Annotated in this window: 49 protein-coding genes and 2 pseudogenes (1 of these 51 running past the window's edge); 23 read left to right on the top strand and 28 right to left on the bottom strand. The window is 62.3% G+C overall.

The features are described from left to right. From CF70_RS10495 to CF70_RS10470, 7 genes and pseudogenes are all read left to right on the top strand, one after another. Positions 1-178 carry the final stretch of a TetR/AcrR family transcriptional regulator gene (locus CF70_RS10495; RefSeq protein ID WP_035864088.1) on the top strand. It extends 617 nt beyond the left edge of the window, so the window shows 178 of its 795 coding nt (coding positions 618-795); its start codon lies beyond the left edge, outside the window; it ends in the stop codon at positions 176-178. Continuing rightward, a pseudogene (locus CF70_RS10490) lies at positions 175-1,101 on the top strand (efflux RND transporter periplasmic adaptor subunit); the annotation flags it as partial. The gene CF70_RS10495 and the pseudogene CF70_RS10490, both read left to right, overlap by 4 nt. 1 nt (position 1,102) lies before the next feature. Next, positions 1,103-1,349, top strand: a pseudogene (locus CF70_RS37640) (efflux RND transporter periplasmic adaptor subunit); the annotation flags it as partial. Between the two features lie 12 nt (positions 1,350-1,361). Further along, positions 1,362-4,568: an efflux RND transporter permease subunit gene (locus CF70_RS10485; protein ID WP_035863870.1), complete on the top strand. Its 3,207-nt coding sequence runs from the start codon at positions 1,362-1,364 to the stop codon at positions 4,566-4,568. 197 nt (positions 4,569-4,765) lie between these two features. Beyond that, positions 4,766-5,419 carry a protein-L-isoaspartate O-methyltransferase family protein gene (locus CF70_RS10480; protein ID WP_035863868.1) on the top strand — a complete coding sequence of 218 codons (654 nt, stop codon included), beginning with the start codon at positions 4,766-4,768 and terminating at the stop codon, positions 5,417-5,419. Positions 5,420-5,433: 14 nt separating this feature from the next. Continuing rightward, the gene (locus CF70_RS10475; RefSeq protein WP_035863867.1) at positions 5,434-5,757 is read left to right on the top strand and encodes a rhodanese-like domain-containing protein; all 324 of its coding nucleotides are present in this window, start codon (positions 5,434-5,436) and stop codon (positions 5,755-5,757) included. A gap of 157 nt (positions 5,758-5,914) precedes the next feature. Beyond that, a complete protein-coding gene (locus tag CF70_RS10470) occupies positions 5,915-7,405 on the top strand; it encodes a TolC family outer membrane protein (RefSeq protein WP_035863865.1) in 1,491 nt (496 codons plus the stop codon). Between the two features lie 105 nt (positions 7,406-7,510). On the opposite strand, the gene CF70_RS10465 is transcribed toward CF70_RS10470, so the two are convergent. From CF70_RS10465 to CF70_RS10450, 4 genes are all read right to left on the bottom strand, one after another. Next, the gene (locus CF70_RS10465) at positions 7,511-8,347 is read right to left on the bottom strand and encodes an META and DUF4377 domain-containing protein (RefSeq protein ID WP_035863863.1); all 837 of its coding nucleotides are present in this window, start codon (positions 8,345-8,347) and stop codon (positions 7,511-7,513) included. Positions 8,348-8,539: 192 nt separating this feature from the next. Further along, positions 8,540-9,865, bottom strand: coding sequence for a lipid IV(A) 3-deoxy-D-manno-octulosonic acid transferase (gene waaA / locus CF70_RS10460; RefSeq protein WP_035863861.1), 1,326 nt, complete (start codon positions 9,863-9,865; stop codon positions 8,540-8,542). Beyond that, positions 9,865-10,905, bottom strand: coding sequence for a lipopolysaccharide heptosyltransferase I (gene waaC / locus CF70_RS10455; protein WP_035864084.1), 1,041 nt, complete (start codon positions 10,903-10,905; stop codon positions 9,865-9,867). The genes waaA and waaC overlap by 1 nt, the downstream gene beginning before the upstream one ends. 49 nt (positions 10,906-10,954) lie before the next feature. After that, complete coding sequence (locus CF70_RS10450; protein ID WP_035863858.1) at positions 10,955-12,340, bottom strand: phosphomannomutase/phosphoglucomutase; 1,386 nt, start codon at positions 12,338-12,340, stop codon at positions 10,955-10,957. Positions 12,341-12,763: 423 nt separating this feature from the next. Between CF70_RS10450 and CF70_RS10445 the strand changes: the two genes are divergently transcribed. From CF70_RS10445 to CF70_RS10385, 14 genes are all read left to right on the top strand, one after another. Next, the gene (locus CF70_RS10445) at positions 12,764-13,930 is read left to right on the top strand and encodes a glycosyltransferase family 4 protein (RefSeq protein ID WP_035863855.1); all 1,167 of its coding nucleotides are present in this window, start codon (positions 12,764-12,766) and stop codon (positions 13,928-13,930) included. Beyond that, positions 13,927-15,243 (top strand): exopolysaccharide biosynthesis polyprenyl glycosylphosphotransferase, encoded by a 1,317-nt coding sequence (locus tag CF70_RS10440; RefSeq protein WP_035863854.1) that lies wholly within the window; start codon positions 13,927-13,929, stop codon positions 15,241-15,243. The genes CF70_RS10445 and CF70_RS10440 overlap by 4 nt, the downstream gene beginning before the upstream one ends. A gap of 35 nt (positions 15,244-15,278) precedes the next feature. Continuing rightward, entirely contained in the window at positions 15,279-16,406 is a 1,128-nt protein-coding gene (locus CF70_RS10435; protein WP_035864082.1) for a glycosyltransferase, read from the top strand. Further along, a complete protein-coding gene (locus CF70_RS10430; protein ID WP_035863852.1) occupies positions 16,406-17,665 on the top strand; it encodes a lipopolysaccharide biosynthesis protein in 1,260 nt (419 codons plus the stop codon). Before CF70_RS10435 ends, CF70_RS10430 begins: the two co-directional genes overlap by 1 nt. Further along, positions 17,662-18,747, top strand: coding sequence for a glycosyltransferase family 4 protein (locus tag CF70_RS10425; protein ID WP_035863850.1), 1,086 nt, complete (start codon positions 17,662-17,664; stop codon positions 18,745-18,747). The genes CF70_RS10430 and CF70_RS10425 overlap by 4 nt, the downstream gene beginning before the upstream one ends. Before the next feature lie 276 nt (positions 18,748-19,023). Beyond that, a complete protein-coding gene (gene cysC, locus CF70_RS10420; protein WP_235184986.1) occupies positions 19,024-19,560 on the top strand; it encodes an adenylyl-sulfate kinase in 537 nt (178 codons plus the stop codon). Between the two features lie 94 nt (positions 19,561-19,654). After that, complete coding sequence (locus CF70_RS10415) at positions 19,655-20,473, top strand: sulfotransferase family 2 domain-containing protein (RefSeq protein ID WP_152561769.1); 819 nt, start codon at positions 19,655-19,657, stop codon at positions 20,471-20,473. Positions 20,474-21,108: 635 nt separating this feature from the next. Next, positions 21,109-21,894, top strand: a complete 786-nt coding sequence (locus CF70_RS10410) for a transketolase (protein WP_035863845.1) — start codon at positions 21,109-21,111, stop codon at positions 21,892-21,894. After that, entirely contained in the window at positions 21,891-22,802 is a 912-nt protein-coding gene (locus tag CF70_RS10405) for a transketolase (protein WP_035863843.1), read from the top strand. Before CF70_RS10410 ends, CF70_RS10405 begins: the two co-directional genes overlap by 4 nt. 21 nt (positions 22,803-22,823) lie before the next feature. Then, positions 22,824-24,779, top strand: a complete 1,956-nt coding sequence (locus CF70_RS10400; protein ID WP_035863841.1) for an NAD-dependent epimerase/dehydratase family protein — start codon at positions 22,824-22,826, stop codon at positions 24,777-24,779. A 90-nt stretch (positions 24,780-24,869) separates the two neighbouring features. After that, complete coding sequence (locus CF70_RS10395; RefSeq protein WP_035863839.1) at positions 24,870-25,787, top strand: class I SAM-dependent methyltransferase; 918 nt, start codon at positions 24,870-24,872, stop codon at positions 25,785-25,787. 1 nt (position 25,788) lies between these two features. After that, on the top strand, positions 25,789-26,187 hold the full coding sequence (locus CF70_RS34740; RefSeq protein ID WP_160172250.1) for a GtrA family protein: 399 nt from the start codon (positions 25,789-25,791) through the stop codon (positions 26,185-26,187). A gap of 146 nt (positions 26,188-26,333) precedes the next feature. Beyond that, on the top strand, positions 26,334-28,166 hold the full coding sequence (locus CF70_RS10390) for a tetratricopeptide repeat protein (RefSeq protein ID WP_035863836.1): 1,833 nt from the start codon (positions 26,334-26,336) through the stop codon (positions 28,164-28,166). Between the two features lie 195 nt (positions 28,167-28,361). Continuing rightward, positions 28,362-30,398 (top strand): hypothetical protein, encoded by a 2,037-nt coding sequence (locus CF70_RS10385; RefSeq protein ID WP_235184985.1) that lies wholly within the window; start codon positions 28,362-28,364, stop codon positions 30,396-30,398. 246 nt (positions 30,399-30,644) lie between these two features. On the opposite strand, the gene CF70_RS10380 is transcribed toward CF70_RS10385, so the two are convergent. From CF70_RS10380 to rfbB, 15 genes are all read right to left on the bottom strand, one after another. Next, positions 30,645-32,147 carry a glycosyltransferase family 39 protein gene (locus CF70_RS10380; protein WP_200876726.1) on the bottom strand — a complete coding sequence of 501 codons (1,503 nt, stop codon included), beginning with the start codon at positions 32,145-32,147 and terminating at the stop codon, positions 30,645-30,647. 260 nt (positions 32,148-32,407) lie between these two features. Next, a complete protein-coding gene (locus CF70_RS10375) occupies positions 32,408-33,352 on the bottom strand; it encodes a glycosyltransferase (protein ID WP_035863828.1) in 945 nt (314 codons plus the stop codon). A 108-nt stretch (positions 33,353-33,460) separates the two neighbouring features. After that, on the bottom strand, positions 33,461-34,543 hold the full coding sequence (locus tag CF70_RS10370) for an MraY family glycosyltransferase (protein ID WP_035863826.1): 1,083 nt from the start codon (positions 34,541-34,543) through the stop codon (positions 33,461-33,463). Positions 34,544-34,551: 8 nt separating this feature from the next. Next, positions 34,552-35,220, bottom strand: coding sequence for a glycosyltransferase (locus tag CF70_RS10365; RefSeq protein WP_235184984.1), 669 nt, complete (start codon positions 35,218-35,220; stop codon positions 34,552-34,554). Between the two features lie 213 nt (positions 35,221-35,433). Beyond that, on the bottom strand, positions 35,434-36,000 hold the full coding sequence (gmhB, locus tag CF70_RS10360; protein ID WP_035863822.1) for a D-glycero-beta-D-manno-heptose 1,7-bisphosphate 7-phosphatase: 567 nt from the start codon (positions 35,998-36,000) through the stop codon (positions 35,434-35,436). After that, the gene (locus tag CF70_RS10355; protein ID WP_035863819.1) at positions 36,000-36,710 is read right to left on the bottom strand and encodes a nucleotidyltransferase family protein; all 711 of its coding nucleotides are present in this window, start codon (positions 36,708-36,710) and stop codon (positions 36,000-36,002) included. The genes gmhB and CF70_RS10355 overlap by 1 nt, the downstream gene beginning before the upstream one ends. Continuing rightward, positions 36,707-37,288, bottom strand: coding sequence for a D-sedoheptulose-7-phosphate isomerase (locus CF70_RS10350; protein ID WP_035863817.1), 582 nt, complete (start codon positions 37,286-37,288; stop codon positions 36,707-36,709). The genes CF70_RS10355 and CF70_RS10350 overlap by 4 nt, the downstream gene beginning before the upstream one ends. After that, a complete protein-coding gene (locus tag CF70_RS10345; protein WP_035863815.1) occupies positions 37,285-38,322 on the bottom strand; it encodes a dehydrogenase in 1,038 nt (345 codons plus the stop codon). The genes CF70_RS10350 and CF70_RS10345 overlap by 4 nt, the downstream gene beginning before the upstream one ends. Before the next feature lie 8 nt (positions 38,323-38,330). After that, complete coding sequence (locus CF70_RS10340; protein WP_063830450.1) at positions 38,331-41,750, bottom strand: glycosyltransferase; 3,420 nt, start codon at positions 41,748-41,750, stop codon at positions 38,331-38,333. Between the two features lie 3 nt (positions 41,751-41,753). After that, positions 41,754-43,142: an ABC transporter ATP-binding protein gene (locus CF70_RS10335; RefSeq protein ID WP_035863813.1), complete on the bottom strand. Its 1,389-nt coding sequence runs from the start codon at positions 43,140-43,142 to the stop codon at positions 41,754-41,756. Continuing rightward, the gene (locus tag CF70_RS10330) at positions 43,132-43,953 is read right to left on the bottom strand and encodes an ABC transporter permease (RefSeq protein WP_035863811.1); all 822 of its coding nucleotides are present in this window, start codon (positions 43,951-43,953) and stop codon (positions 43,132-43,134) included. Before CF70_RS10330 ends, CF70_RS10335 begins: the two co-directional genes overlap by 11 nt. A 64-nt stretch (positions 43,954-44,017) precedes the next feature. Then, a complete protein-coding gene (gene rfbC / locus CF70_RS10325; protein ID WP_035863809.1) occupies positions 44,018-44,569 on the bottom strand; it encodes a dTDP-4-dehydrorhamnose 3,5-epimerase in 552 nt (183 codons plus the stop codon). A gap of 8 nt (positions 44,570-44,577) precedes the next feature. After that, positions 44,578-45,456: a glucose-1-phosphate thymidylyltransferase RfbA gene (gene rfbA, locus CF70_RS10320; protein ID WP_035863807.1), complete on the bottom strand. Its 879-nt coding sequence runs from the start codon at positions 45,454-45,456 to the stop codon at positions 44,578-44,580. 10 nt (positions 45,457-45,466) lie between these two features. Continuing rightward, positions 45,467-46,384, bottom strand: coding sequence for a dTDP-4-dehydrorhamnose reductase (gene rfbD / locus CF70_RS10315; RefSeq protein ID WP_035863805.1), 918 nt, complete (start codon positions 46,382-46,384; stop codon positions 45,467-45,469). Beyond that, positions 46,374-47,438, bottom strand: a complete 1,065-nt coding sequence (gene rfbB / locus CF70_RS10310; protein ID WP_035863803.1) for a dTDP-glucose 4,6-dehydratase — start codon at positions 47,436-47,438, stop codon at positions 46,374-46,376. Before rfbB ends, rfbD begins: the two co-directional genes overlap by 11 nt. 245 nt (positions 47,439-47,683) lie before the next feature. Between rfbB and CF70_RS10305 the strand changes: the two genes are divergently transcribed. Beyond that, positions 47,684-48,526, top strand: coding sequence for a symmetrical bis(5'-nucleosyl)-tetraphosphatase (locus CF70_RS10305; RefSeq protein WP_414629442.1), 843 nt, complete (start codon positions 47,684-47,686; stop codon positions 48,524-48,526). Between the two features lie 24 nt (positions 48,527-48,550). Here the strand turns inward: CF70_RS10305 and CF70_RS10300 are convergent, their stop codons facing one another. The 7 genes from CF70_RS10300 to CF70_RS10270 form a co-directional block, all read right to left on the bottom strand. Further along, positions 48,551-49,399, bottom strand: a complete 849-nt coding sequence (locus CF70_RS10300) for a lysophospholipid acyltransferase family protein (protein ID WP_035863800.1) — start codon at positions 49,397-49,399, stop codon at positions 48,551-48,553. A 64-nt stretch (positions 49,400-49,463) separates the two neighbouring features. Beyond that, the gene (locus tag CF70_RS10295) at positions 49,464-50,738 is read right to left on the bottom strand and encodes a dihydroorotase (RefSeq protein ID WP_035863798.1); all 1,275 of its coding nucleotides are present in this window, start codon (positions 50,736-50,738) and stop codon (positions 49,464-49,466) included. 75 nt (positions 50,739-50,813) lie between these two features. Next, on the bottom strand, positions 50,814-51,785 hold the full coding sequence (locus CF70_RS10290) for an aspartate carbamoyltransferase catalytic subunit (protein ID WP_035863796.1): 972 nt from the start codon (positions 51,783-51,785) through the stop codon (positions 50,814-50,816). Positions 51,786-51,886: 101 nt separating this feature from the next. Beyond that, positions 51,887-52,414, bottom strand: a complete 528-nt coding sequence (pyrR, locus tag CF70_RS10285; RefSeq protein WP_035863795.1) for a bifunctional pyr operon transcriptional regulator/uracil phosphoribosyltransferase PyrR — start codon at positions 52,412-52,414, stop codon at positions 51,887-51,889. Then, a complete protein-coding gene (gene ruvX / locus CF70_RS10280) occupies positions 52,411-52,848 on the bottom strand; it encodes a Holliday junction resolvase RuvX (RefSeq protein WP_035863793.1) in 438 nt (145 codons plus the stop codon). The genes pyrR and ruvX overlap by 4 nt, the downstream gene beginning before the upstream one ends. Further along, on the bottom strand, positions 52,841-53,413 hold the full coding sequence (locus CF70_RS10275; RefSeq protein ID WP_035863791.1) for a YqgE/AlgH family protein: 573 nt from the start codon (positions 53,411-53,413) through the stop codon (positions 52,841-52,843). The genes ruvX and CF70_RS10275 overlap by 8 nt, the downstream gene beginning before the upstream one ends. Positions 53,414-53,518: 105 nt before the next feature. After that, the gene (locus CF70_RS10270; protein WP_200876729.1) at positions 53,519-54,226 is read right to left on the bottom strand and encodes a pseudouridine synthase; all 708 of its coding nucleotides are present in this window, start codon (positions 54,224-54,226) and stop codon (positions 53,519-53,521) included. Positions 54,227-54,389: 163 nt separating this feature from the next. On the opposite strand from CF70_RS10270, the gene CF70_RS10265 reads away from it, so the two are divergent. Beyond that, positions 54,390-55,925 carry a cryptochrome/photolyase family protein gene (locus tag CF70_RS10265; RefSeq protein WP_035863786.1) on the top strand — a complete coding sequence of 512 codons (1,536 nt, stop codon included), beginning with the start codon at positions 54,390-54,392 and terminating at the stop codon, positions 55,923-55,925. 112 nt (positions 55,926-56,037) lie between these two features. On the opposite strand, the gene CF70_RS10260 is transcribed toward CF70_RS10265, so the two are convergent. Continuing rightward, positions 56,038-57,228, bottom strand: a complete 1,191-nt coding sequence (locus CF70_RS10260; protein WP_035863784.1) for a heme biosynthesis protein HemY — start codon at positions 57,226-57,228, stop codon at positions 56,038-56,040. Positions 57,229-57,231: 3 nt separating this feature from the next. Then, a partial coding sequence (locus CF70_RS10255) for a uroporphyrinogen-III C-methyltransferase (RefSeq protein WP_035863782.1) occupies positions 57,232-57,671 on the bottom strand: 440 nt, incomplete at its 5' end.

Genomic DNA, 57,671 nt, shown 5'->3' with positions numbered 1-57,671 from the left:
GCTCCAGATGTTGCTGTTCGGCCTGACCACCGGCGCGGCGCGCGATACGCCGCTGCCGCCCCAGGTTGGCCCCTACGTCTGGGAGCAGATACGAAAAGAACAACAAGAAGCCCTTGCACAAGCGCAGGGGCAGCAGGACGCGCGGGATCCCCCGGCGCGGCCGACGGAGACCGCATGACCCGACGCAAGAAGATCCTGATCGTTGCGATTGCCGCCATTGCCGTGATCGGCGTGTTGAGCGCCGCTGCCGCGGTCCGCAAGGCAGGCAACGGCAAGCCGGGCGCGGCCCCGGCGCAAGCCACTGCCCGGGGAGCCGCCGCGCCCGGCCTGGTGGAATTCCTGCAGTCCGACCTGGTCGATGCCACCACGCAGGACCTGCGCGTTTCGCTGCCGCTGTCCGGTGGGTTGCGGGCGCTCAACCAGGCTTCGGTCAAGGCCAAGGTCTCGGGCGAGGTGCAGCAGGTGCTGGTGCGAGAGGGTGAAGCCGTGCGTGCCGGCCAGGTCATCGTGCGCATCGATGCTACCGAATACCAGGCCAAGGTAGCGCAGGCTCGCGGGCAGATGCTGGCGGCGCGCGGCCAGTACGAGAATTCGAAGCAGACCTTCGAGCGCAACCGCGAACTGGTGGCCAAGGGCTTTATCTCCAAGACCGCCTTCGACAATTTCCAGAGCAACCTGGACGTGGCGCGCGCCAACCTCGATGCCGCCCAGGGCGGCCTGGACGTGGCGCAAAAAGCGCTCGCCGATACGATCGTCAAGGCGCCGCTGGACGGCCTGGTGGCGGCGCGCGCTGTGCAGCCGGGCGAGAAGGTATCACCCGACACCCGCCTGATCGACGTGGTGGACTTGCGCGCGCTGGAACTGGAGGCGCCGATCCCGATGGCCGACGTGGCGCGTGCCGCCATCGGCCAGGCCGTGCAGCTTGACGTGGAAGGCAGCGGCCGTTTCGAGGGCAAGCTGGTGCGCATCAACCCCGCGGTCAGCCAGGGCACGCGCAGCATCATGGTCTATGTGCGGGTCGACAACCCGGACGCGCGCCTGCGCGCGGGCATGTTCGCCCAGGGCGCGCTGGTGCTCGGCCGCCATGCCGGCGTGGTGGCGNGGTGCGGGGCCGCCATGCCGGCGTGGTGGCGGTGCCCGCCACGGCGGTGCGCAGCGATGGCGAGCGCGCCTTCGTCTACAGCGTGGAAAACGACGTGCTGGCAGAGCGCCAGGTCAAGCTGGGCATCCGCGACGACGAGAGCGGGCTGGTGGAGATCGCCAGCGGCCTGGCCGCCGGCGCCAAGGTGGTGCGCAACAATCTCGGCACCCTGCGCGCGGGCAGCCGCGTCAAGCTGGTCAAGGCGTAGGAGCCCCCGCCCATGTGGTTCACCCGCCTGTCCATCCATAACCCCGTGCTGGCCACCATGATGATGATGGCCTTCATCGTCATCGGCCTGTTCTCCTACCAGCGCCTGCCGGTCGACCAGTTCCCGGACATCACCTTCCCGATCGTGGTGGTGCAGACCGAGTACCCCGGTGCCGCGCCGGAATCGGTCGAATCGGATGTCACCCGCAAGATCGAGGAGATCGTCAACACCATCTCCGGCATCGACGAGATCTTCTCGCACTCCTACCAGGGCAACTCGGTGGTGGTGATCAAGTTCGACCTGACCGTGGACGTTGGCCAGGCCGCGCAGGACGTGCGCGACAAGATCGCGCTGATCCGCCCGCAGTTCCGCGACGAGGTGAAAGACCCGCGCGTGCTGCGCTACGACCCGTCAGAAGCGCCGGTGTTCTACCTGTCGGTGTCGAATGCGCCGGGCGCCGAGCGCACGCAGCGCGAGCTGACCACCATTGCCGACCAGATCGTGCGCAAGCGGCTGGAGACGGTGCGCGGCGTGGGCGCCATCAGCCTGGTGGGCGGCACCAAGCGCGAGGTGGAGATCCGCATCCGCCCTGCCCAGCTGGAGGCGCTCGGCATTGGCGTGAACCAGGTGATGGACGCCATCCGTAACGAAAACCAGGAACTGCCTGCCGGCGAGTTGCGCTCCTCCTCCACTGAGACGGTGGTGCAGATCAAGGGCCGCGTCATCTCGCCGGACGACTTCCGCCACATCATCGTGGCCCGGCGAGCCGGCCAGCCGGTCACGCTGGAACAGGTCGCCGACGTGCGCGACGGCGAGGAGGAGCAGGAGAGCCTGGCCATGCTGGACGGCAAGCGCGCGCTGTTCCTGGCGGTGGTGAAGGCGCAGGGCCAGAACACCGTGGATACCGTTGACGGCCTCATCAGGATGACCGACGAGATACGCAAGCTGGTGCCCGCCGGCGTGCAGCTCACCGTGGTCAACGACGCCGCGCGCGGCATCCGCAGCAGTGTCAAGGAAGTCCGCTCCACCCTGCTCGAAGGCGCCTTCCTGACGGTGGCGATCGTGTTCCTGTTCCTCGGCTCCTGGCGCAGCACGGTGATTACCGGGCTGACCTTGCCGATCGCGCTGATCGGCACCTTCGGCGTGATGTACATGTTCGGCTTCACGCTCAACGTGATCACGCTGATGGCGCTGTCGCTGTGCGTGGGCCTGCTGATCGACGATGCCATCGTGGTGCGCGAGAACATCGTGCGCCATAACCTGATGGGCAAGGACCACCGCACGGCGGCGCTGGACGGCACCAACGAGATCGGGCTGGCGGTACTGGCCACCACCTTCTCCATCGTCGCGGTGTTCCTGCCGGTGGGCTTCATGGGTGGCATCATCGGCCGCTTCTTCCACCAGTTCGGCGTGACCGTGGTGGCGGCGGTGCTGATCTCCATGTTCGTCTCTTTCACGCTGGACCCGATGCTGTCCTCGGTCTGGCATGACCCGGACCTGCACGGCACCGGCAACAAGAAGAGCCTGTACGGCCGCACCGTGGGCCGCATGCTGGACTGGTTCTCCGCGCGCATGGATGCGCTCGGCCATGGCTATGGGTCGATGCTGGGCTGGGCGCTCAAGCACCGGATCGCCACGGCCATCATTGCCGTGGTGACATTCCTGGGCAGCTTCGCGCTGGTGCCGCTGATCGGCACCGAGTTCGTGCCCGCCGCCGACCTCGGCGAAACGCAGGTGGGCTTCACCACGCCGGTCGGCACCTCGCTGGCCGTCACCGAAGCCAAGGTCAGGCAGGTGGAAGCCGCGCTCAAGGCCTTCCCCGAAGTGGCCTACACCTACGCCACCATCAACTCGGGCAACACCTCCGGGCGCAACAACGCGCTGGTCTCGGTACGCCTGATCGAGCGCCGCGCGCGCAAGCTCACCACCACGCAGCTCAACCCGATGATCCGCGAGCGGCTGGCGGGCATCGCCGGCATCACGCTGACCATGGTCGGCATGCCCGATGGCGCCGGCGGGCAGAAGGCGCTGCAGGTGTCGATCCAGGGCGACGACCTGGAAACGCTGCGGCGCCTGTCGGTGGAGGCCAGCCGGCGCATGGCCGCGGTGCGCGGCCTGACCGACCTGGATTCCAGCATGAAGGACGACCGCCCCACGGTGGAAGTGCGCATCCGCCGCGAACTGGCATCCGACCTGGGCGTGGGCATCGTGCAGATCGGCAACGCGCTGCGCCCGCTGCTGGCCGGCGACGCCATCAGTTCCTGGCGCGCGCCCGACGACCAGAACTACGACGTACGCGTGCGCCTGCCCAAGGACGCGCGCACCGGCATGGCCGACCTCAGCGCGCTGATGATCGCCAGCAGCCAGACCAACACCGACGGCTCGCCGCGCATGGTGCCGCTGCGCCAGATCGCCGAACTGGTGCCCACCACCGGCGCCAACCAGATCAGCCGGCGCGACCTGAACCGCGAAGTGGAGCTGACCGCCAATACCGCGGGGCGCTCGCAGGGCGAGGTCGCGCGCGAGGTCAAGACGGTGCTGGACGGCATGAACTGGCCGGCGGGCTACAAGTACCGCTTCGGCGGTTCCACCAAATCGATGAACGAATCGTTCGGCTTCGCGGTATCGGCGCTGGCGCTGGCGGTGATCTTTATCTACATGATCCTGGCTTCGCAGTTCGCCAGCTTCTTCCAGCCCATCGCCATCATGACCTCGCTGCCGCTCACGCTGATCGGCGTGTTCGCTGCGCTGCTGCTGTTCCGCTCCACGCTGAACATGTTCTCCATCATTGGTTTCATCATGCTGATGGGGCTGGTGACCAAGAACGCCATCCTGCTGATCGACTTCGCCAACCAGGCCCGGCGCGGTACCGACGGCCAGCCGCCGATGTCGCGCGAGGCGGCGCTGGTGGCTGCCGCGCGCGTGCGGCTGCGGCCGATCCTGATGACCACGCTGGCCATGATCTTCGGCATGGTGCCGCTCGCTTTCAGCCTGGGCGAAGGCGCGGAGCAGCGCGCGCCGATGGGCCAGACGGTGATCGGCGGCATCATCACCTCGTCGATCCTGACCCTGGTGGTGGTGCCGGTGATCTATACGTACCTGGACGATTTAGGCGCCTGGCTGGGCCGGCTGTGGCGTGGCAAGGAGGCGGCTCCCGCCCGCGCCGCCGCGCCGCAGGCGGCCGATGCGCCCGCGCACGGGCCGGCGAGTGCGGAATGAGGCAGCGCCGGCCGATACCCGGAAAGCCGTGGCCCTGGCAAGACTGCGGCATGCAGGCCACACCCGGGGCCACGCGCTTGGGCAACTGTCTTGACGAAGAGTTAAAATGTCAGGTTTGACGGATTTCCCCCGGCCCCTGGCACCGCGCGGCCGGAATTCAGAACTGATTAGCGGTTGGCATTGGAAGGAATGGCAAGATGGATCTCGAGAAAGCCCGATTCAACATGATCGAACAGCAAATCCGCCCGTGGGATGTGCTGGATCAGGAAATCCTGGACCTGCTGGCGGTGGTCAAGCGGGAACAGTTCGTGCCGCAGGCCTACGCCGCGCTGGCCTTCGTCGATATGGAAATCCCGCTGCCGGGCGGCCAGAACATGCTGGCCCCGCGCGTGGAAGCCCGCATCCTGCAGGACCTGGCCGTGCGCAAGCACGAACAAGTGCTTGAGATCGGCGCCGGCTCCGGCTACATGGCCGCCCTGCTGGCGCACCGCGCGCGCCATGTGCTGACCGTGGACATCCTGCCGGAACTGGCCGCGCTGGCCCGCAAGAACCTGGCCGACGCCGGCGTGACCAATGTCGACGTGGCCGAAGGCAATGCCGCCGCCGGCTGGGCCGCCAGCGCGCCTTACGACGTGATCTGCATCTCGGGCGCGCTGCCATCGGTGCCGGCATTCATCCTGTCGCAGGTCAAGATTGGCGGGCGCATCGCCGCGTTCGTCGGCGCCCTGCCGGCCATGGAGGCCCAGATCATCACGCGCGTCAGCGAGACCGAGTACAAGACGGTCAACCTGTTCGAGACTGCCGTCACGCCGCTGATCGGCGCCGAGCAGCCTTCACGCTTCCACTTCTGAGCGGGACCCAGGACATGCAGTTAATCAACGCCCCCGAACTGGCGCATTGGCTGGCCGACACCGGCCGCGCACAGCCGGTGCTGCTCGACGTACGCGAAGGCTGGGAAGTGCAGACCTGCGCCATGCCCGGCATCACCCATATCCCGATGGGCCAGATCCCGGCACGCGCCGCCGAGCTCGACGAGGAGGCCGACATCGTCTGCATCTGCCATCACGGCGCGCGCAGCATGCAGGTGGCCAGCTTCCTCGAGCGGCAAGGATTTGCCAAGGTCTACAACCTGACGGGCGGCGTGCACGCCTGGTCCGAGCAGGTCGACCCGGCGATGCCGAAGTACTGAGCACCACCAGCGCTAGCAGCGCTAGCAGCAATAGCAGCAATAGCAGCAGCACAAGCATCATTCCCAGGGCGCCGGCTTCCCGCGGCGCCGATTCCCTAGAACGCTGATCGTTAGAAACGTTAGCCGCGCGCCCGGTGCCCGGCAGACTGGAGATGTCATGAGGTTTGCGCTTTTCCCTGCGCGGGGCGTGCCCAAGACGCGCCTGGCACTGACGGGTTCCCTGCTTGCGCTGCTGCAACTGCCGGCCGCGCATGGCGCCGACCTGCTCCAGGTCTACCGCGACGCGCAAGCCAACGATGCGCAGTTCGCCAGCGCGCGTTCGCAACTGACGGCCACCCTGGAAAAGCTCCCGCAGGGACGCTCCGGCCTGCTGCCGCAGATCAACGGCACGCTCGGCGCCACGCGCACCAACATCGACCAGACGGTGCCGTTCGTGGCGGACCGCTTCCTCAACAACAATAACTGGACGCTGCAACTGGTCCAGCCGTTGTTCCGCTGGGATCGCTGGGAGACCTACAAGCAGGGCGAACTGGCAGCGCTGGCTGGCGAGGTCACCTTCAGCCAGGCACAGCTCGACCTGATCACCCGCACTTCGCAAGCCTACTTCGACGTGCTGGCCGCGCAGGACAACCTCTACCTGGCCGGCGCGCAGAAGAAGGCAATCGGCGAGCAGTTGGCGCAGGCCAAGCGCAACTTCGAGGTCGGCACCGCCACCATCACCGACGCCAACGATGCGCAGGCCCGCTACGATCTCGCCACCTCGACCGAAATCGCGGCGCAGAGCGACCTCGAAATCCGGCGCGCCAACCTGCAGCAGATCACCAGCAAGCCGGTCGACGAACTGCTGGGATTGCGCCCCGCCGCCCCCCTTCCCGGTCCGCAGCCGGCCGATGTGAACACCTGGGCCAGCCAGGCCGAGAACACCAATCCGCAAGTGGGCCTGGCCCGCTACAACCTCGACACGGCGCAGCGCGAGTACAACAAGGCGCGTGCCGGCCACCTGCCCACGGTCGACCTCGTAGCCTCCTATGGCTTCGTCAACTCCACCGGCAATGCCACGCAGCAGGTCAATATTTCCAGCCGCTACAACAGCGCCCAGATCGGCGTGCAACTGAACGTGCCGATTTACAGCGGCGGCCAGATCCAGTCGCGCGTGCGCGAGACCGCGGCACTGGCCGACAAGGCAGCCAGCGACCTCGAGTTCGCGCGCCGCGCCGCCGCCCAGAACGCGCGGCAGACCTACTCGGGCGTGTCCAACGGCCTGGCGCAGGTCAAGGCACTGGAAGCCGCCGAGCATTCGGCACAGAGCGCGGTGGAATCCAACCAGCTCGGCTATGAAGTGGGCGTGCGCATCAATATCGACGTGCTGAACGCCGAGGCGCAGCTGTTCTCCACCCGCCGCGACCTGGCCAAGGCGCGCTACGACACAATCATGAACGGGCTGCGTCTCAAGGCCGCGACGGGCGCGCTGAGCGAGGAGGATGTCGTGCAGATCAACACGCTGCTGACCTCGGCGCCGGGCTCGATGTACAAGCTGCCGGACAAGGTAAAGCTCGGCACGGTATCGCCCGCCGGTGCACCGCCAGCGGCAAAGCGCACTGCCACGCGCAAGGAAGCCATCGCCGGAGCGCCCGCGCCGCGCAGCTGAATGTGAAGGCCTGTCGGCCGCCGGCCAACCGGCATTTGCTCGAAACAGAAACGCCGCGGCTTCGACCGCGGCGTTTTGCATGCTGGCCCGGCGTCCTGGCGCCGCTCAGTTGGCCCGCGTACGGGACTCCACGCTCAGCAACTGCCACCGGATAGCCGACGCGTCCGCCGGCGGGTTCTCCACCCGGGTCTCGCGCACGCGCAAGGTGTATGCGATGCCCGGCTCGAAATCCAGTCCCTCGATCGGCCCATACCAGAGCGTCCACGGCGCATTGGGGTTGTCGCGCACGCGATAGCACGTCTGCCGGCCCACGCCCGAGCATTCCACCCGCTGCGAATCCACGTACACCGTCTTCTCGACGCCGCCGGCCGCTGCCTGCGCATCCAGCCTGGCGCCGCGCTTGCCCACGCCTTCGCGCTCGATGAATTGCAGCAGGTCGCCGCCGGCGGTCTTCCAGATGATCTGGCGTCCCGTCGACCCGGCCGACGGCTGCGTGCCCACGGTAGTGAACGGCGACTGCATGGCATTGAGCAGCGCGGACTCCAGATCGCCGCGCGGCGGCACGCAGGCCATGCGCGTGCCAGCCAGCCTGTCGAAACGCATGCCCGTTGCCGTCTTGCCATAGCCGCCGGTAAAACGATTGCAGCCGCTGTACCCGCTGACGGTGCCTTGCGCCGAATCGATGCCGCTATTGAATTCAAAGATGATCGGCTCGCCGTTATCGCCATGCGGGATGGGCTTGAGCGTGCCGTCGGCCTGCTGCCAGCGCACCAGTTCCCAGCGGCTGGGGCCGCCGGTCTGGGCCTGGTTCAGGCTGGCCCCGGCGCCGGGCGAATCCGGCGCGGGCGATGTGGTGCAAGCGCCCAGGGCCGCGGCAAGCATGACGGCGGCGGCGGCGCGCGCAGCCAGCGCGCCGGGCGAAAGACGAATGGTTTTCTGCATCTGAAAAGCTCCTGAAAAGGGGCGCGGCCGGGCTGGCCCGCGCCGCTCCGGGGCGGTTTTGCGGGCCTGAAGGGGGCGCGAGTCTGGCCCTCACTCCGGAGAGTGTAGCGAACTGTGTGCTCGCAGCCCATCGGGCGCTGGCCTACAAGGCCTCGGGTTGCAGCGAAGGAGTCTGCACCTGGCTGGCGGCGCCTAGCGCGCCTTGCCGAGTACCATCTCCAGCGCTGCCACAGTCCGCGCGGTAGCGCCCCGGTGAAGTACCGCGAATTCGCGCGCGTTCTCGCGCATGGCGGCAAGCCCTGGCGGATCGCCTAATATCACTGCGGCCGCACGCATCAGCTCGCCGGCATCCGCCACGCGCTCGCAGGCGCCCGCGGCAATCGCGTCCTCGGTGGCCTGCGCAAAGTTGAAGGTATGCGGCCCGATCAGCACCGGCGTACCGGCGGCACAGGCTTCGATCAGGTTCTGGCCGCCCAGGGGCAGCAGGCTGCCGCCGATAAAGGCGATATCCGCTGCGGCAAAATACAGCGCCATCTCCCCCATCGAATCACCCAGCAACACATCCGCCGTGACCGGCTCCGGCAGGCCCGATTGCTCCCATGCGGCGGCATCGCCAAGCGCACTACGGCGCTGCACGGAGAAGCCAGCACGCGTCACCAGGCCAGCCACTTCGTCGAACCGCTGCGGATGGCGGGGCACCAGCAGCAAAGCCGGGCGCGGCACGGCGCCGGGCACGTCCGACGCCAGCGCCTGCCAGCGCGAGAACGCTTCGAGCAAGAGCGCCTCCTCGCCTTCGCGGGTGCTGGTGGCAGCGAACACGGCGCGCGCGCCGAATCCCTGGCGCAACACACGGCCACGGCGCAAGCCATCCTCTGGCGGCTGCATATCGAACTTGAGGTTGCCGGTCACCTGCACCGAAGGCAGCCCAAGAGCACGAAAGCGTTCGGCATCCCCCTGGGTCTGCGCCAGCACCGCCGTGAAGTCGCGATACATCGCCGTTGCGGCCCGCCCAAAGCGCGCAGTGCGGCGGAAGCTTCGCGGCGACAGCCTGGCATTGACCAGCAACAGCGGCACGCCCGCCACGCGGGCGCCTCGCACAAGGCTGGGCCATACCTCGGTTTCCATCAGCATGCCCGCCACCGGACGGAAATAACGCAGGAAACGCCGCACCAGCCAGGGCAGGTCATAGGGCAGATAGCATTGCATCACGCGCGGCTGCCCGCCATACAACTGGGCGCCGGTCTGGCGCCCGGTGGGCGTCATATGCGTGAGCAGGATGCGGTGGGACGGATAGCGCGCCAGCAGCGCGTCGATCAGCGGCTGCGCGGCGCGGGTCTCGCCCACCGACACCGCGTGGACCCACAGCCAGGGCCCGGCGGCCGGCAGCTTGCCGTAGGCGCCAAGACGCTCGCCGACGTGCTGCACATAGCCGGGTTCCTTGCGCGCGCGCCACACCAGGCGCAGCAGCGCCACTGGCAGCGCCAGCAGCCATAGCAGGTTATACAAGACGCGCAGCATCAGATCCCCTGCCCGCGCACGCGCCGCGCGGCGGCGTGGACTTCATCGACCGTCGGCACCACGCCGTCGTCGCCCACATTGGCGATGCAATCGGACCAGTACCCTTCGGTCTTCCAGCGCCAGGTGGCGGTATAAATTTCCACGGTCGGCCGGCACAGCGCCGCGGCGATGTGGACCAGGCCCGTATCGACCCCGATCACCACTTCCGCGCGGTTGATCAAGCCGAAACCCTGCATGACGGTGAAGCGCGGCAGCACCTGCGCCTGCGGCACGCCGGCGGCGATCTCTTCCGCCGCGCGGCGCTCCGCTTCGTTGCCCCAGGGCAGCAGCATGGTCAAGCCTTCGTCCGCCAGCCGCCGGCCGAGGTCGTGCCAGCTGGCCAGCGGCCACTTCTTCTTCGCACCCGCGGTGGCGTGGAAACATACCGCGTAGCGCGCCGGCAGGCCCGCCCATAGCGGATCGCCGACATGCAGCCCGCGCGCGCCAGGACCGAAAAACCGGGGCGGCTCCGGCGGCGCGAGCCCCGTCAGGGCCGAGCCCAGCAGGCGCGAGCGCCGTACCGAGTGGGTCTGGCGCGGCACCGTCACCGAATCGGTATAGAAGAGCCGCGCGGCCGGCTCATAGCCGGAGCCCTGGGTGGCGTTGGCCAGCCCGATCACCGGCGCACCGGCGCGGCGGCTGGCCACACGGGCCACCACCGCGGTCTTGAGCAAGCCCTGGGTCTCGATCACGGCGTCGTAGGCATCCTCGCGCAGAGCCCGCCTGAACGCACCGATCTCCCGCCAGGTGGCGGCCTGATAGAAACGCTTGCGCCAGCGGCGCAAGGCGAACGGGATCACCCGCCGCACTTCCGGCAGCAAGCGCACGAGATCCACATAGCCTTCCTCGACCACCCAGTCGATCTCGCAGTCCGGCCAGCGCGCGCGCAGGTCGTGGATCAACGGCATGTTGTGCACCACGTCGCCCAGCGATGAGACCTTGACCACCAGGATGCGCGGCCGCGCGGGCAGCGCATGCTGCGTCACCGATTGGCCCGGTATGCCCGATTTTCCCGATTTGCCCTTCTGGGGCTCATTCAACGGCATCCGCTCAGAACGGGAGTTGCGCGTCCGGCTTTTCCGCCAGGATCACGCGTTTGAACTCGGCCTGGATGCGTGCCAGCGCAGCGTCGCTGTCGGCCTCGAAACGCATCACCACCACCGGGGTGGTGTTGGACGGACGTGCCAGGCCAAAGCCATCGGCGTACTCCACGCGCACGCCGTCGATGGTGATGACCTCGCGCGCGCCGTCGAACTTCGCATTGGCGCGGATCTTGTCGAGCAGCGTGAAGGCTTCGCCCTCGGCGCACTTGAGCTGCAGCTCGGGCGTGCAGTTGGAGTTCGGCAAGGCGTTCAGCAAGGCGCTCGGGTCGGCGTGCTTCGACAGGATCTCCAGCAGGCGCGCGCCCGTGTACAGGCCATCGTCGAAACCGTACCAGCGATCCTTGAAGAACACGTGGCCGCTCATCTCGCCGGCCAGCGGCGCGCCGGTTTCCTTGAGCTTGGCCTTGACCAGCGAATGGCCGGTCTTCCACATCAGCGGCTCGCCGCCGTGCTGGCGGATCCAGGGCGCCAGCTTGCCGGTGCACTTGACGTCATAGATGATCTGCTGGCCAGGATTGCGCGACAGGATCTCCTCGGCAAACAGCATCAGTTGGCGGTCGGGGAAGATCACCTGCCCATCCTTGGTCACCACGCCCAGGCGGTCGCCGTCGCCGTCGAAAGCCAGGCCCAGCTCGCAGTCGGTGTCCTTCAGGCAGCGCATCAGGTCCTGCAGGTTTTCCACATGGGCGGGATCGGGATGGTGGTTGGGGAAGTTGCCGTCCACCTCGCAGAACAGCTCCGTCACCTCGCAACCCAGCGCGCGGAACAGGTCGCCGACAAAGGCGCCCGCCACGCCATTGCCGGCATCGAGCGCGATCTTCATCGGGCGCGCCAGCTTGACGTCGCCGACGATGCGGTCCAGGTACTGCTGGCGAATGTCGACCTGCTGGCAGCCACCGGCGCCGCTGGCGAACTGGCCGGCCTCGATCCGCTGGCGCAGCGCCTGGATCTGCTCGCCGTAGATCGCCTTGCCGGCCAGCACCATCTTGAAGCCGTTGTAGTCGGGCGGATTGTGGCTGCCCGTCACCATGATGCCGGAAGTGGCTCGGCGCCCCGCCAGGTCGACATTGGTGCCGAAATAAACCATCGGCGTAGCAACCATGCCAAGATCGATCACATCCATGCCAGCGGCGCGCAGGCCTTCGATCAGCCCGCCCAGCAGGTCCGGGCCCGACAGGCGTCCGTCGCGCCCCACCACCACTGCGCGCTCGCCTTGCTCGGCGGCGGCCGTGCCAAAGGACAGGCCAATCGCGCGCGCCACGTCGCGCGTCAGGGTCTTGCCGACGATGCCGCGGATATCGTAGGCCTTGAAAATGGAAGGATCAATTTGCATGGGTCATCCTGAATATTTGCGGTTGAACCGGTCGACTTTGCCGGCCACCAGTCCCGGCCTGAGCCGGCGCGGCGAGCAAATGCGTCAAAGGCCGTATTTTGCCGGATTGCGGAGGGCACGCCAGTTATAATCGTTCGGCTACGCACGAAAGGGGGCGGCCAGCCGACCCGCATGGCCCCAGGAACACCCGCCGTGCGGGGACCGGCCGGACCTGCCGCAAACTGCTTCGGTTGGCCGTTAGCGGGTTCGCGTCACTCGTCCCGGATTCGGCCGACCGGCACCTCCGGGCCGTGTTTGAGTGCATTTTTCGGATTTTTTGCCCTTTTTTCATCCTGGGCACCTGATGGAACCTTCTGCCGGAGCGACGGCCCTACCGATCTATATTCCAGCTCCATTCCCCTAGTCCCCTTTGCGATTTGCCCAGTGCCTTCGCCCCTGCCCAACCACCACCCGCTCCGCCCGCGCATCGCCTACCTGATCACGAACTCCGAGATCGGCGGGGCGCAGACGCACGTCGCCGATCTGCTTCAGGCGCTGCGCGACAGGACCGAGCCCGTGCTGCTGGCCGGGGGAGATGGCCCCCTGCTGGACATCGCACGGGCCGCCGGCGCCCGCACCGTACGCCTGCCGCTGCTTGACAATGCCCTGTCGCCGTTGCGCGCGCTGGCCACGCTCAGGCAACTGCTGGCTGCGCTGCGCGCCGCGCAGCCCGACCTGATCCACGCCCACAGCGCAAAGGCCGGCGCGCTGGGCCGGGTGGCCGGCTGGCTACTCGGCATCCCGGTGGTCTATACGGTGCACGGCTTCGCCTTCAAGGCCGCGGCCCCGGCCCGCCAGCGCCTTGTCTCGCGGGTGATGGAATGGCTGCTGGCACCGCTGACGACCCGCCTGATCTGTGTAGCCCAGGCTGAACGGTCGCTGGCCGCGGCACTGCCAATTCCCGCCGCGCGGATCAGCGTGATCCGCAACGGCATTGCCGACAGCAGCGCGCGCGCCACGCCCGGCGCGCCCCTGCGGCGCATCGTCATGGTGGCGCGCCTGGCCGCACCGAAGCGCGCCGACCTGCTGATCCGCGCCTTCGCGCGCGCCGCGCTGCCCGATTGCGAACTGGTACTGGCCGGCGGAGGCCCCCAAATGGCCGCCTTGCGGACCCTGGCCGACACCATGGCACCGGGGCGCGTACGGTTTGCCGGCCCGGTCGCAGACGTTCCCGCCCTGCTGGCCTCGGCCCAGGCCTTTGCGCTGGCATCGGACCACGAAGGCTTCCCGTTGTCGGTCCTGGAGGCCATGCGGGCCGGGCTGCCGGTCATCGCCAGCGACCTGCCGGGCATCCGCGAGCAACTCGACGACGGCGCCTGCGGCCTGCTGGTCGCCGGCAACGACGAACATGCGTGGTCAGGCGCGCTGGAACGCCTGGCAGGCGACACCGCCTTGCGCGAGAGCCTGGGACGTGCTGCTCGGACCCGATGGGCGAGGGAGTTTGGCCTGGCGCCGATGGCCGAGGCGACTTGGGCGATCTACCTGCAAGCGCTGGCTGGCGGCCTCGCCGCCGCCCGTGCGGCGGCCAGTACCGGAGCAAGCGGACAATGAACAAGATACACATCGTCGGCCGCCCCGCCCAGCTGACCCGCGCCCAAGGCTCGGAAACCATCCGCCGCGCCAGCCGCATGCTGGCCTGGGCGCTGCTCGGCCTGCTCTTGTTCGGCCTCAATATCGTACTGGCCGAATTCGCGCATCACGCCGGACTTGTCACCTACGTCTTCACCCGCACGCTGCTGTGGTCGGCACTGCCCTACCTGTTCTCCTTCGTGTTGCTGCACCGCTCGCTGCACCTGCCCGCCATGGAAGGCAACAGCCTCGTCGGACTGGCCGCCACCCTGCCCTTCGCGGCGCTGCTCTTCGCCTTTGCCGCCTTCCACCTCGAATACTCGCGCGGTGCGCTGCTGCTCAGCTACCTCACCACGCTTGGCTGGATCTGGTTCGGCTACCGGCACTTCGTGCGCAATTACGTACCGGTATTCGGCTACACCGATGCCGCCACGCTGGCACAACTGGAGAAGATCCTCGCCATGCCAGGCGCGGCGCCCGCCAGCCCCACCCGCTTCCAGGCCATCAGCTCGCTGGAGGAAGCGGTACATTGCGACGGCCTGATGCTGGACCGCAACGCCACCGCCGATCCCGAGCGCACCCGTGTGCTCGCCCAGTTCAAGCTCAGCCACGTGCGCATGTATTCGGTGGACCGGATCGGCGAGATGCTGACCGGCCGCGTCGGCCTGGCACACATCGACGAGAACTTCCTCGACGACTACGCCGCGCACTATTTCTATAGCTTCGCCAAGCGCCTGATCGATCTCGCCGCGGTGGTTTGCCTGGCGCCGCTCGCACTGCCGTTGGGCGTGGCGGTGGCCATCGCGATCCGCCTCGAATCGCCCGGGCCCGCGCTGTTCCGCCAGGCGCGCGTGGGACTCTTCGGCAAATCCTTCACCATGTTCAAGTTCCGCAGCATGGGATTCGACGCCGGCGCGCCCGCGCAATTCGCCGCCCGCCGCGACCCGCGCGTCACCCGCGTAGGCCGCGTGATCCGCAAATACCGGCTCGACGAAATCCCCCAGCTATGGAACGTGCTGGCGGGCGATATGAGCCTGATCGGCCCGCGCCCCGAACAGGTACCCATGGTCAAGGAATTCGCCCATACCATCCCCTACTATCCCTACCGCCACCTGGTGCGGCCTGGCTTGTCGGGCTGGGCGCAGGTGCAGCAAGGCTACGTCGGCACACATGAAGAAACGGTGACCAAGCTCAGTTACGACCTGTATTACGTGAAGCACTGTTCGTTTGCGCTGGACCTGCTGATCGGGGTGAAGACCCTGCGAACGTTGTTGACGGGATACGGGGCTCGGTGAACACGCCATCGCTCTCCCAGGGCGCCACGGCCCGCATGCGCATCCTGTTGCTGAGCACCGGCCTGCAGCTTGGCGGCGCGGAGCAGCAAGTGGCGGCGCTGGCGCGGCAATTTGTCGCACTGGGGCATGTCGTAGCAGTGGTCAGCCTGACACCGGGATGCGGGGTGGACCTGCCTGCCACGGTCAGACTGCTGGCGCTCGACATGCGCAAGACACCCCTATCGATGGCTCGGGCATTTTGGCACCTGCGCAGTTTTGTGCGAGAGTGGCGTCCGGAAATCATTCACGCCCATATGGTGCACGCCAACCTGATCGCTCGGGTGCTTGCCGCAGTGTCGCCCTGCCCGCCCGTCATCTGTACCGCGCACAGCGCGCGCGAAGGCGGCAGGATGCGCATGCTCGCCTATCGGCTCACGGACCGCTGGGCGAGCCTCACTACGCATGTCAGCCCGGAAGGCCGCCTAGCGATGGTGAAGTCTGGTGCCGTACCCGCCGCACGCATCACCGTGGTGCCGAATGGCATCGATACCACCCAGTTCCGCCCCGACCCGGCGGCGAGGAACATTGCACGGACGGAACTTGGTTTGGATGACGACACGCGCCTGCTGATCAATGTCGGGCGTCTTGTGCCCGAAAAGGCACAGGACGTATTGATCGACGCATTCGCCCTTTTCCGGGCCGGCACCGACGAGGTCAAGGCGCGCCTGCTGATCGCCGGCGAGGGGCCTGAACGCGCCGCCCTGGAGCAACGTATTCGCCAACAGGCGCTAAGCGGCAGCGTCATGCTGGCGGGCACCCGCCGCGACGTCCCGGCATTGCTCAACGCGGCCGACCTATTTGTTCTTTCCTCGGAGATCGAAGGCATGCCCCTGGCTGTGGGCGAAGCGCTTGCATGCGGGTGTCCGGTGGTCGCCACCGACGCCGCCGGCGTCGCGGCGTTGCTCGGCGACTGCGGGACGATCGTGTCCAGGGGCGACGCCCAAGTTCTCGCCACCGCCATCGGCGAAGTGCTTGGGGCCGGCCGCGGCGCGGCGGCCGAGCAGGCCGCCCGGCGCGAGCGCATCGTGTCGCGCTTCAGCCTTGAAGCTGTGGCCCGCCAGTGGCTGGCCCGCTATGCGAGCCTGGCCCGGATGGCTCCCGCGGCCTGTGCGGAGCCCGTCTGATGCAACGCAAGGTTGCCAGTAACCTGGTATGGATGCTGGTCGAACGGGGCCTGCAGGTGGGCGCCGGCATCGGCATCGTGGCCATGCTGGCGCGCGGGCTGGGGCCGGAGGGCTTCGCGCATTTCCAGTATGCGCAGGCCGTGGTCTACATTGCTTCATCGATTGCGCTGATCTGTGGTGGCGAAGTCGTTATCCCGCGCCTGGTGGCCAACCAGGATCCGCTGGCGCAGCATCGGCTGGTGGTCCACGCATTCCGGCTCAGGCTAGCTGCCGGTATTCTCGGCTATCTGCTGATGTGCGCTTTCCTGGTCGTCACCGGCCAGACCATCGAATTCTGGCTACCGGCGTTGATCATTGGACTGGCTGTGGTGCTCAGGGAACCCTTCGGCATCGTCACGGCGTGGTTGCAAGCGCATACAAGGACCCGCCCGAACACGCTCTTCAATCTTGCCTCGCTGTCGGTAAAGGCGGCGGGCGTCGCACTCCTGTTCGCGCTCGGCATCCATCACGTGCCCTCCTACGCACTAGCCTTCTCGCTAGAGCCGGTCGTCATGGCGATATTCCTGACGACCTACTATCTGGCACGCGCGCCACGGGCCCGCGTGACCTATGAACCCGCGATGGTCCGCGAGCTGTTTAGCAACGGACTGCTGTTCTGGGCCAGCTTCATGCTGATGATGGGATCGCGCCGGATCGACCAGTTGCTGCTCAAGCCACTAGTACCGCTCGGCGAACTGGGCGCCTACGCGGCATCGATGCAGATCCTGGACAACTTTGTCATGGTCGCCACCATCCTCTCGGCTGGCGTAGCGCCCATCTATGTGTACGCGCAGCCCACGCTGACCCAGGCGCGCCGCAACATCCTCAAGATCGCCGGCGGCATGATGGCCGTCGGTGTTGCCGGCGGCATCGCGATCGCGTTGAGCGCGCACTGGATCATCCACCTGCTCTATGGCTCCGCCTTCGCCTCTGCGGCCAGCCTGCTGCAACTCTCCGCGCTCGCCTCGACGCTGATCTTTGCCGACGTCGGTCTGACCTTGCTGCCGATCTACCTGCGGCGTCCGCGGCTGGTGGCGATCAAATGGGCCCTGGTGTTCGTCGTCACCATCGTCATCGACCTCATCGCCATACCCCGCCTCGGCGTGTACGGTGCCATTCTCGGCTACGCCGTCGCCAACCTGCTTTCGGTGCTGTTTGGCATCGCGATCTGGATACAAAGCGCAAGAGGCCGTCCAGCCGTGCAAGAGGCCCGCGCGTGACCGGCGAGCTGCCCAGGCTGTGCTTTCTTACCGGGACGTTGAATGCGATGGCCGGGGCGGAACGCATGACCGCCACCATCGCCAATATGCTCGCCGAGCAAGGCTACCCCGTCAGCATCCTGAGTCTTTGGGACCCTGCCAGCTGTTTTGCGCTGCACCCCGCTGTCACCCATGAAACGGTGTTCGCGCAGCGCCCTTCCTTCAAGCGTGCGTATGCCGCAACGGTGGCAGGCATAAGACGCCATGTCAGGACACACAATATCGACGTGCTGGTGCAGGTGGACACCATGCTCGCGCTCTTCGCCTTGCCCGCGACGCTTGGGCTGGGTACACGGCACATCGCCTGGGAGCATTGCCACTTCGGCGAGGACCTCGGCAAGCCGGCACGCGGGTTCGCCCGCCGCTTAGCCGCGCGCTATTGCAAAGCCATCGTGGTGCTGACTGAGCGGGACCGGACACGCTGGATGGAAGCCCTGCGCCCCCGCAGTGCGGTGGTCTGTATTCCGAACCCCCTGCCCTTCGCGATGCCCGCGCAACCCGCGCCCAGGACGGGCAAGATCGTGCTCGCCGTGGGTAGGCTGGTAGCCGCCAAGGGCTTCGATGTGCTGCTGCGCGCGTGGTCGACGGTGTCCCGGCTGGAGCCGGAGTGGCAGTTGATGATCGTTGGCGAGGGCGAGGAGCGCGCGGCGCTAGAGGCCTTGCGCGACCAGCTTGGCCTATGTGACCGCGTGACGATGCCAGGGGTCTCCTCAGACGTAACGACGGCTTACGAGCAAGCCTCCGTTTTCTGCCTCAGCTCGCGGTATGAAGGCTTCGGGCTGGTGCTGATCGAGGCCATGGCATTTGGTTTGCCGATCGTGTCGACCGACTGCGAGACAGGGCCCCAGGAACTGCTGGCAGCTGGGCAGGATGCATTGATAGTGCCCAAAGACGACCCGGAAGCGCTCGCTCTTAACCTGGTGCGCATTATCCGCCATCCCCATGAGGCAGATTGTCTTGGGAAGGCGGCAAGGGAAAAGGCAAAGACCTATTCGCAGGAACGCCTTGCGCAGCAGTGGAAGACACTCTTGGCGGGGGGCTAGGAGTAGCGGCCAAGCCGGCGGGCAGTAGGGGTGATTTGAAGTTCCTTCACCTCAGACTTAAATAAGAGGGAACATTCGCCCGCATTTCTCGCTTGATTAGTACCCCTCGTCCCGGGTATAAAAAAAATTCTAAAAATGCCAGGAAGCACACCAATGCCCCGACAGAGGTGCACGGTTGCCCCACACCCCATGAGACCCCGGACTCTCGAACTGCACACGTGCGACGGCGCGCGGCACACTCACATCACAAGCGAGCCACGACCGCTAACTATCTGGTTGACCGGGCTGAGCGGCGCCGGAAAATCAACACTAGCCGACGGCGCCAAATTGTGGCTTCAAGGCTCAGGTATCCGCGCGCTTCGCATCGACGGTGACGAACTACGCGCGGGCCTTTGCCAGGACCTGCGATTCTCCGCCGAGGATCGCCACGAGAACGTCCGCAGGGCGGCGCAGATAGCACGGATGCTCAATGACCAGGGGGTACTGGTTCTCGTCTCCATGATCTCGCCGAGTGCCCGTGACCGGCAAACCGCGCGCGAGATCGTCGGCGCCGAGCGCTTCATGGAAGTCTACGTTCGCGCCGATGTGGAACAATGCCGCGCGCGCGATCCCAAAGGCCTCTATGCGCAAGTCAAGCGCGGTGAGATAGCTCAGTTTACCGGTATCAGTTCCCCCTATGAGCCACCGCTCGCGCCCGACCTGATCATTGACACCAGCACGGCCACCGAAACGGCGTGCATCGACAAGCTGGCACAAACCGTGCAGCGCTCCCAGGAGTATCATCGGAACCCGCTGGCAGAACACGCCCACTGAATCGCGCGCCTCGCCAGGCGGCAGTCTGGCGAGCACCCTCCCGGCGAGTGCTTTGCCTCGCGGGGAGGGGCACTTCCATGCATCCCCGATTTTCATGACCGACAAGATTCGCGACGTCATCGTCCACTACCACATCTTCAAGAATGCAGGCACGACGGTCGATGCCATACTCCACGCCGGTTTTCCCGAAACGAATGGCGCCGTCGAAGGCAAGTATCCCTGGGACACGTTAACCAGCCAAGAATTGCTCGACTACATCCTCGCCAATCCCACGCTGGAAGTCGTCTCTAGCCATCAGGCAAGGTTGCCATTGCCAGAACACCCTGGCCTGCGGATCCACCCGATCCTCTTCCTTCGTCATCCGATCGACCGGGTCGAATCCGTCTATCACTTCGAGCGGCGGCAGGCGCCGGACAGCCTCAGCCCAAGCGTGCGCATCGCTCAGAGTACGGACTTAAAGGGATTTGTCGAGTGGGGGCTGTCCGACGAAGGAACTGCCGTATTCCGGAATTTCCAGACCATTTGTCTTGCCGGGCGTGAGCGGGATATGCGCACTGCGCGAGCGACCAATGCCGACTATCTGGTAGCCAGCGCGCGATTGCGGGAGCTGCCGTTTGTGGGGGTTGTGGATCGGTTCGAGGAGTCAGCGAGAGCTATGAAACGCAATATGCACTTTGCCTTTCCTCACATCGCGTTCCACCCCGGAACTGCTCAAAATCGCAGTGAGGGTAGGGCTACCAGCCTGTCGAAGCGACTGGAACACATAGCATTGCACCTTGGAGACACCGTCTTCGACCGCGTTCTGAACGAGAACCGTTTTGACTTGGAACTATATATGCAGAGTATCGCCCTGGGCCTGAGCGGGAAGCTCGAGAGCCGTCATTCGCACGCGGCGGAATTAAGTAGCATTTAAAGCACTTTCAGTTCGCGCAATCCGTTTCTTCTGCGCTACGCGAAGACGAGCGAGTCTGAACATTTGAGCCACTTCCGCCATACACATCCCCAAAAAATGGCGACGACCCCATCAAGCGCCGGCGTGATGTAGCGTTCGCCGCAAGATGTGGATCATCAATGTCGTAAGCGATTGCCTCGGGAAGCGATAGGCAGCGAATGCCGTGTGACATAATTCCACCCTTGCGGCATGCTTTGGCCAGAGGATGCCCCACAGCGCAATTGTCCGCCCCGACTCCCGCCGGTTGGTGGCAAGAGAAAAGGACCAGAACACAAATGGCATGCCCGGAAAGCCACCCCATCACACCAGCCGACTCGACCTTCGAATCGAGAGGAAGAAAAAAGTCGCGCACGTTATAGTGCGTGCACACGTACCTTGTTGGTCCATCTGAACCGCGATTTGCGGTGTGGTTGCCATTCGCCTTCTGCGCTGATTTTGAGCTATCTGAAGGCAAGCCTCCCGGCAAGGCCCTTGCGTGCGGTACTGAAGCATTAATGGTCACTCACCCTTCAGTGTACGCATTTAGTAATCTATGGTCCGGGCGTGGATTTCAGGTCCATGCAGCAACAAGCAGAAAAAGTTATCCAAGGGCACTCATGATTCAAGAAAAGAAACTGGATCCCCGGCTCCTTCTAGAGATCCGCAAGCGCCTCATTCGTATGCACTATGAGAGCGGTGTGGGCCACACGGGGGGAAATCTGTCGGCCATCGACGCACTGACGCTCCTCTTCAAGGAATACGTCGGCGGGGAAGATCATTTCATCCTCTCGAAGGGCCACTCCGCCGGTGCGCTCTATGTTGCGTTGTGGAGCGCGGGCAAGTTGCCCGAAGAAGCTCTGGCCACCTTCCATAAGGACGACACGCTGCTGGCGGGTCATCCTCCCGCCCGCGGCATCAAGGACATCATGTTCGCTACAGGCAGCCTCGGCCACGGCCTGTCGCTTGCTGCTGGCACGGCGCTCGCTCTCCGGCTGAGTAACACTGATGGGCGGATTTTTTGCCTGACATCAGATGGGGAATGGCAGGAAGGATCCACCTGGGAAGCCCTCATCTTCGCGAGCCACCAAAAGTTGTCGAACCTGACTGTTCTGGTTGATCACAATCAGTTGCAAGGATTCGGCAACACGACGCACGTGGCGTCCATGTCTCCCCTTTGGGAAAAGCTGCGCGGTTTCAATATTGAGGTGGACGTCATTCCTGGCCACGATCTGGAATCGATGCGAAATGCTTTGGACAAGCGCCCTGGCCGCCCCCATTTCATCATATTGGAAACTACAAAAGGAAAAGGCGTTTCCTTCATGGAAAATCGCATGGAATGGCATTATCTCCCCCTCAATGAGGACCACTATAAGAAAGCGATCGAGGAGCTGACAAAGCCATGAGAAAGCAATTATGCGACGCACTGGTTGCCAGGGCCGTGGCCAAGGAATCCAAGATGGTATTCCTTACCGGCGACCTCGGCTTCATGGCTCTGGAGCCGCTGCAATCAGCCATGGGGGAGCGCTTCATCAATGCGGGAGTCGCCGAGCAAAATATGATCTCGGTCGCCGCCGCCTTGGCTCGCCAGGGCCTGGATGCTTGGGCGTACAGCATAGCCCCGTTCTGCTACGCCCGCCCATTCGAACAAATCCGGAACGATATCTGCTTTCACAAGTTACCTGTCCGCCTGATAGGCAACGGTGGTGGCTACGGATATGGCGTGATGGGCCCGACTCACCACGCTATTGAAGACTATGGCATCTTGCTGACCCTTCCGAATATGATGGCCTACACACCGGTATTCGACGAAGACGTCACCGAAGTGGTCGCACGAGCCGGAGACTCCACCCATGCGTCCTATCTCCGCCTCGGGCGCGGCGAGGCCCCCAAGGGCTACGCTATCCCGTCGTACGCTCCCTGGCGCCAACTTGTGGCTGGCCAGGCAACGCCAATCGTGGCAGTTGGCCCCTTGGCGGGTACCTACATCGAGGCCATTGCCGGGTTGCCGGAACAAGTGCGCCCCTCGCTATGGGCTCTGGGCGAGTTACCGCTCTCCCAGAATCCCACGCCCAAAGCACTGATGGCTCAGATCGAACGCAACGGTACCCTTTGCATTGCGGAAGAGCACGTTGCACAAGGAAGCTTCGCGTCTGAATTTGCCTTGCATTTGATGAAAAGCGGCGTAGCAGTACGGCTTACGCACCTTTGCGCGAAGTCCCATCACTACGCTCGCTATGGTTCCCAAACATATCTCCGAAAGGCATCCGGTCTCGATGCGCACAGCCTGCTTTCGAGTTTGAATCTCGCCTGATCGCGGAAGATAAAGATACCAATGCTTGACCTAAGTTCAGAAATTCGCGCCCTGCGCGGACCAATTGTAATCACAGGTGCCGCTGGCTTCGTCGGCGCAAATCTGTTCAAGAAGATTCTCGCGGTACGCCGCGACGTCTACGCAGTCGTCCGAGGAGGTAGCTCCTGGCGTCTTACGGACGTGCCGGACAGCAATTTATTGCGTGCGGATGTCAATGATCCCGCTGCGGTAAAACACTTGATCGACACGATAGTACCGCAGACCGTTATGGACTGCGTTGCATATGGCGCGTATTCGTTCGAACAGGATCCCAGCCTGATCTATCAAACGAATTTCAATTCCATCGTCAGCCTGGTCAACCTCCTGGCCAAGCAAGGAATCTCCGCGTTCGTCCATGCGGGAAGCTCGTCCGAATATGGGAACAATAGTGCCGCTCCCCGCGAGGACGCCATCGGTGAGCCCAACAGTCACTACGCCGTGTCGAAAGCCGCAGTCGCGGAGTATTTGCGATATATGGGCAAGCAGCAGCACTTCCCTTGCGTCAATCTGCGCCTGTATTCCGTTTACGGCCCGCTTGAGGATGGTTCACGCCTGATCCCGAATTTGCTTCGCAAGGCACTGTCAGGCGACCTCCCCCCGTTTGTTTCACCCGCGACATCGCGTGATTTTATCCATGTCGACGACGTTTGCACCGCGTTCATCAGTGCTGCCATCCGCATGAATCCTTCGTTGTATGGGGAGAGCTACAACATCGGCTCGGGACGAAAGACTACGATTCGCGAATTGGCCACCCTGACGCGTGAACTGTTTCATGTCAAAAAAGAGCCAGAATTCGGTTCAATGGAAGGCCGGTCGTGGGACCTCGCTGAGTGGTACGCCAACGCGGAAAAAGCAAATACCCAGCTTGGCTGGCAAGCCAGCATTCAATTGCGCGAAGGCCTGCTAGCAACGGCCGCGTGGGTAGAAACACTCAGCCAGGCCGAACTGGCTGAACGATCCAAGCTGTCTGTTCGAAATCGTAGGCGCAGTGTCTCCGCCATCATTGCATGCTACAAGGACGAACCGGCTATCCCGATCATGTATCGTCGCTTGACAGAGACCTTCCAAAAACTTGAGATTGACTATGAGATAATCTTTGTCAATGACTGCAGCCCGGACAGGTCGGAGGAAGTAATACGTGAGATTTCAAGAAATGACTCCCATGTAATTGGGATCTCACATTCGCGGAATTTTGGCTCTCAAATGGCATTCCGCAGTGGCATGGAGCTAGCCTCGAAGGATGCAGTCGTCCTGCTTGATGGAGATTTGCAAGATCCGCCAGAATTAATCGAGTCTTTCTATGCACAATGGGAGAGTGGCTTCGATGTTGTCTATGGGCGACGCATCCAGCGTGAAATGCCATGGCACTGGGGCCTGCTCTACAAGGCTTTTTATCGAGTCTTTGCAGCATTCAGTTATGTAAAGATTCCACTTGATGCGGGAGACTTCTCCTTGATCGACCGTAAGGTCGTTCATTGGTTACTCGCCTGCGAGGAGCGGGATCTCTTTATGCGTGGTCTACGTGCTTATGTTGGCTTTCGCCAGACGGGTGTAGACTACATTCGCCCCGAGCGCATGTTTGGTCAAACGACAAATTCCTTCGCCAAAAATATCGATTGGGCAAAGAAAGGGATTTTTTCGTTTAGCAATGTTCCGCTGACCATGTTAACCACGGCGGGCATGTTCCTGCTGACATTGTCAATATTCGCTGCAGTTGTCATTGGCGTCCTACGTCTCGTCTTCCCAGATATTGCTCCGCGCGGCGTCACTACGATGCTGATAGCCATCTTGATATTTGGTTCTCTGAACCTGTTTGGGATCGGACTAGTTGGGGAATATATAGGAAAAATCATGCTTGAAGTAAAAGGTCGACCGAGGTTGATCCGCGCCGCATTAATACGCAACGGTACGATTTCAGAGCAAACAGCGAGGCCGTGAACCTACGCCCACTCAATTACGGTGCCGCACAGCCCTACCCGACTCTTCACGACCAGCAGCCACGCTCGCTGTAGTTTATACAATACATAAATGCAACTGGAATCCCGACAGCAGAGACATTGCCCGGTTTGCGGCAATAGCCCTGAAGGCGCAAAGGTATACTTTCAGGAACACATAGACACCTCCAAGCTGAATGAATTCAGCTTCGCATCGCGCAAGGCCCCAGAGTACCTCTGCTATCAGATGGTGCAATGCCCGCACTGCGACCTTGTCTACGTGGATCGCCCCCCTTCGCAGAATGCCCTCGCGGAGGTATATCACGCGGCCGAATACGACAGCAGCGAAGAAGCTGCCGACGCCGCCCGGGCCTATGCCGGCATCGTTGCCCCCATCATGAAAGGACGCGCATTCAAAGATGCCCTGGAAATAGGCACTGGCACTGGCGTATTCCTTGACGCACTTAAGTCATTTGGTTGCGAACGCGTGCTCGGTATTGAACCGTCGTCCGCCGCCATTGCCGCAGCTCCCGACTATCGTCGCCAGTGGATCAGGGAAGGTATCTTCAGGGAAAGCGACTATGAGCCCGAATCGTTCGACCTGATCTGCTGCTTCATGACCCTGGAGCATGTGCGGGAACCAAAGGACATTGCCCGATCGGTCATGAATCTGCTGCGACCAGGAGGAGCGTTTGTCACGGTAACTCATGATTACCGAAGCCCTGTCAACAGGATCATGGGAAAGCGGTCGCCAATTATTGATATTGAGCACATGCAACTCTTTTCTCAACCTAGCATCGAGTCCCTTTTCAATACAACTGGCTATGTGAATGTGACGATTCGCCCCTTCGCCAACAGGTATGCATTGCGCTATTGGACACGTCTGGCACCGTTAGGTGCCAACACCAAGAAGATAGTCGGCTCAGTCCTGGGCGCACTGCGAGTCGATGGACTCAAACTATCCGTGAACGTCGGCAACACCGCGGCCGTCGGTTTCAAGCCTGTCCGTTAACGTGCGTCTATCCAACCTAAGCCGGCTTGGGCGTTTCCCACGTTTTCTTGCGGTGGGCGTTCTGAACACGCTCTTTGGCCTTCTGGTCTACTCGGTCTGCATTCTTCTGAAATGCCCAACCTGGGTCGCACTCATCGGCGGCAATATTGCGGGCATCGCATTCAATTTCATCACGACGGGGGGCCTAGTTTTTGCCGATTTATCACGTAAACGGATCCCTCGCTTCGTATTTGCCTATATCGGACTCTACTTCTTGAATCTCGGCTTGTCTCATGAGATTACTCCGATGGTCGGCGGCCCCATCCTCAGTCAAACACTGCTAGCACCACCGCTGGCCTGCATTTCATTCCTATTAATGTCCCGCTTCGTCTTCACAGAAAAACCTGAACATAGACCGTGAGTAGCGATTTGCACATTTTAGTTGGCCTTTGCGGCCCCTAAATTCTCATCGACCACCTGATATTCGGCGGCTCTCACTAATTCACGCGACCGAAATCCTGACCAACACCACGCGATCACGATAGAAAAGTTCTTCGAGAATACTGCATGCAACCAAATAATGGCGTTCTACGCTTTCCCGCCCTTGAGGCCACAGCCTTAGCGGTGACGTTTCTGACCGTCCACGCGTTGGTGTTGCTCTTTATATTCCCTGGCTTTTACGAGCCTTTTTGGCCACATCACTCTGACTATTATATCGCCCAGGCGCTCGCGTACAGCGAGGGCGGAATCCGCCAAATTCTCTCTGAGCCAAGGCCGCTGGCGTTACTCCTATTCGCTCAGTTTGGCAAACTCGGCGTCCAAGGAGCGGTAGCGGCTTCATTCGCCGTTGTCGTTGCCAACTTTGTTGGCATTGCCATGATGTTGCGCCGCGCGTTCGGCCTCGCACTTAGCCCAGCGTTTTTCTTCGCCGCTGCAGGCTTTGCTTATTTGCTCACGTCGCACCCATACCAGTACGAATATTCGACATGGGATTTGTTTTCCCAGCTTTCGTTCCTGTTCTTGCTTTTTGGAGTTTATCTCGGACTTCAGCGTTACGCATATTGGCAAGTCTTCCCACTAGCCCTGGTAGGATTTCTGATCAAGGAGACCTATGTCGCTTCGGCATCCATCCTTGCTTTCGCCTGGTTGCTCCATCATCTTAGATCATCTGGGCGACGGGCGGCTGCACCCTTGATAATCATACTTTTGGCGTTCATAGTTGCCTTCGCGCTCAACCGTCTGAACGGCTCCCTTTTCACAGGCGGGGCTGATTTCGCCGGATCACCTTATCAAATTGTGCTCCAGCCCCAATCTATTCTCGCGCAGTGGACGCAATATGCGGTTGAAGGCATCTCGCTCGCCAGCGCCGCCGTAATCGTCATGACCATCGCAATCATAGCGTTGGTCTTTGGGCCAACCAGTCCTATTACCCGTACTGCGCTAGCAATGTCCGTTGCGGGTGCGGTCGCATGGCTGCCGAATTCCGTCTTGCCCAATCACCACCACTCCGCCTATTCGTGGGCCGGCGCATACCTGCTCTTTGCGTCCGTACTACTCCTGCCTGCAGCATTCCAACGTGGCGGAATAGGTACCAAGATCCTCCTAGCGGCACTGACCGTGGCCGCTCTCTGCAGCCCCCGCAGCTTTACCGCCGCGTATGCCAAAGAGCGCTGGATCGTGGAGAATCAGCAGCGGCAACAGCGTCTCGTCAAGGCTCTGCGCGGATTAATCGAGCAAATTCCCCAGGGACAGTCCTCCGTCATAGTCTCTGGTCTGAATGGTCCGTTCAGCCCATTCGATCACTGGCAAAGCATTTTGTCAATGAGTCCGCCGGCAAGCTTTCATTTCAATGTCATGAGGTATCCACCTAATGGAGCCAAGAGTGAAGTCGCCATGTCTGCAATTGGGCGGATCGACGCAATACCAGGCATTGTTAGCTGGATTACACCAGATCAGTTGAATGCCACCAATGCCACCAATGTATGGCTTTTTCGTTCGGATGGGAGCCTCATTCAGATGGCCGGCCAACAGACTTATATCAGGGACTGGCCGGATTTTGGCATCATTAAGTTGGACATCCTTCGATATCCAGATCTTCTGGATTTAGTATCGACATATAAGCCGAGCAGTTTATCGAATGATGAAAGAGGATATCTTTTTCTAAGATGCGGCACCATATTTCTTTCCTACAATGCCGCACCCCAAGCAGAATTCTGTTTGCGAGAAAGCGCGAAACTTTTGCCAAGGAATCCATACAGCCACTATTTTTTGGGTAACGCCCTCGAACAGCAAGGAAAGACCAAGGAGGCGCGCTTGGCATACTCCGAGGCAGTAAAAATGGAGAGCACCTCTCCGAATCCAGCCTTTAGTCAAGCACTGCAGCGACTCAGCCGAGAATGAGAATAAGAGGAATCTAGAAAGCAGATGTTGCCAGGCGGGTCTTCGCCTGTCGACGGATCGCCGCCATCCTTTCGCAAAGCACACGAGAGGTAATTGAGCGGCAGAACGGAGAATTCTATTTGAATGTGGCTCTCAGCCTGCCGGTCGCTTAAAACGAGTCGACTGAGACTAACCACTTCTGCCAGAACGGGAACCATGAACGAAAAACTTCCGGTAGTTACTGCCTACATAGCTATTGGCCTGGGCCTTTCGCTAATGCCACTACTTCTTGCTGGAGTCCGGCCATCGTTGGTCGGATCGCAGAGCCGAAACTGGCAGACCTACCTTGTCGGTTGCGGAGCACTGTCCCTCATGCTCCTATCGGGGTCCACTCTCACGTCGTGGCCACTATTGCCCGCTATCTTAGCTGCGTCCCTAATTGGCGCCTGGCAGGCCAAGCGACTCGACTTGCGAATCATTGTCGCACTCTTTGCCTCGCTGGTAGTTGCGACGACACTGCCATGGTGGCGATGGAACAATGGCACATTTTCTGCCTCGCTGTGGGAAATAGTCGCCGTCTACGGCGTGTCTGTAATCATATTCCGTACATTAATGCGGAAGAAGTCTCCTGAGACTCAAACCAGCCTCCGAGCTACAAGTTTCCTCTTAGGGCTATTTGCTTTACTCGCCGTTTTCTTCAGTTTCAACACGAGCGTTTACGAAAGCCCTACGCCTCTTGGCGCCGCATGGCACCATTGGGGGGCCTATGTTGGCCCCGCTGAAATATTGAGTACGGGCGCGGCAATTTTTCGCGATGTGCCGGCCCAATATGGCCTAGGGCCCACATTGCTACTAAACGCCGCGTGCACTGGTAATTGCTGGATGGCAATGTATTTTGTAGCAGGCTGTACCACGCTGCTCTACGGCTTACTCATCCTATTTACTGTTGCAGCCATCTCGAAGGGACAGAACCATACTCTCCAAACGGGCTTGATATTGCTGGTGGCTTTCGTCGCGACGTTTCTCTGGACCGCCTACCCGCCAAACGTCGCTACGACGTTCATGACACCATCGGTGTCCGGATTACGCTTCCTTCCGATAGCCGCGCTCGCGACGGCGCTAATTCTGACCGATCGCAACCAATCGAAAAAACAACCGCCCGCCGCAATGCATTTGCTGTGGGTGCTTGGTGCTATATGGTCTCCTGAATCCGCTTTTTATGTAACCTTCTTGTGGTGGCCGTATTACCTCTGGCGCAGCTGCATGACGCGACCAAATCAAGAAGGGATGCTCGCCGCCATTCTCAAAGCTGCCGCTGTCTTGCTCATTTGGCTTTTCTCTTTAGTTACCGTTTTTTTTGCTATCTACCATATGATTTATGGTGGCATGCCAACCCTGATAGGCTATCTGGCCTACGCTCTGAGCCCTCCCGGACCCATGCCGATTAACAAGTCGGGCACAGTGTGGTTCTTTGCTGCTTTGTTGTTTATTAGTTCCATCACGGCATTTAAAAGGCTTCGCACAGCACCGGAGGCACGGGATACAAGAGCATTGATCGTAATCCTTCTAGCGACCTACGCCGCTTCGTCCTATTACTTCTTGGGACGGAGCCACGACAACAACATTCTGAATCTTAGTCCGCTAATGGTACTGCTCCTCGCAGCGACTTGGAGTAGCGTACCCGGCCCCTTTATTCGCAGCATGACAGCCGGCTTGCTTGCCTCCCTGCTGGCATATTTGGCGCTGTTCGGCTGGAGCGAGTGGAAAGATGCCTACAAGAATGGACTTTTCGTTCGACTGGGGCCGGAAAGCATGATCACGAAACTAAACTATGAGAGTAATCTGGGGAAGCAAGCAATCTTGGTCGCTGTGGGCACCGACAACAAAAATGCGGTCCCGAGCGATGCCTCTCGCGGAATCATCGAGATCTCCCAGCGATTTCATGAACCCGTCACCGTGCTTGATGCGGCGTTAGTTCTTCAGACTTCCTCTGCCGGGGCGCCATGGAGTGCAATTCATGGGCCAGCGAATTTCACATTCATTCCGTCAGCTATGCGACGAGAATTTCTCGCTCGTACGGCCAGAAAACTAGGAAAATCTGGTTGGCTATTGATCAGCCGCGACTTCCCAGCCAAAGATTGGATTGAAGATTTCGAAAGTGCGTACAACAGCGATGTGAAGCTCGATTTTGGCTCATATTATGCGATTCGCTATACGCCAAGGGCCAATCAACACTCATCCGTAGAGAATTGATACCCAGTGCTGCCGAAATTTCTATTAGCAAAAACTAGCAGGTAAAAAGGAATAGTGGGGCCGTGCCTTCATAAGAATGAATTCATGGCCCCCAAATCAGCGAAAAATTCCTGCCCGCCCCGAATCGAGAGTTAGGCTCCAACGAGCCTGATTCACCGCACAAAGGACGCGGACCAACTCCCCCGATGGATTTCACTACCGATCATGCGCTCACTTGCTTCGGTGGCATCAGTCATTTCCGACCACTCAAAATTGCGCATGAATCACATAAAATGCAGGCTTTCCGTCCCGTTGCCGGAATATTTCTAGCTCTGAGTGCTTCACGCCAGCGGCCTGGAGCAACATCTCATATTTTTCCCGATCCGCAACATTCCAGAAGGCGAGACGAACCCTTGCATACTTCCCTCGGAAATCCCTGATCAAATCCGGCGTAACGTCCAGCGCATATGGGACATGGTTCCCTGTAAGTAGGGCAAAAGACATGAAGAAGCCCCAATCCGGAAAAAGATATACGGTATCCCGCGAGTCGTTGAATGCATTCTCTGCAAACGTAGTCAACGCGTTGGATGCCCTCCCGCTTCCGCCTGTCTTCTCGAGTTGGCCAAAGAACTTGCTCTGCTGGACCAAGTTACCCGTGATGAGTAATATGCCAATTGCTGTCAGCACAGGCCCCTGAATCAAGCGCAGATTTACTTGCCTGGACGCAATCCAAGTCCAGCCGCCGTGGATCGCGATGACTATAATTAAATATGCAAGTGGAGTTAAGACTGAAAAATGATGCGCCCACAGTCTTTGTCCGAGCAAACTCGCCACAGCAAAATAGCAAATCGGCAAAAGTACAAGCAAACGATTGAGCTTGGTCAAAGCCGTGACACCGGACGCTGCTGTCCTAAGACACAAAAAAAGCAAAGCCATCAGCACAGCAAAGCAAAAGAGTGCCAAACGCACCACCGGCCAACGCCCTCCGGAAACGGCTTCACCGAAGATCATAAGCTCGTTACCACCGTTCGCCAGCGCCAATTTGCCCACTTCCAGCGCGTACCGAACATTCCCGAGAAAGCCAAGTTTAGACGAAAAGGGACTCAGGTTGCGTGTTGCACTTCTGAGAAAATCAAGCGTTTCAGTTACACCGCCAAGTGCAATTATCATCGATAAGTAGCCAGCGACATAAGGCAACATTCCGACGATAAATCCGAAGATCCAAAGCCCGCAATACTTCAGCCGCCTATCCGTACTTCGAAAGACCAGCCACGCAATAGCAGGCCCAAAGAACACGAATACGAAATAGCCATAAATAGCCAGACCATAGCAAATACCCGAGAGAATCAGGGCTTGTGGTGTTATGGATGCCGCGCCTTTGCGCGGATAAAGCAACAGCAATGCTGCAAACAACCAAGCTTCGCCACCAAGAATAATGTAGTTTTGCGTGCGAAAAGATGCCAGGAAGGCAACGTCGGTCGCCAATCCAGCAGCAGCGAGCAAGGCCAGCCAGCGATTGTCCGTAGCACGCACTACCATTGCATATAGCAATGCGATGATAGCGGCCCCGAACAGCGCTTGCGCAAGCCTCACTGACACAATGTTCATACCGAGTACTTTGTAGATCGCAAGACCTACATAGTAGTTCTGCACGCCGTGGTACAGATTTCCAAGAATGGGAAACCATGCAGTCGGCAGTACCCAAACTGGATTTGGCAGATCTCTATTTAGAGCGCGGGCAGCCAGATAGTCGGGATTTACTGCATCCATATAGAGACCCGGCAACTCAATATGGCGTAGTACTCCAATCCAGAATAGAAGGAGAACGATACCGAGTCCCACCCCGAATGAGAGAGTACGTGCGCCCCCCTCGGATTGGGAGGGGCTATGCGAAGTTGTCAATTTTGACATATGGGCAATCTATCCTGACCAGGGAAGGCACAGGCAGAGTGTTCGCCTGCTCGATATCCGTCATTTCAGCGGTACGAAATATTCACGCCCGAACCAGTGAATCCGGTTGGCGCAGGAACTCATCCATTTCCACGTACTGTCGCTGGGATCGCCAGATACGCCAGTCGCTTGGCTTCGATCCGTCCTTTCGTCACCGTGTCCAAAATCAAACCGCACGTAAGAAACATAAATCCGAGCAGCGAGAACGCAACGCAAAGGACCGCGGTCGGAAGCCTTGGCACTTGACCGGTTTCGAAGAAGGTTTCGAACAGAGGGATTGCAAGGATCAAGGACACCAACGAACTCAGAGCGAAGCCGATGGAGAAAAATGCGAGCGGCCGCTCCGATTTGAATAGTTTCAGAATGGTTAGCAGTATGCGAATGCCATCGCGATAAGTATTCAACTTGCTTACAGAGCCCTCGGGCCTTGCGCCATAGCGAGTGTCGATCTCTGCCACGGGCATGCGCAACTCTAGCGCATGGACTGCGAGTTCGGTCTCTGTTTCAAATCCCTTCGCGTGAGCGGGGAATGACTTCGCGTAACGTCGTGAGAATATGCGGTAGCCGGACAGCATGTCCTTGAAGGTACGGCCGAAGATCGTCGCCGCGAAGCCTGTCAGCATGACATTGCCAAATCGATGCCCCAGGCGATACGCCGCCTGCTCTTCTGATACCCGGCTGCCGACGACCATATCAAGCCCTTCGCGCACGAGGGTTTCCACCAGCATCGGGGCAACACTGACGTCATAAGTGCCGTCACCATCCACCATCACATAGACGTCTGCCTCTACGTCCGCGAACATGCGACGAATGACATTGCCTTTGCCTTGTAACGGCACGCGATAAACATGGGCTCCAGCAGCCTTTGCAATAGCGCTGGTGTTGTCGGAAGAGTTATTGTCAAAGACAAAAATCCCAGCACTTGGCAAATGCTTCTTAAAATCGGCAACCACGCCCGCAATCGTCTCAGCCTCGTTGTAGCAAGGCACAATAACTGCGATCTTAAGGTCAGTACTATTATTCATAACTTCGCCGGCCATCAAATCTGTTTATTAGAAAAATCTTGGATCCCGATGACCTTGAAAGGCCATCCGAAACTTGCAATAGGCTACGCTCAATCCGGAGCTTGCCAACTATCCCGCCCGCCTACGGCGCGCCACCATCCGCCTGCCCCGCCGCAGGAATCGCGCGGCGTTTCGCATCACCATCAGGTGCGTCACCGCTACCACAAGGAAGCCGAAGAACAACCAGTGGTCCGGCACGCCGGCTTTCCAGGCGGTCACGCCGATCAACCCCAGCATCGCATTGCTGGCCAGGATGATCCACACCACCAACACAGGGGAGAGGTCCATGCGGATCAGCACATGGTGCAAATGCGTGCGATCCGCGGAGAGTGGATTTCGGCCCGAAATCATGCGTCGCGTCACTACGGCCAGCAAGTCAATCAGCAGGAATCCGGCAACCCACAGCATCAATACCGGCGGAACGTGCTTGCCCGCGTTATAGCCGGGCTGCGACAGTTCCACGGCAAACCAGACTATGCCGAAGCCCAGCATCAGGCTGCCGGCGTCACCGAGAAAGACGCGCTTCCGCCCCCGTAGCGGATTGGGCATGTTGAAGAACAGGAAGCCGACCAGTGCGCCGCACAGCACTACGCACAGGCGCTGTGCCGAGTTACTGCCAACCTCGCCGGAGAGATAGGCCAGCCAGGCAAATATGATGAATGCCAGTCCGCCCGCCAAGCCATCGAGCCCATCCATCATGTTCATCGCATTGATCACCGCGACCACCGCGAACAAAGTCAGCGGGATCCCCCAGTTGGCCAGTTCGATCTCCCGCTTACCCATGAGGTCGCCCAGCGACATGAGGAACACGCCGCCCCACGAAGTCATTAGGATGGCGGCGAATATCTGAAAACCCAGCTTGGTCAACGGCGTCATACCACGCAGGTCATCGACCACGCCAACCACTGCCAGCACGGTCAGGCCGCCCAGCAAGGCGACGTAGTGTCCTTGCTCGCGCATGAACATGATGGCACCCACCCAGACCGCGAAGGTAATGGCGATGCCGCCCACCAGCGGCACATCGCCGTCGTGGCGCTTGCGGCCGCCCGGCCGGTCGAGCAGCCCGCCGCGCTCGGCCAGCGGCCGCAGCGTCAGCGTCGCCATCGCGCTGGCCAATGCCACCATCAGGGGTACCCAGAAGAAATCGAACATAGTGTTCTCTACGGTTGCCTGCGCGCGGGAAGAATCCGGAAGCTCCAATAGCTTGCTGAAGTCATCAGGCGAGCCAGGCTTTTGACGTGCCAGTTGAGGTAGCGGCGATCGCGATGGCTTTGCCGCTGCGCATCGTGGATCACCTGCGCAGATTGTACCCAAGCAACGCTGCGCCCAAGCCGGTGCAACCGCAGACAGACGTCGATGTCCTCGCAATACAGGTGGTAACGTTCGTCAAAGCCCCCGACAGCCTTGAAGCTGGCACTGTCGAACAACATGCACATGCCGGCTATCCAGTCGACCTGCTGCACTGGCACCCCGACCCCGTAGTCCGGTTCGGACACGCCGCGCAGCCGCCGCAGCACCAGGCGCAAGAGGCCAGGCACGCGTCGGGCGCTGTCCTCCACTCGCCCGTCGGGCGACAGGACACGCGGCCCCGCCACGCCGGGATGCTCGCTGATCTGAGCCACCAGCGCATCCAGCCCCGTATCCGGCGGGAATCGCACGTCGGGATTCAGCACCATGAACAACGGCGTCCGGCAATCGCGGAATGCCGCATTGTGGTTAGCGCCAAAGCCCTTGGGCTGGCTGTTCACTTTCCACAAGATCGGGCAACCCGGGCAATCGCGCAGCGCGGGCCGGCTGTCCGGTATGTTCTCGGTGACGATGACCTGCATCGGCATAGTTGCCGACAGCGCCTGCAGTTGTTCCAGCAATGGCGGCAACAACGCGGATTGTCCATGGCTGACGATGGAGAAGGTGATCTGCATTCAGTAGTACGCGCGCATGGCGCGAAGGTGCGCCCGGTGCGAGCACGTACCCTTTCGCCTAGCGCGACTTCCCCTCAATTGGCCGCAAGAGAAACTCGCGCACCCAGGTGTTTCGAAACATTACGCCTTCTGGAACAGCGCGATGGCGGGGTCGATCTCGTCCAGCGCGCCAACCACCGTGCAACTGACTTCAGCAACGCCCGCCGATGGCGCACCGCCTTCATGGCGGAAGAACCAGCGCTGCCCGATGCCAGCCGCGGCCGCGGCCTGCATATCCGTGGGCGTGTCGCCAACCATCGCCGAGCGGCACATGTCCACCCCGTAGGCATCCCGCGCGGCCAGCAGCATGCCAGGCGCGGGCTTGCGGCAGTCGCAGGCCCGCAAGTACTCGCCCAAACCAGAGACCGGGTGATGCGGACAATGGTAGACCTTGGCGATATGAGCACCCTGCGCTTCGAACCGTTTCAGCATCCAGTCGGTGAACGCCTGGAATTGCGCTTCGTCGTAATAGCCGCGCGCGATGCCTGCCTGATTGGTCACCACGAATACCAGCATGCCGGCCGCGTTGGCCCGCTTTACCAGGTCGAAGATGCCGCTGACGAACACGCAGTCTTCCGGCCGATGCACATAGCCCGTATCGACATTGATGACACCGTCCCGGTCCAGGAATAATGCCGGTACCGCCATTACTGCCCCGCGATCAGCGCAGGCACTTTTGTCTGCGCTGCCTGGTAGTCATCGGGCACGCCGATATCGATAAAGTCGCTTACCCCCGGGAAAGCGGAAAGGTGAATCTGGTCGATGTAGCGGCCCAGGAAGTCCTGCTCGAACGAGAAACGCTGCGGCAATCCGGCGCAGTCGGTCAGCGCGGCCTTGCGCAGGTGATAAACACCAGCGTTGATCAGGCCAGGGCCGCTACGGCCCTTCTCGATAAAGGCACGAATGCGCCTTGCGTCATCGATCTCCACGGTCCCGTAGCGCGTGGCATCCGGCACGTTCGCCGCCGCCAGCGCGACGTCCGCGTCAGTGGCTTCCGCATCCGCGATAAAGGCCGCGAGGTCGACGACCGCCAGCGTATCGCCGTTGAACACCAGGACATCGTCGCCAGGCATTTCCGCAACGGCCTTCAAAATCGCGCCGCCCGTGCCGAGGGGCTCGTCTTCGACGACGTAATGCAGGTGCATATCGCCAAAGACATCGCCCATGCCCGCGCGCACTTGTTCGTGCCGGTAGCCCACCGACAGATAGACATCGCGCAAGCCCTGATTCTCGAGTTGCTTGAGCAGCCACCACAAGAAGGGTTTTCCGGCGACATCGGCCATCGGCTTGGGCAGGTCACCCACCACGGGGCGCAAACGGGTGCCGAGTCCACCCGCGAGGATCAATGCGGGCTTCATTTGCGGGGAAACATTTCGGCTTCAACGAGGCCGCAGATGATGTGGCCAAGCAATAGATGCCCTTCCTGGATCTTGGGGGTCACGGCGGAGGGAACCTCAATGGAGATATCGCAGAGCTCGGGCTTTACCCAGCCCCGCTCGCCGGTGAATCCGATCACCAGCAGTCCGGCCTTGCGCGCCTCTTCCATGGCAAGCAGGACATTGGGCGACTTGCCCGATGTCGAATAGGCCCAGAACACGTCGCCCTTGGCGCCAACGGCTTGCACCTGGCGGGCAAAGAGCTTTTCGTAGCCGTAATCGTTGCCGATCGCCGTCATCACCGACGAGTCCACGGTCAAGGCAAACGCGCACAAACCAGGCCGGTCGTAGTTGAAACGGCTGACGAACTCCCCGGCAATATGCTGGGCATCCGCGGCACTGCCGCCGTTGCCAGCCAGCAGTACCTTGTTGCCTCGCCTGAGCGCTTCGCAAATCCGGACTGCGCATTGCTCGGCGCGCGAAATCAGTACCTCGTCAGCCCTGATCTTCGAAAAGATATCGATCGCCTTGTCGATTTCCTGTTCAATGAATCCCCTCACGCCTTCCTCCAGGATTGAGCACCGCTCTCGGTGAAATTACAGGTAAACACCTGGCCGTTGAAACCTGCCAGGGTCCGCATCACGTCTGGCCGGCGAGCCGGATCGACAAAGAACATCATGAAGCCGCCGCCGCCGGCGCCGGATACCTTGCCGGCCAGCGCACCGGCCGCGATCGCCGCGTCATAGACTTCGTCGATCGAAGCGTTGGTAATGCTGTCGGCCATCTTTTTCTTCGATTCCCAGCCGGTGCGCATCGAATCGGCAAATCCGTCGAAATCTCCCTTGAGAATGGCTTCCTTCATGCGGATCGCTTCTTCCTTCACCGCATGAAGCGCATTCAGCGACTTCTGCTCGCCACTCTTCACGTGGGCGGTCTGCTGCGCGATGATCTTTGCCGACTCACGGGAGACGCCGGTATAGAACAACACCAGCGAAGATTCCAGTTCGGCCTTGATATTGGCCTTGATGCGAAGCGGATTGACGATGACCCGGTCGCCATAGAACTCCATGAAATTCAGGCCGCCGAACGCCGCCGCGTACTGGTCCTGCTTGCCACCTGCCATATCGAGGTCCATCCGCTCGATCTCGTATGCAAGATGGGCGATTTCGTACTCGCCCAGCGGCAGCGACAAGAGCTCGCAGAAGGCATGCACCAGTGCAACGACCATGGTCGACGAGGAACCGAGGCCGGAGCCGGGGGGCGCCTCTGAATGCGTCGTGATGGAAATCGGCAGCGGTTGACCCTGGTTGAAGTCCTTGACGATGCGGTTGTAGACGCCCACATGCAGATCGAGCCCGTCGACACGCTGGAGCACCGGCGTGCAGGGCCCCACCCACGAACGCTTGCTATCGGCAGCGATCAGTTCGACCTGATCGTCGTCCCGCGGCGCAATGGTGGCGTAAGCAAACTTGTCGATCGTGACGTTTAGCACCAGGCCACCGAAATCGTCGGAGTAGGGAGAAACGTCGGTGCCGCCTCCGGCAAGGCCGAGACGGAGCGGTGCGCGGGCGCGAACAAGAGAGAACTGCGTCATGGTTGAGCTTATCCAGCGATTGTAGGGATGGCGGGATGCGGGTCGATATCGAGCCGGAAGACGTTTTCCATCGCTTGCGGCGAGAACGTCCCTGAAATGTAGGCCTTTGCCCTTTGCGCCACCTCTTGCCAGCGATCGTCATTTTCCAGCAGCGTCACAACCTCCTGTGCCAGACGATGCGGATCGTCCGAGACGGGTACAGTGTCCTCCAGGCCATCAAGGCCCTGAGCGCCGACAGACGTGGTCACTAGCGGCAGGCCATAGTTCATCGCCTCCACCACCTTGCTCTTTACACCCGCACCGAAACGCAGGGGAACAATGGCGACACGCGCCGTACGGTAGAACTCCAGTAGCTGTGGGTCCGTCACGTAGCCGGTTACGGTAATGTCATCGGTTGCCAGCCTCTGCACTTCCGGGGTCGGATTCGATCCGACCAGCCAGAGGTGAGTGCCAGGCACGCGGGCACGTATCAGCGGCATGATGTCTTGTACAAGCCATTTCGCCGCGTCGACATTCGGCGGGTGGCCAAAGCCAGCCACGAAGAGAATGCCGCTGCGGCCCTGCGGGGTCGGCTTGACCAGGTCTGCCGGGGAAACATCGAAGAAGTACGGCGGCACTGTGCGTCCCTTCGCCTCCGGCACCAATTCCAGCACAGCCTGGGTCTCGGTGGGCGACGGATAATAGACCGCATCCACTTCCTTCCACAGCGCCAGTTCCATCTCGCGCATGTTGGCGGCCTCCTTGCGCAGCGTCTCGGAGCCGGTCATCTCGTGCTCGTTAAGCAAGCGCGCATAGTGGAGGTCATGGCCATAAAACAATATCTTGGCGCGGCTGTTTGCACGTATTGCGGGCAGGAATTCCTTGGCGACAGACGGACGGCTCAGCAGCACATAGTCGAGTTGCGAGCCATGCTCGGCGATCCAGCCAGCGAAGTTGTTCTGGAATTCACCACCATAGAAAACTTCGATCCCCGCCTGCTGCAGGATCGAAACGTATTCGGGATCGTACCAGAGGTTTTGAGGCCAGAACTTCACATTCAGCCCCATCCCCTTGAGAACACGCAGGAAACACCACATCGAGCGCGAACCGGCATCGCGATCCGGCTGCGGCGCGTAGTGATCGATCACAAGGATGGTCTTCTTGCCAGCGGAACGCTCGTGGGCACGGAAGACATTAGTACCGTTGTCGAAATGCTCACGGTCCAGCACTTCGCGCCAGCGCTCGCGGAACTTCTTCTGGTTCTCCACCTGGTAAGCCTTGATGCCCCCGCCCGTATCCGTTCCGTGCGAGATGCCTTCATAGTGAATAATTACCGACTTCGGCTGGTAGAGCACGCGCTTGCCCATGGCACGAACGCGGAATGCCAGGTCCGAATCTTCACAATAGGCTGGGACATAGACTTCGTCGAAGCCATTCAACTCACGGAACAACGCCGTCGGGATCAGCAGCGATGCGCCCGAGCAGTAGTCGGCATCCTTAACGTAGTTGTAGACGCTGCGGGTGGGGTCATCCAGCCTGCCGAAGTTCCAGGCCGAGCCGTCGCGCCACATGATGCCGCCGGCTTCCTGCATGCGGCCGTCCGGGTACACCAGCTTGGAGCCGACCATGCCGCAGCCCGGCTCGCTGTCGAACAGCGCCAGCATGGTATCGAGCCATCCCGGGGTGACTTCCGTGTCGTTGTTGAGGAAGTAGACATACTTCCCGCGAGCCAGGCTGGCAGCGTGATTGCACGAACGGATAAAGCCGAGGTTCTTCTCGTTCATCACGAAGCGCAGGCCGGGAATCTCCTGCATGCGCAGGATTTCCTTGTCGCCGGAGACATCTTCGGCAACGATGACCTCGATCGGCACGCTCGGCATGTGCGCGCAGATGGAGCGCACACACGACAGGGTATGGCCGATATTGCCGTAAGTCGGGATGATCACCGAGACGACAGGCTCCGCTACCTCATCGAGCTTCAGGCTGGCAAGCACTTCGTCGACTTCCTCGGCTGCAACGGGACCCAGCCCGACCGGTGTCAGCGCCATGCCCTCCCGGTGGCGGCGCCATACCTCGTAGTGCACCATCCCCTTGAAAAGGGGACCGGCGACGCGGTAAGCGACGTTCACGCAACGGTCCTTCCACTTCTTCGACACGGGCGCACGCAAATACAGCGTGCGCCCGGCCTTCAGCAACGATGGACGCACGCTGTCAAAGACGGTATTGAACTCGCCGCGCCCCAGCCTTGCGGCAGTGCGCAACGGGCCGGTCACTCTCCAGGAGTGCGAACTCAGCATGGCCTTGAGTTCATTCTCGCGGGCCATGAGTGCACCGAGAAGATGATCCCGTTCGACTTCCACCTGCTTGAGCTGATGCCTCAGATAGGCTGCTGTACCTGTTTCCGCAACCGGAACAGGAGGTACCGCGCCCGGCGGCGGGCTTGCTGCAGGTGTGAAACCAGGCACCGCCGCCTTGGCTGGCGTCGAGCGCACAGTACGGCGAAAGATCCTGCGAAGACGCTGCGAAATTCGCAGACTTTCAATTGTCTCGCGCTGGCTTTCGACAGTCGCTCGAAGCTCTTCCACTTCCTTGTCGAGCGACAGTGCCCAGGCAGAACGCTCGTCGAACTCGCTCTGCAGATCGCCAAGGCGCTGTCGCACTGCGGCCTCTTCAACGCTCAACCGTCCGGCCCAGGCCGCCACCTCTTCTCGCTCGGCATACAGATCCACGCCCTCTTCGAAGAAGATGGACGCAGGGCCAACGGGCAGCACCACATCCGATGCGGAGCAGATGGCAACGAAATACATCATGTCATCGGCGGGCACAGTGGCTTGCCGAACCTTGTCGTCGCGCAGTGTCAGCGCCTGATACCCGTCTTGCTGGCCGTCGAGCGGCAGCAGCATCGAACTCGTGGCGAGCCGCTGGCCGTAATAGCTGACCTTGGGAAAATGCGAGCGCAGCAAGACGTCAAGCTCCTCGAAATAGAGCTCCTTGACGTGATACTCGTTGTGGTAATTGCGATCGTCGGAATAGACCTTCTTGTTAGGCGACGAGATCACCAGGATGCCGTCGGGACGAAGCACCCGGCGAATCTGCGCGATCATTTCCTCGTGCCCATGCAGATGCTCGATGGTCTCGAACGACACCACCACATCCACGCTGGCGTCGGGCAACGGGATCGCAGTGGCGCTGCCAGCTTCAAAACGCAGGTTCTGGTGCTGCTGATAGCGCGAGCGGGCATGCGCCACTGCGTCGTCGGAAATGTCGACGCCGATAACGGACTTGGCACGCGTAGCCATCAGTGCGGAGCCATAGCCCTCGCCGCAGGCGATATCGAGCACATCCTTGCCAGCAGCGATCTCCAGCGACCAGCTGTAACGGTGCATGTGCTCGTAGCGGATCGCTCCTTCTTCGGTGGGAACGAATCGTTCGCCGGTAAAGTTAAGCACGGACTATCCTTCCTCAGAAATAGCAATATCGAGCATCGGGATGCCTACCAGTCCATGTCGCATGGAGCTGTCGACCGCGCGCAGGGTCAGGGCATCGTGGACCCAATGCTGCTGTGTATGATCATTTTGTGTGCCGGACGCGATCGCCGCATCCACGGAGTACGCTCCCACGGGCAACGTCGGCATGCGGAAGCGAAAGCTGGCGCAATAGCGCTTGCCGGCATCGCCGGACACCGTATCGTCCAGCGTGGCCAGGAAGGTGTTGTCGCCAAACAGCCGCTGGCCCAGCCGGTCCTTCAGGTAGAAGCCGAAGATCAGGCCGTCCAACGATGCATGCAGTTCTGCGGAGATGCGCAATTCAACTAGTTCGCCACCATGGACCAGCTTGAGTTCCTGGCCCTGCTCGTCCAGCAGCGTGGCATCAACGATGGAAGCGCCGCGCGCCCCGAACTCGCTGTCCGCCTGCTCCGGGTCAAACTCGAACACCTCGATGCGTGTTCCGGCACCCTGGGCGCGTAGCGTTTCCCACCGGCTGTCCACCACATCGAGTTCGGCCTTCTTCCGGGGCTTCTTTTCCTTGGCCGCTGCCACTTTGACGGAGACACCCAGCGCGCCCCGATCTTGCGCATGCTGCTCTGCCAGATAGGCCTCGACCGTCTCCTTGGCGTTGCCATCCATCTTCAGCACGCCATGGTCCAGCCAGATTGCCCGCGAGCAAAGGCTGGTCACCGCGCCAACGTCGTGGCTGACAAACAGCAGCGTGCCCTTCTTCTGGAACTCGCGCAGGAAACGCATGCACTTCTGGGTGAAGCGCACATCGCCCACCGAAAGCGCTTCGTCCACCACCAGCACATCGGCATCGACGTGTGCCGCAATTGCAAACGCCAGGCGCACATACATGCCGCTGGAGTAAGTCTTTACCGGCTGGTTGATGAAGTCGCCGATTTCGGCGAAGGCGACGATGGAATCGAAGCGTTTGGCCAGTTCGCCTTCTTCGATCCCGTACAGCAGACCGCTCAGATAGACGTTCTCCTCGCCGGTAAACTCGGGGTTGAAACCGGCACCAAGTTCGAGCAGCGCGGCAATCCGGCCGTTAACGCTGACCTCGCCCATGGTAGGGAATAGCGTGCCGCATACCAGCTGCAGTAGCGTTGACTTGCCCGAGCCATTTTGGCCGATGATGGCAACGGTTTCACCCTGCTGGACATCAAAACTCACGTCGCGCAGCGCCCAGAACTCACGAAAGTACTCCGGCGGATGCATGCCGACCATGCGCTTGAGGCGCGGCATCACCATCTGCTTGAGACGATCCTTGGGCTGCGCGTAGATTTCATAGCGCTTGCCCAGGTTGCCGACGCGAATCACGGCACTATTCACGGGATTAGAGGACATCGGAGAACCCCTTGCGCGTCTTCTGGAACCACACCAGCCCGGCCCATGCCATGCAATAGCCGATCACAAGGTAAAGCAACCAGCCGAGCCAGTCGATGCTGGTTCCCCAGATCGCGGCATTGCGAACCTGTTCGACGATAAACGTGATGGGATTCAGGTAAAGAAATGGCCGCAGGCGCTCCGGCACCGATTGCAGCGGATAGAACACCGGTGCCATGAACATCAGCAGCGACGTAACGATCCCCATCACCTGCCCAAGATCGCGTAGATACACGCCTAGCGAGGCCAGCAGCCACACCAGGCCGGCGATCAGGATCACAAAGGGAAGCAGGATGACCGGCACGAGCACGACCGTCAGCGGCAAATGTCCCTGCCAGATGAAGATCGCGCCCATCAGGATCACCGATGCCACCAGCGTATGGAACAGCGCCGAGCCGATGGCGATCCAGGGCAGCGTCTCGAGCGGAAACACCACCTTCTTGACGAAGTTGGGATTGCTCACCACTAGGGTGGGCGCGCGCTGCAGGCATTCCGCGATCAGGCCATGAACCAGCACGCCGGCGAACATCACCACGGCAAATTCAAGGTGATCAGTCGATGTAGGGCGCCAGCGCGACTTGAACACCACGCCGAAGACGAAGGTGTAGATCAACAGCATCAGCAGCGGATTGATGAAGGTCCACAGCAGGCCAAGGAACGAGCCCTTGTAGCGACCGGCGACTTCGCGTTTGACAAACTGAGTGATGATGCTGCGGTTCGCAAGAAGGGACTGAATCACGACCAGCGGGTGCATGCTTGGCTTTTCCTTCATGCGGGAAATCCTTGCTTGCTACCGCCCGGAGTCCGGCGGCGAAAGCCGCCGCTGTGGGCACCGGTCATTCGAATACCTCGGCATCTGCCAGCAACTTTCCGGCGGCATCTTTCGCGGCGAGCGTGGGCTCGCCGTCGAGCGGCCAGTCGATCCCGAGCGCCGGATCGTTCCAGGCCAGGCTGCGCTCGTGTTCCGGATACCAGTAGTCGGTAGTCTTGTAGAGGAACTCTGCGGACTCGGACGTCACCATGAAACCGTGGGCAAACCCTTCGGGAACCCACAACTGGCGCTTGTTCTCGGCGGAAAGCGTCAAGCCGGTCCATTTGCCAAAAGTGGGCGAGCCGCGGCGCAGGTCAACCACCACGTCGAACACTTCGCCCGAAGTCACGCGCACCAGCTTGCCCTGCGGATGCCGGATCTGGTAATGCAGCCCACGCAGCACATTGCGCGCGGAGCGCGAGTGATTGTCCTGCACGAACTCGCGCTTGAGCCCGGTCGCGGCTTCAAACGCCTTGGCATTGAAGCTCTCAAAGAAGAATCCTCGATCGTCGCCGAACACTTTGGGTTCGAGGATGAGCACCTCAGGGATATCTGTAGGGATGACTGTCAGGTTCATGGTCTTGCTTACTTGATCGTTTCCGAGACAATGCGCTGCAGGTACTGTCCATAAGCGTTTTTGGACAGTGGCTTGGCCAGCGCCGCCACCTGCTCGGCATCGATCCATTTGCTGCGATACGCGATCTCTTCCGGGCAAGCGACCATCAGGCCCTGCCGGTTTTGCAGCGTGGCGATAAAACTGGCCGCTTCCAGCAGCGAGTCATGCGTGCCGGTATCGAGCCACGCATAGCCGCGCCCCATGATTTCCACGTTGAGCTGCGACAGCTCGAGATAGCGCTTGTTGACGTCAGTGATCTCGAGCTCACCCCGGGCCGACGGCTTGATATCGGCCGCGATGTCGCAGATCTGCCGATCATAAAAGTAAAGCCCGGTAACGGCATAGTTTGAACGTGGCTTTAGCGGCTTTTCTTCGAGCGATAGCGCACGGAAGTTGTCGTCGAATTCGACTACGCCGTACCGCTCCGGATCGTGCACGTGATAGGCGAACACCGTGGCGCCCTCGTCCTGGCTCCCGGCCCGGCCGAGCTGGCCCACCAGGTCGTGGCCATGGAAGATGTTATCGCCCAGGATCAGCGTGGAGGGATCGTTGCCGATAAAGTCGCGGCCGATGATAAAGGCCTGCGCCAGGCCGTCTGGCGACGGCTGGACCGCGTACTGGAGGTTGATGCCCCATTTGCTGCCGTCGCCGAGCATGTCGGCGAAGCGTGGCGTATCTTCCGGCGTGGAGATCACAAGGATGTCACGAATCCCTGCCAGCATGAGCGTGGACAAGGGATAGTAGATCATCGGCTTGTCGTACACCGGCAGCAATTGCTTGGAGACCGAGCGTGTGATCGGATAAAGCCGCGTGCCGGAACCCCCGGCCAGGATGATGCCTTTGCGCATGGTGCTGAGATCAGGAAAGGATCTGGTCGAGCAGGAGATGTATTCCCTGCTGCCAATCCGGAAGATGGATGTCGAAGGTCTCGCGCAGCCTGCTCGTGTCAAGACGCGAATTGGCGGGCCGAGGAGCTGGTAGTGGATACTCACTAGCCGGAATCGGCACAATGCTCTCGGGATTCGCCTTTAATGCTACGCCCTTGGATGCCGCATAGCGCAACACTTCAGTAGCATAGGCGTGCCAGGTGGTTTCGCCGCCGGCCGCCAGGTGATAGATGCCGGCCGGGAAGGCGGCGCGATCGCCCGCCAGCCAGTGGCGGGCAATGATCTGCGCGGTCACGTCGGCAATCAGCGCTGCCGTGGTCGGCGCGCCGAACTGGTCGGCAATCACACGCAGGCTATCTCGCTCGCGGCCCAGCTTGAGCATGGTCTTGGCGAAGTTGCCGCCATGGGCGCCCGCCACCCAGCAGGTGCGGAGCACCAGCGCAGTAGCACCGGACGCCGCGATAGCCTGCTCGCCAGCCAGCTTGCTCTTGCCGTAGATGGATTGCGGGTCGACCGCATCCAGTTCGACATAGGGGCCCGCCTTGCGGCCATCGAACACATAGTCGGTCGAATAGTGCACCAGCAGGCTGCCAAGCGCCTTTGCCTCCTCGGCCAGCACGCCGGCGGCGGCGCCATTGACAGCAAACGCGGTGTCGGCGTCCGTCTCGGCCTTGTCCACCGCGGTATAGGCGGCAGGATTGACGATCACATCGGGCCGGTACTGCCGAATCAGCTGGCGTAGGGTGTCCGGACGCGAGAGATCGCAAGCGGCACGATCCAGTGCGATCACATTGCCAAGCGGCGCAAGGCTCCGGCGGAGTTCGAATCCGACCTGGCCGTTGCTTCCTGTTACAAGAAGAGTAGGAATATTTTGTGCCTTATGCGGCATATTGCTTTGCCACCCAGTTCCGGTATTCACCGGACATCACATCTTGCACCCAGCCCTGGTTGTCCAGATACCACTGAACGGTCTTGCGCATGCCGGTCTCGAATGTCTCGGCCGGCTTCCAGCCGAGTTCGCGCTCCAGTTTGCGCGCATCGATGGCATAGCGCCGATCATGGCCCGGACGATCCTTGACGAAGGTGATCTGATCCCGGTAGGAACCGGCCGCCTTCGGGCGCAGTTCGTCGAGCAGGTCGCAAAGCGTGTGGACCACGTCGAGATTGGTCTTCTCGTTCCAGCCGCCCACGTTGTATGTCTCGCCAAGGCGGCCTCGCGCCAGCACTTCGCGGATGGCGGCGCAGTGGTCGCCCACATACAGCCAGTCGCGCACGTTCAGGCCATCGCCATAAACCGGCAAGGGCTTGCCGCCGAGCGCATTGGCAATGATCAACGGGATCAACTTTTCGGGGAAATGATAGGGCCCGTAGTTGTTGGAGCAGTTCGTGGTGAGAACCGGCAAGCCATACGTGTGGTGGTAGGCCCGTACCAGATGGTCGGATGCAGCCTTCGATGCCGAATAGGGGCTGTTGGGCGCGTAGGCCGTGGTCTCGGAGAATTGCGGATCGCCGGCTTCGAGGGAACCGAAGACCTCGTCGGTGGAGACGTGCAGGAAGCGGAAGGATGCCCTGGCTTCGTCATCGAGCGCGCTCCAGTAGGCGCGCACGGCTTCGAGCAGGGTGAAGGTGCCGACAATATTGGTCTGGATGAACTCGCCGGGGCCATGGATGGAGCGGTCGACATGGCTCTCGGCGGCAAAATGCACCACGGCACGGGGCTTGTAGGTCGTCAGCAACTGGTCGAGCGCGGCGCGGTCGCAGATATCCGTCTGCGAGAAGACATGGCGAGCGTCGCCATCCAGCGAGGCAAGCGTCTTGCGGTTGCCTGCGTAGGTGAGCTTGTCGACATTGACAATGCCGTCGGTAGCCCCGGTGCCGAACCAGTTCAGAACAAAGTTGGCACCGATGAACCCCGCACCGCCCGTAACGAGAATATGAGACAAAAGTTGTGCTCCCTGCCTATCGATATATTTCGAGGACCCGACCAATGCCGAGCGCCCGCCTTGGTCCATTGTGGGGACGGCGGGATCTTAAGTACCTGCAGAAGTGGCGGTATTCTATCCGACCGGGGGCAGGGCCTTACCCGGAATAGGCATCTTTTTGTAGCCTGTTGTAACGTCCCATCGAAAATTTCCGCACAATGTTGCCAATTCAAACCGTTTTACGTGTGTGATCATTCAGGCAATTTATTTTTGTGATCGATAAACATCATTTTGCTATCGGCGACCTCCAGGGTTGCGCAGGTTCGCTTGACGAACTCCTTTTTCAGCGCTTGCCCGCCGACAGCCAGCTCCGCTTCTTAGGCGACCTGGTGAACCGCGGCCCGGCCTCGGCGCGCACGCTGCGCCTGGTCCGTCAGCTTGGCGAGCGCGCCGAATCCGTGCTCGGCAATCATGATATCCACCTGCTGGCCGTGGCCGCCGGTGTACGCAAGCGCGGCCGCAGCGACACCCTGGACGATATTCTTGAAGCCCCGGATTGCGATGAATTGCTCACATGGCTAAGGCACCGCCCATTGGCCATCCGTGAAAACGGTTTCCTGCTTGTGCACGCCGGCGTACTGCCGCAGTGGACGGCCGAGCAGACCATGGAGCTGGCGTCGGAAGTGGAGCAAGCGCTGCGCGGCCCCAACTGGCGAGCTTTCCTGGCCGACATCTTCGGGAACGTGGCAGTTCGATGGGATGCAGGCCTGCGCGGCATTGAGCGTCACCGCGTCGTGGTCAACGCCCTCACCCGCCTGCGCTTCTGCAGCGCGGATGGGGTGATGGACCTGAAGAGCAAGGAAGGTCCGGGCGGCACGCCCACGGGCCACATGCCCTGGTTCGACGTCCCCGGCCGCCTGACCGAAGACACCACCGTGGTTTGCGGACACTGGTCCACGCTTGGGCTGGTGATGCGCCCCAACCTCATGGCGCTGGACACGGGCTGCGTCTGGGGCGGCAAGCTCACGGCGGCGCGGCTGGCGACGGATCCGGCGCAGCGCTCGCTGATCCAGGTGGACTGCCCGCAATACTGCGATCCGCTCGCCTGAGCCAGCGGCCGCGCACGGGCTGGCTTACGGCGTGGCAGCCGGCTCGGGTGAATCCGCCCCCTCACCCACTTCGCCGAAGGCACGTTCGTTGCCGGCGCCGCCATTGACCCGCCCCGCCAGTTCGGCGGCATGTTGTTGCGCGCCCTGACTCAGGTGGGTTACCACTTCCCGGGCGGCCTCGGCCAGCTCGCGCCGGCTGGCGCTGGTGGCGGTCAGGGCTGGCGCGAAGCACAGCCTGGCGATGATCGGCGGCGCCCGCAAGATGGCGTCAAGTGTCTGCAGCAGGGTCAGGTCGCCGATATATGCCGGTGCGGCGGTCGGCTGGCCGGTCGCGGCATCCAGGTAGGCCAACCCGACCGGCTGCACCGGCAGCCCGCCCGAGATCGGCGCCTGCATCAGGTTGGCGTGGAACGGCAGCACGCTGGCGCCATCCGTGGTCGTCCCCTCGGGAAACACGCAAACCAGGTCGCCCTGCAGCATCACGTCGGTAATCGCATGCAGTACGCGGTGCGCATCGCGCTTGCGCGCACGTTCGATAAAGATGGTGCCGGTCTGCGCGCACAGCCAGCCGATCACGGGCCAGTCGCGGATTTCCGATTTGGCCACGAAGCGCACGGGCTGCCAAGTGTTGATGACGTAGATGTCCAGCCACGAAATGTGGTTGCAAACCACCATGGCGCCATGCGGCGGCGCCTGCCCAGGCTGCAGCCCCTGCAACTCGACCGTGACCCCGCAGATCCCCAGCAGCCGGCGCGACCAGCGCCGGATATGCCACTGGCGCGACTCGACACCCAGCCACGGGAACAGCACGGCGCAGGTGACCAGGCCGCGCAGCAGGTGCAGGATCAAAGCGGTTTTCCGTAGCCAGATCATGCAATCCCCGCCGGCGGGCCTGCGTGAATCGTCTTGCCCGTGTCCACTCGGCCCGGCATGACGCTCAGTGCAGTTCGTAGACGACGTGGCCGCCGACCAGCGTGGCACGCACGCGGCCGCGCATCTCGTAGCCCAGCCACGGCGAATTCTTGCCCTGGCTCTTGAGCGCGCGCCGCTCGACCTTCCACTCCTGCTCGGGATGGAAGATGCAGATATCTGCCGCGCTGCCAGCGCTCAGCGTGCCGGCCGCCAGGCCCAGTACGCGGGCCGGTTCGGCGGTGATGCGGGCCAACGCCTTGGACAGCGGGACCTTGTGCTCCTCGGCCCAGCGCAGCGTCAGCGGCAGCAGCAGCTCCAGCCCGGTGGCGCCGGGAGAGGCCTCGGCGAAGGGCAGCAGTTTTTCATCGTCGTCCACCGGGGTGTGGTCCGAGCACAGGGCGTCGATGGTGCCATCGGCAAGACCTGCCACGATGGCGTCGCGATCACGCGCGCTGCGCAGCGGCGGCGAGAAGCGCATCTGCGAGTTGAAGTAGCCGATATCCATGTCGGTCAGCGACACGTGATGGATGTTGACGTCGCAACTCACCGCAAGGCCTTCGCGCTTGGCCTGGCGCACCAGTTCAATGCCGGCGGCCGAGGACAGCCGGCACAGGTGCACGCGCGCGCCACTGCTGCGCATCAGCTCGAAGATGGTGTGCAGGCGCACCGTTTCGGCAATCACCGACATGCCGGACAGGCCCAGGCGCGATGCCACCGCGCCGCTGGCGGCCACGCCGCCCCCGAGGTAGGGATCTTCCGGGCGCAGCCATACCGTGAAGCCGAAGGTCTGCGCGTACTGCAGCGCGCGCAGCAGCACCTGGGTATTCCGGATCGGCGCCTCGGCCTGCGAGAAGCCGATGCAGCCGGCCTCGGTCAGTTGCGACATCTCGGTCAGCGTCTCGCCCTTCAGGCCCAGCGTCAGCGCGCCCAGCGGGTAGACGTGGGTCTGGTTGAGCGTGCGGGCGCGGTACTTGAGCATTTCGACCAGGCCGGGCTCGTCGAGCACGGGGTCGGTATCGGGCGGGCAGACCAGGCTGGTCACGCCGCCGGCGGTGGCTGCCGCCACTTCGGATTCCAGCGTGGCCTTGTATTCATAGCCGGGCTCGCGCAGGCGCGCGGAGAGGTCGACCAGGCCGGGGCAGACAATCAGCCCGGTGGCGTCGATAGTCTTGTTGGCATGGAAATCCGCCGGCGCGCTGCCCACGCCGACGACCTTGCCGGCGGCGATGTAAAGGTCTTGCTGCGCATCGACGTTCGCGGCCGGGTCGATCAGGCGGCCGCCCTTGATGTGGATCTTCATATCGTGTCGCTTGGCTTGTATTCGGTTGTTCTGGCTTGCCTGGACCTTGTCGGCCGGGCGCTATCAGTCGCGATATCAGTCGTGGTTTCCGGCCACGATGCCCATCACGGCCATGCGTACCGCAATGCCGAAGGTCACCTGGTTGAGAATCACGGATTGCGGGCCATCCGCCACGGCGGAGTCGATCTCCACGCCGCGGTTCATCGGGCCGGGGTGCATCACGATGGCATTGGGCTTCGCCCGCGCCAGGCGCTCCGGCGTCAGGCCGTAGGCCTTGAAGTACTCCTGCGCCGACGGCAGCAGCGCCCCGCTCATGCGCTCGTTCTGCAGGCGCAGCATGATCACCACGTCCACGCCCTTGAGCCCCTCTTCCATATTGTGGAAGACTCGCACACCCATCTGCTCCAGCCCCGAGGGCAGCAGCGTGCGCGGGCCGATGGCGCGCACTTCAGGCACGCCCAGCGTGGTCAGCGCATGGATGTCGGAGCGCGCCACGCGGGAGTGCAGGATGTCTCCCACGATCGCGACCGTCAGGTTGGTGAAGTCCTTCTTGTAATGGCGGATGGTGTACATGTCGAGCAGCCCCTGCGTGGGGTGCGCGTGACGGCCGTCGCCGGCGTTGATGACATGCACATGCGGCGCGACATGCTCGGCGATCAGGTAGGGCGCGCCGGAACTGGCGTGGCGCACCACGAACATGTCGGCCGACATCGCCGACAGGTTGTTGATGGTGTCGAGCAGCGATTCGCCCTTGCTGGTGGACGAGGCGTTGATGTTCAGGTTCAGCACGTCCGCCGAGAGCCGCTTGGCGGCGATCTCGAAGGTGGTGCGGGTGCGCGTGGAGTTCTCGAAGAACAGGTTGAACACGCTTTTGCCGCGCAACAGCGGCACCTTCTTCACATCGCGGTCCGAGTCGGACAGCGAGACGAACTGGCTGGCAGTGTCGAGGATGTGCGCGACCATCTCGCGCGACAAGCCCTCGATCGAAAGCAAATGCTTGAGCTCGCCGTTCTTGGTCAGTTGCGGGTTGCGGAACGTCTTGATCATGGCAGGTAGAAAGGGCCGGGCGGTGGCGATTGACTGGTCTGGAGCGTGCGTTTCTGGCGCCCCGTTACCGGGGCGCGGGGCGCGTGTCTGGCTGGGCGGGCTTAGTTGCCGGTGGACTCGTTGGCGAAGGCAAAGCGCATGTCCGTGCCGGTACCCTCGTGCGACAGGACCAGCGTGGTACCGGGCGGCAGGTCGACGTGCGCGGCGACGAAATCGGCGGCCGCCGGCAGTTCGCGTCCGCCGCGATCGACCAGCACCGCCAGCGCCACGCGCGCGGGGCGGCCATAGTCGAACAATTCGTTGACGGCAGCGCGGATGGTGCGGCCGGTGGCCAGCACATCGTCGATCAGCAGGATCTTGCGGTCCTGCACGTCGAAGGGCAGCGTGGTCGGCTGGGCCTGGCTATGCAGGCCCTTCTTGGCATAGTCGTCGCGGTGGAAGGCGACGTTGATGACGCCGTGGGCCGCCAGCTGCAGGTCCGCGGCGAGCCGCTCGGCAATCCAGGCGCCACCGGAGTAGATGCCGGCTACCGACCATTGCGTGCGTTCGGCGGCGGGCAGCGCGGCCTGCACCTGGTCACGCAGCGCATGGTAGAGCGCCTCGGCGTCGGGAGAGGAAGTCTGGGTCATAGCGGATGCTGGTCGAAGTACTGTTGCAGGATGATGCTGGCGGCTTCGGCGTCGAGCGCGCCCTTGCGGGCGCCGGCCATCTCGGCGGCGATCGACGTGTAGCGCTCGTCCACCCACTCCACCGGCAGCCCGAAGCGGCCGTGCAGCTGATTGCCGAAGCGGCGCGCGAGCCGCATCGATGGCTGCTCGGTGCCGTCCGGGTTGACCGGCATGCCCACCACCAGTTGCACCGGCGCCCATTCCTTGATGAGCGCGGTCACGGCCTCGAAGCGGCCTTCCACGGTGATGTTGGGGATGATGACAAGCGCACGGGCCTCACGCGTGACAAAGTTGCCAAGCGCGACGCCGATCTTTTTTTCGCCGTAATCGAATGCCAGGACGGTGCCGTCGGTGGGCAGCGGGCGCGGCGCTGGCGCCGCCCCTGCCTCAGGCATGCCCGGCCTCGCCCGAGAGCATGGTGAAATCGATGCCCAGCAGGCGGATGGCGGCGGCAAAGCGCTCCTCGGGCGGCACGCTGAAGATGATTTCGGGATCGGCCTGGACAGTCAGCCAGCCGTTGCGGCTGAGTTCTTCCTCGAGCTGCCCCGCGCCCCAGCCGGCATAGCCGAGCGTGAGCAGGAAGCGGTGCGGGCCGCTGCCGTTGGCCACGGCCTCCAGCACGTCCTTTGAGGTGGTCATCTCCAGTCCGCCCGGCACGGCCAGGGACGAGACGTAGATGCCGACCGGATCGTGCAGCACGAAGCCCCGCTCGGTCTGCACCGGCCCGCCGAAGTAGACGGGCTGCTGCGCCACCGGCTGGATCTCCAGCTTGAGGTCGATCTTGTCGAACAAGGTGGCCATATCGATGTCGATAGGCCGATTGATCACCAGGCCCAGCGCGCCGCGGTCATTGTGCTCGCACAAGTAGACGACGGAACCCGAAAAAGTCGGGTCTGCCATGCCGGGCATGGCAATCAGGAACTGATTGGTGAGATTGATTGGGGCTTCCAGCGTCGCCATCCCTGCATTTTATCAAATCGTTGCCATCCTTCCGGAAAAGATTCGCAGATGCCGCATTGCAGCATCCCGATGCTTCCCGGTGCGCTTTCCCGCCGGCCCTCTTCCCTACTCCTTGCGCGTGAGCGCGGCCAGGTCTTCCGGCGTGAGCCAGCGCCACTCGCCCAGCGCCAGTGTCGGCTCCAGCACGAGCCCGCCGATGGCGCTGCGGTGCAGGGCTTCCACATGGTTGCCGGCCGCGGCCACCATGCGCTTGACCTGATGGTATTTGCCTTCGGTCAGGCTGAGGCGCAGGCTGCGCTCGCTGGTGGCCTCGCAGGCGGCGGCAGCGATCGACACGGGTTCGTCGTCCAGCTTCACGCCCGCCAGCAGGGCATCGACCTGAGCCTGGGTGACCGGCTCGGCTGTTGTCACCTCGTAGACCTTGGGTACCTTCTTTTTGGGCGAAGTCTGGGCATGGATGAACTGGCCGTCGTCCGACAGCAGCAGCAGGCCAGTGGTGTCCTGGTCCAGCCGCCCCACCGCCTGCACCTCGCGCTGGCGCAACGGCACCGGCAGCAGGTTATACACGCTGGGATGGTGGCGCGGCCGTTGCGAGCATTCGTAGCCCACCGGCTTGTTCAGCAGCAGGTAGGCCTTGGTGTGGCCGATCCACTCCTCGCCGTCCACGGTCAGGCGCAGTCCGTCGACTTCGAACTTTGCGCCCGGATCCTCGCACAGGACGCCGTCGACCTCCACCAGGCCGGCGCCGATCAGGTCGCCACAATAGCGGCGGGTCCCGAAGCCCTGGGATTGAAGGATGCGGTCGAGTGTCATGGCCATGGCTTGCTTCTTGATATCTGAATTCTGGATTACTGGTGCGGCGCCGCCGGAACGGCGCCTCTGCCCGGTTTGCCGGGGGGCAGTCCGCGGTGCGGCGCACCCCTGCCGGTATGGTAGGGTAACAGGCTTCTTCCACCCGTTTCCGGAGCGTCCGATCTTGCCCTCGCCCACCGCCGATACGCGCCAGCCCTACCGGATCGACCGGCGGTTCGCGCGCGGGCTGGCCTGGTTCCGGCGCGACCTGCGCGCCGACGATCACGCGGCGCTGCATTATGCCCTCAAGCACTGCCGCCAGGTATGGTGCGTGTTCGTATTCGACCGCGAGATCCTGGATCCGCTGCTGGCACGCGGCCTGGCAGCCGATCGCCGGGTGGAGTTCATCCTCGCCTCGCTGGCACCCCTCGATGCCGCCCTGCGCGCCGCCGGCGGCGGCCTGATCGTGCTGCACGACCACGCGCGCAAGGCCGTTCCGGCGCTGGCCGCCGAACTGGGCGCCGAAGCCGTGTTCGCCAACCACGACTATGAACCCGCCGCGCAGGCCCGCGATGCCGAGGTGCGGCAAACCCTGGCGGACCAGTCCTGCGCCTTCTTCACCTTCAAGGATCAGGTGATCTTCGAGCGGGATGAGATCCTGACCGGCCAGGGCAAGCCCTTCTCGGTATTCACGCCCTACAAGAACGCCTGGCTCAAGGCGCTGCTGCCGTTCGACCTCAAGCCCTATCCGGTCGAGCCATATCTGAAAACGCTGGCTCCCGTACCCCGGCCGTATGCGCGGCCGCTGCCTGCACTGGCGTCTCTGGGATTCGCTCCCTCCAACCTCGCCGAGATCGCCATGCCCGCCGGCAGCGCCGGCGCCCACGCGCTATTCGACGAGTTCTGCGGCCGCATGGGCGACTACGCGCGCCGGCGCGACTTCCCCGCCCTGCGCGGCCCGAGCTACCTGTCGGTCCACCTGCGCTTTGGCACCCTGTCGATCCGGACGCTGGCCCGCGCCGCCCACGCCGCCATGCTGCGCGGCGGCGCGGAAAGCGCGGGCGCCGCTACCTGGCTGTCGGAACTGATCTGGCGGGATTTTTATTTCATGATCCTGCACCACCATCCTCGCGTTGCCGCGGGCCATGCCTTCCACGCCGCCTACGACGCCATCCGCTGGCTCGGCGGCGAGACCGGCGAGCGCTATTTCCAGGCCTGGTGCGACGCACGGACCGGCTATCCGCTGGTGGATGCGGCCATGCTGCAGATCCGGCAAAGCGGTTACATGCACAACCGGCTGCGGATGGTGGTGGCGAGTTTCCTGGTCAAGGATCTGGGCGTGGACTGGCGGCGAGGGGAGCAGTACTTTGCCGACCAGCTGAACGACTTCGATTTCTCGGCGAACAATGGCGGCTGGCAGTGGGCCGCGTCCACGGGCTGCGATGCCCAGCCCTACTTCCGGATCTTCAACCCGACCACGCAATCGGAAAAGTTCGATCCGCAGGGACGGTTTATCCGGAAGTACCTGCCGCAACTGGCGCGGTTGCCGGACAAGTACATACATGCGCCGTGGACGGCTTCGGAGGACGTGCTGCTGGCGGCCGGAGTCAGGCTCGGTGAACACTACCCGCGGCCCATCGTCCAGCATGACGTTGCCCGGAAGGAGACATTGGCGCGGTATGCGGTGGTGAAGGAGACGGCCAGGATTGGGCCGGCCTGAAAAAACCGAGACGCGGAACGAAGCCGACCGGCTGGGCCAAAACCATCTGCCATGACGGCGGCGGTCTCTCCCGCTCCCCTCAGGGGGAGAGAGGAGCCCCCCAGCCAAACGCTCACGCCGCCAGGATCGCACTCTCCCGATAGTGCTTCTGCGCCTCGTCGGGCCGCTCGGTTTCCTCAAACATCTTGGCCAGCGCCAGATGCGCCCGGACCCGCAGCCTGCGCTGCGAATCCACATCCGCATAGCGCAGCGCCCGCTCAAAACTCGACTGCGCCTTGCCCCACAGCTTCTCTCCAAGGCAAAGCACACCCAGCGTGAAGTAAAGGTCCGCATCAACCGGATGCTGCGCCAGCCATTTCTCCGCCTGCTGGATCTGCGGCAGCGCGCGTCCCGGCTCGGCGCACTCCGCATAGCGCAATACCAGCCGGCTATCCCAGTTGACCTTGAGCGCATCCTCCACAATCTTGCGCGCCTCATCCTGCCGGCCCAGCGCGGCGAAATAGCGCGCCGCGGGTTCGGCGATGCGGGCCGCACGGCGTTCATCGGTCGAGAGCGAGCGCCAGAAGTCATGCAGCGCGTCGCTGTCGTGGCGGCGCTCTTCCAGCAGGGCTTCGCAGGCCATCTGCTTGAGGCGCAGCGCCAGCACCGGATGCAGCGCATTGCGCTTTTCCAGCGAGCGCGCCAGGCGCAGGACTTCGGTCCAGTTCTTCAGGTGCTGGTGAGCCCGCAGCGCGATACGCTGCACGTGGATCTGGCGCGCGCCCTGCGCCTGCAGTTGGGCGATGGTTTCCAGCGCGCCGTCGGCATCGCGCGCGTCGACCAGCAACTCGGCCATCGACACCAGCCGCGCCTGTTCGCGCTCGGGATCGGTCACCTGCGCCATCCAGGCATCGCGCCGCTCGGTTTCCTGCATGCGGTGTGCCGCGCGCGCGCCGATCAGCGCCGCGGTCTGAGCCTGCTCGGGCCAGGCCTGGGCTTCACGCGCGGTGCGTTCGGCGCGGGCGAAACGGCCGGCGAAGAGGTTCTCGATCGCCTCGCGCAAGGCGGCCTGCGCCCGGTTCATGCGGCTGCGCTCGCGATACGCGGCGGCGCGCGCCGGCATCTCGGACAGGTGCCGCACGGTGGTGAGGATGGTCCAGACCACGAAGAACGTCAGCAGCAGCAGCGCCAGTGCCAGGTTCAGCGAGAGTTCGACCCGGTAAGGCGGGTAGAACAGGACCACGTTGCTTTGGTTGAATTGCGTGAACAGCGCCAGCCCGACCGCGCCGCCAAACAGGATAGCCACCCAGAAAAGAAGCCGCATGCGCTACTCCTTCTTGAGCGCCTGCAGCGCGCCGAGGCTTTCCGCCATGGTCGGCAACTGCACCGTGACGGCACCAGCCTGGGCCTGCTTGAGCAGGGTCAGCGCGGCCTGCACGCGGCGCGACTTGGTGTCGAAATAGCGCCCCAGCATGGCTTGCGCGGCCGCCAGGTCATTGCGGAACACCGGCTCGTTGCGCGACAGCAGCGCCAGCCGCGCATTGAGCAGGCGCAGCTTGACGTTCTCGCGCAGGAACCAGCCCTGGTCGCCGGTCAGCAGCAAGGCCTGGGCATCGTCCACGCGCCGGATGCGGATAACCTGCATCAGCTCGTCGCGCACACTGGCCCACAGGCCGCCAAACCATTTGCCGACCGTGTTGCCGGCCGGTGCCGGCTCGGCCTTGGCGGCATTCCTGGCGCCCTTGCCGGTGGCTGGCTTTGCGGCCG

Source organism: Cupriavidus sp. SK-3 (assembly GCF_000611145.1).
Classification (GTDB): domain Bacteria; phylum Pseudomonadota; class Gammaproteobacteria; order Burkholderiales; family Burkholderiaceae; genus Cupriavidus.
Note: the sequence above shows the minus strand (reverse complement) of the source record. Positions and strands in the feature narration are given on the sequence as shown.

Excerpts from the sequence above, each read along its gene's own strand:
- CF70_RS10485 (WP_035863870.1), top strand. The coding sequence starts at position 1,362 with ATGTGGTTCACCCGCCTGTCCATCCATAACCCCGTGCTGGCCACCATG.
- CF70_RS10480 (WP_035863868.1), top strand. The coding sequence starts at position 4,766 with ATGGATCTCGAGAAAGCCCGATTCAACATGATCGAACAGCAAATCCGC.
- CF70_RS10475 (WP_035863867.1), top strand. The coding sequence starts at position 5,434 with ATGCAGTTAATCAACGCCCCCGAACTGGCGCATTGGCTGGCCGACACC.
- CF70_RS10470 (WP_035863865.1), top strand. The coding sequence starts at position 5,915 with ATGAGGTTTGCGCTTTTCCCTGCGCGGGGCGTGCCCAAGACGCGCCTG.
- CF70_RS10465 (WP_035863863.1), bottom strand. The coding sequence starts at position 8,347 with ATGCAGAAAACCATTCGTCTTTCGCCCGGCGCGCTGGCTGCGCGCGCC.
- waaA (WP_035863861.1), bottom strand. The coding sequence starts at position 9,865 with ATGCTGCGCGTCTTGTATAACCTGCTATGGCTGCTGGCGCTGCCAGTG.
- CF70_RS10450 (WP_035863858.1), bottom strand. The coding sequence starts at position 12,340 with ATGCAAATTGATCCTTCCATTTTCAAGGCCTACGATATCCGCGGCATC.
- CF70_RS10440 (WP_035863854.1), top strand. The coding sequence starts at position 13,927 with ATGAACAAGATACACATCGTCGGCCGCCCCGCCCAGCTGACCCGCGCC.
- CF70_RS10435 (WP_035864082.1), top strand. The coding sequence starts at position 15,279 with ATGCGCATCCTGTTGCTGAGCACCGGCCTGCAGCTTGGCGGCGCGGAG.
- CF70_RS10430 (WP_035863852.1), top strand. The coding sequence starts at position 16,406 with ATGCAACGCAAGGTTGCCAGTAACCTGGTATGGATGCTGGTCGAACGG.
- CF70_RS10415 (WP_152561769.1), top strand. The coding sequence starts at position 19,655 with ATGACCGACAAGATTCGCGACGTCATCGTCCACTACCACATCTTCAAG.
- CF70_RS10410 (WP_035863845.1), top strand. The coding sequence starts at position 21,109 with ATGATTCAAGAAAAGAAACTGGATCCCCGGCTCCTTCTAGAGATCCGC.
- CF70_RS10405 (WP_035863843.1), top strand. The coding sequence starts at position 21,891 with ATGAGAAAGCAATTATGCGACGCACTGGTTGCCAGGGCCGTGGCCAAG.
- CF70_RS10400 (WP_035863841.1), top strand. The coding sequence starts at position 22,824 with ATGCTTGACCTAAGTTCAGAAATTCGCGCCCTGCGCGGACCAATTGTA.
- CF70_RS10395 (WP_035863839.1), top strand. The coding sequence starts at position 24,870 with ATGCAACTGGAATCCCGACAGCAGAGACATTGCCCGGTTTGCGGCAAT.
- CF70_RS10390 (WP_035863836.1), top strand. The coding sequence starts at position 26,334 with ATGCAACCAAATAATGGCGTTCTACGCTTTCCCGCCCTTGAGGCCACA.
- CF70_RS10385 (WP_235184985.1), top strand. The coding sequence starts at position 28,362 with ATGAACGAAAAACTTCCGGTAGTTACTGCCTACATAGCTATTGGCCTG.
- CF70_RS10380 (WP_200876726.1), bottom strand. The coding sequence starts at position 32,147 with ATGGATGCAGTAAATCCCGACTATCTGGCTGCCCGCGCTCTAAATAGA.
- CF70_RS10375 (WP_035863828.1), bottom strand. The coding sequence starts at position 33,352 with ATGAATAATAGTACTGACCTTAAGATCGCAGTTATTGTGCCTTGCTAC.
- CF70_RS10370 (WP_035863826.1), bottom strand. The coding sequence starts at position 34,543 with ATGTTCGATTTCTTCTGGGTACCCCTGATGGTGGCATTGGCCAGCGCG.
- CF70_RS10365 (WP_235184984.1), bottom strand. The coding sequence starts at position 35,220 with ATGCAGGTCATCGTCACCGAGAACATACCGGACAGCCGGCCCGCGCTG.
- gmhB (WP_035863822.1), bottom strand. The coding sequence starts at position 36,000 with ATGGCGGTACCGGCATTATTCCTGGACCGGGACGGTGTCATCAATGTC.
- CF70_RS10355 (WP_035863819.1), bottom strand. The coding sequence starts at position 36,710 with ATGAAGCCCGCATTGATCCTCGCGGGTGGACTCGGCACCCGTTTGCGC.
- CF70_RS10345 (WP_035863815.1), bottom strand. The coding sequence starts at position 38,322 with ATGACGCAGTTCTCTCTTGTTCGCGCCCGCGCACCGCTCCGTCTCGGC.
- CF70_RS10335 (WP_035863813.1), bottom strand. The coding sequence starts at position 43,142 with ATGTCCTCTAATCCCGTGAATAGTGCCGTGATTCGCGTCGGCAACCTG.
- CF70_RS10330 (WP_035863811.1), bottom strand. The coding sequence starts at position 43,953 with ATGAAGGAAAAGCCAAGCATGCACCCGCTGGTCGTGATTCAGTCCCTT.
- rfbC (WP_035863809.1), bottom strand. The coding sequence starts at position 44,569 with ATGAACCTGACAGTCATCCCTACAGATATCCCTGAGGTGCTCATCCTC.
- rfbA (WP_035863807.1), bottom strand. The coding sequence starts at position 45,456 with ATGCGCAAAGGCATCATCCTGGCCGGGGGTTCCGGCACGCGGCTTTAT.
- rfbD (WP_035863805.1), bottom strand. The coding sequence starts at position 46,384 with ATGCCGCATAAGGCACAAAATATTCCTACTCTTCTTGTAACAGGAAGC.
- CF70_RS10300 (WP_035863800.1), bottom strand. The coding sequence starts at position 49,399 with ATGATCTGGCTACGGAAAACCGCTTTGATCCTGCACCTGCTGCGCGGC.
- CF70_RS10295 (WP_035863798.1), bottom strand. The coding sequence starts at position 50,738 with ATGAAGATCCACATCAAGGGCGGCCGCCTGATCGACCCGGCCGCGAAC.
- CF70_RS10290 (WP_035863796.1), bottom strand. The coding sequence starts at position 51,785 with ATGATCAAGACGTTCCGCAACCCGCAACTGACCAAGAACGGCGAGCTC.
- pyrR (WP_035863795.1), bottom strand. The coding sequence starts at position 52,414 with ATGACCCAGACTTCCTCTCCCGACGCCGAGGCGCTCTACCATGCGCTG.
- ruvX (WP_035863793.1), bottom strand. The coding sequence starts at position 52,848 with ATGCCTGAGGCAGGGGCGGCGCCAGCGCCGCGCCCGCTGCCCACCGAC.
- CF70_RS10275 (WP_035863791.1), bottom strand. The coding sequence starts at position 53,413 with ATGGCGACGCTGGAAGCCCCAATCAATCTCACCAATCAGTTCCTGATT.
- CF70_RS10270 (WP_200876729.1), bottom strand. The coding sequence starts at position 54,226 with ATGACACTCGACCGCATCCTTCAATCCCAGGGCTTCGGGACCCGCCGC.
- CF70_RS10260 (WP_035863784.1), bottom strand. The coding sequence starts at position 57,228 with ATGCGGCTTCTTTTCTGGGTGGCTATCCTGTTTGGCGGCGCGGTCGGG.